The organism is Armatimonadota bacterium (assembly GCA_035527535.1).
GTDB lineage: Bacteria > Armatimonadota > Hebobacteria.
This window is the reverse complement of the sequence record DATLAK010000149.1, coordinates 1-57,671: the sequence shown is the minus strand read 5'-3', so window position 1 is coordinate 57,671 and position 57,671 is coordinate 1. Positions and strand designations below refer to the sequence as shown.

General features: G+C 68.2%; 38 protein-coding genes and 2 tRNA genes (1 of these 40 running past the window's edge). 2 read left to right on the top strand and 38 right to left on the bottom strand.

Features of this window, described 5'->3' with window-relative positions:
* The 38 genes from VM221_10485 to VM221_10300 all read right to left on the bottom strand — a co-directional run.
* On the bottom strand, nt 1-723 hold the 5' portion of the coding sequence (locus VM221_10485; GenBank protein ID HUT75242.1) for an alcohol dehydrogenase catalytic domain-containing protein. It extends 543 nt beyond the left edge of the window; 723 of the gene's 1,266 nt are visible here — the first part of the coding sequence; its start codon is at nt 721-723; its stop codon lies beyond the left edge, outside the window.
* A gap of 109 nt (nt 724-832) precedes the next feature.
* Complete coding sequence (locus VM221_10480) at nt 833-1,705, bottom strand: sugar phosphate isomerase/epimerase family protein (protein HUT75241.1); 873 nt, start codon at nt 1,703-1,705, stop codon at nt 833-835.
* The gene (locus VM221_10475) at nt 1,702-3,753 is read right to left on the bottom strand and encodes a hypothetical protein (GenBank protein HUT75240.1); all 2,052 of its coding nucleotides are present in this window, start codon (nt 3,751-3,753) and stop codon (nt 1,702-1,704) included. The genes VM221_10480 and VM221_10475 overlap by 4 nt, the downstream gene beginning before the upstream one ends.
* Nucleotides 3,754-4,014: 261 nt before the next feature.
* Nucleotides 4,015-5,646, bottom strand: coding sequence for a chaperonin GroEL (gene groL, locus VM221_10470; GenBank protein ID HUT75239.1), 1,632 nt, complete (start codon nt 5,644-5,646; stop codon nt 4,015-4,017).
* A 122-nt stretch (nt 5,647-5,768) separates the two neighbouring features.
* Nucleotides 5,769-6,071: a co-chaperone GroES gene (gene groES, locus VM221_10465; GenBank protein ID HUT75238.1), complete on the bottom strand. Its 303-nt coding sequence runs from the start codon at nt 6,069-6,071 to the stop codon at nt 5,769-5,771.
* 157 nt (nt 6,072-6,228) lie between these two features.
* A complete protein-coding gene (locus VM221_10460) occupies nt 6,229-7,503 on the bottom strand; it encodes a RuBisCO large subunit C-terminal-like domain-containing protein (protein ID HUT75237.1) in 1,275 nt (424 codons plus the stop codon).
* A gap of 62 nt (nt 7,504-7,565) precedes the next feature.
* Nucleotides 7,566-8,789, bottom strand: coding sequence for an MFS transporter (locus VM221_10455; GenBank protein HUT75236.1), 1,224 nt, complete (start codon nt 8,787-8,789; stop codon nt 7,566-7,568).
* A 38-nt stretch (nt 8,790-8,827) separates the two neighbouring features.
* Nucleotides 8,828-9,502, bottom strand: a complete 675-nt coding sequence (locus VM221_10450; GenBank protein ID HUT75235.1) for a histidinol phosphate phosphatase domain-containing protein — start codon at nt 9,500-9,502, stop codon at nt 8,828-8,830.
* Between the two features lie 31 nt (nt 9,503-9,533).
* Nucleotides 9,534-10,004: a hypothetical protein gene (locus tag VM221_10445; GenBank protein HUT75234.1), complete on the bottom strand. Its 471-nt coding sequence runs from the start codon at nt 10,002-10,004 to the stop codon at nt 9,534-9,536.
* A gap of 163 nt (nt 10,005-10,167) precedes the next feature.
* The gene (gene aroB, locus VM221_10440; protein HUT75233.1) at nt 10,168-11,748 is read right to left on the bottom strand and encodes a 3-dehydroquinate synthase; all 1,581 of its coding nucleotides are present in this window, start codon (nt 11,746-11,748) and stop codon (nt 10,168-10,170) included.
* A complete protein-coding gene (gene aroC / locus VM221_10435; protein HUT75232.1) occupies nt 11,749-12,915 on the bottom strand; it encodes a chorismate synthase in 1,167 nt (388 codons plus the stop codon).
* Between the two features lie 83 nt (nt 12,916-12,998).
* Nucleotides 12,999-14,603, bottom strand: a complete 1,605-nt coding sequence (locus VM221_10430) for a hypothetical protein (GenBank protein ID HUT75231.1) — start codon at nt 14,601-14,603, stop codon at nt 12,999-13,001.
* 207 nt (nt 14,604-14,810) lie between these two features.
* On the bottom strand, nt 14,811-15,485 hold the full coding sequence (locus VM221_10425) for a hypothetical protein (GenBank protein ID HUT75230.1): 675 nt from the start codon (nt 15,483-15,485) through the stop codon (nt 14,811-14,813).
* Nucleotides 15,486-15,675: 190 nt separating this feature from the next.
* Nucleotides 15,676-16,347, bottom strand: a complete 672-nt coding sequence (locus VM221_10420; GenBank protein ID HUT75229.1) for a hypothetical protein — start codon at nt 16,345-16,347, stop codon at nt 15,676-15,678.
* A 51-nt stretch (nt 16,348-16,398) separates the two neighbouring features.
* The gene (locus VM221_10415) at nt 16,399-17,097 is read right to left on the bottom strand and encodes a hypothetical protein (protein HUT75228.1); all 699 of its coding nucleotides are present in this window, start codon (nt 17,095-17,097) and stop codon (nt 16,399-16,401) included.
* A gap of 34 nt (nt 17,098-17,131) precedes the next feature.
* The gene (locus VM221_10410) at nt 17,132-17,974 is read right to left on the bottom strand and encodes a hypothetical protein (GenBank protein ID HUT75227.1); all 843 of its coding nucleotides are present in this window, start codon (nt 17,972-17,974) and stop codon (nt 17,132-17,134) included.
* 4 nt (nt 17,975-17,978) lie between these two features.
* On the bottom strand, nt 17,979-19,376 hold the full coding sequence (gene pilM, locus VM221_10405; protein HUT75226.1) for a type IV pilus assembly protein PilM: 1,398 nt from the start codon (nt 19,374-19,376) through the stop codon (nt 17,979-17,981).
* Between the two features lie 168 nt (nt 19,377-19,544).
* Entirely contained in the window at nt 19,545-25,412 is a 5,868-nt protein-coding gene (locus tag VM221_10400) for a PQQ-binding-like beta-propeller repeat protein (GenBank protein ID HUT75225.1), read from the bottom strand.
* 24 nt (nt 25,413-25,436) lie between these two features.
* Complete coding sequence (locus VM221_10395) at nt 25,437-30,572, bottom strand: hypothetical protein (GenBank protein ID HUT75224.1); 5,136 nt, start codon at nt 30,570-30,572, stop codon at nt 25,437-25,439.
* 13 nt (nt 30,573-30,585) lie between these two features.
* Nucleotides 30,586-31,191 (bottom strand): transposase, encoded by a 606-nt coding sequence (locus tag VM221_10390; protein ID HUT75223.1) that lies wholly within the window; start codon nt 31,189-31,191, stop codon nt 30,586-30,588.
* 131 nt (nt 31,192-31,322) lie between these two features.
* The gene (locus VM221_10385) at nt 31,323-33,719 is read right to left on the bottom strand and encodes a type II secretion system protein (protein HUT75222.1); all 2,397 of its coding nucleotides are present in this window, start codon (nt 33,717-33,719) and stop codon (nt 31,323-31,325) included.
* A 192-nt stretch (nt 33,720-33,911) separates the two neighbouring features.
* The gene (locus VM221_10380; GenBank protein HUT75221.1) at nt 33,912-35,432 is read right to left on the bottom strand and encodes a type II secretion system protein; all 1,521 of its coding nucleotides are present in this window, start codon (nt 35,430-35,432) and stop codon (nt 33,912-33,914) included.
* A 78-nt stretch (nt 35,433-35,510) separates the two neighbouring features.
* Nucleotides 35,511-37,457: a prepilin-type N-terminal cleavage/methylation domain-containing protein gene (locus VM221_10375; protein ID HUT75220.1), complete on the bottom strand. Its 1,947-nt coding sequence runs from the start codon at nt 37,455-37,457 to the stop codon at nt 35,511-35,513.
* A gap of 305 nt (nt 37,458-37,762) precedes the next feature.
* The gene (locus VM221_10370; GenBank protein ID HUT75219.1) at nt 37,763-38,419 is read right to left on the bottom strand and encodes a type II secretion system protein; all 657 of its coding nucleotides are present in this window, start codon (nt 38,417-38,419) and stop codon (nt 37,763-37,765) included.
* A gap of 109 nt (nt 38,420-38,528) precedes the next feature.
* Entirely contained in the window at nt 38,529-39,452 is a 924-nt protein-coding gene (locus tag VM221_10365; GenBank protein ID HUT75218.1) for a prepilin-type N-terminal cleavage/methylation domain-containing protein, read from the bottom strand.
* A gap of 179 nt (nt 39,453-39,631) precedes the next feature.
* Complete coding sequence (locus VM221_10360; GenBank protein HUT75217.1) at nt 39,632-40,504, bottom strand: prepilin peptidase; 873 nt, start codon at nt 40,502-40,504, stop codon at nt 39,632-39,634.
* A gap of 7 nt (nt 40,505-40,511) precedes the next feature.
* The gene (locus VM221_10355) at nt 40,512-41,786 is read right to left on the bottom strand and encodes a type II secretion system F family protein (GenBank protein ID HUT75216.1); all 1,275 of its coding nucleotides are present in this window, start codon (nt 41,784-41,786) and stop codon (nt 40,512-40,514) included.
* 70 nt (nt 41,787-41,856) lie between these two features.
* On the bottom strand, nt 41,857-42,915 hold the full coding sequence (locus VM221_10350; protein ID HUT75215.1) for a type IV pilus twitching motility protein PilT: 1,059 nt from the start codon (nt 42,913-42,915) through the stop codon (nt 41,857-41,859).
* Between the two features lie 247 nt (nt 42,916-43,162).
* Nucleotides 43,163-44,908 carry an ATPase, T2SS/T4P/T4SS family gene (locus tag VM221_10345; GenBank protein HUT75214.1) on the bottom strand — a complete coding sequence of 582 codons (1,746 nt, stop codon included), beginning with the start codon at nt 44,906-44,908 and terminating at the stop codon, nt 43,163-43,165.
* Between the two features lie 308 nt (nt 44,909-45,216).
* Nucleotides 45,217-46,086, bottom strand: coding sequence for a shikimate dehydrogenase (locus tag VM221_10340; GenBank protein HUT75213.1), 870 nt, complete (start codon nt 46,084-46,086; stop codon nt 45,217-45,219).
* Nucleotides 46,083-46,586: a YqeG family HAD IIIA-type phosphatase gene (locus tag VM221_10335; GenBank protein ID HUT75212.1), complete on the bottom strand. Its 504-nt coding sequence runs from the start codon at nt 46,584-46,586 to the stop codon at nt 46,083-46,085. Before VM221_10335 ends, VM221_10340 begins: the two co-directional genes overlap by 4 nt.
* A gap of 333 nt (nt 46,587-46,919) precedes the next feature.
* On the bottom strand, nt 46,920-49,682 hold the full coding sequence (locus VM221_10330; GenBank protein ID HUT75211.1) for a valine--tRNA ligase: 2,763 nt from the start codon (nt 49,680-49,682) through the stop codon (nt 46,920-46,922).
* 650 nt (nt 49,683-50,332) lie between these two features.
* On the bottom strand, nt 50,333-52,786 hold the full coding sequence (lon, locus tag VM221_10325) for an endopeptidase La (GenBank protein HUT75210.1): 2,454 nt from the start codon (nt 52,784-52,786) through the stop codon (nt 50,333-50,335).
* Nucleotides 52,787-52,948: 162 nt separating this feature from the next.
* Complete coding sequence (locus VM221_10320; GenBank protein HUT75209.1) at nt 52,949-53,113, bottom strand: hypothetical protein; 165 nt, start codon at nt 53,111-53,113, stop codon at nt 52,949-52,951.
* 207 nt (nt 53,114-53,320) lie between these two features.
* Nucleotides 53,321-53,911, bottom strand: coding sequence for an ATP-dependent Clp protease proteolytic subunit (locus VM221_10315; protein ID HUT75208.1), 591 nt, complete (start codon nt 53,909-53,911; stop codon nt 53,321-53,323).
* A gap of 8 nt (nt 53,912-53,919) precedes the next feature.
* Nucleotides 53,920-55,257 (bottom strand): trigger factor, encoded by a 1,338-nt coding sequence (gene tig, locus VM221_10310; GenBank protein ID HUT75207.1) that lies wholly within the window; start codon nt 55,255-55,257, stop codon nt 53,920-53,922.
* Between the two features lie 69 nt (nt 55,258-55,326).
* Nucleotides 55,327-55,403 (bottom strand) — tRNA-Gly (locus VM221_10305).
* A 65-nt stretch (nt 55,404-55,468) separates the two neighbouring features.
* A tRNA-Leu gene (locus VM221_10300) sits at nt 55,469-55,554 on the bottom strand.
* 592 nt (nt 55,555-56,146) lie between these two features.
* Here VM221_10300 and VM221_10295 point away from each other — a divergent pair.
* Nucleotides 56,147-57,310, top strand: a complete 1,164-nt coding sequence (locus VM221_10295) for an alanine--glyoxylate aminotransferase family protein (GenBank protein ID HUT75206.1) — start codon at nt 56,147-56,149, stop codon at nt 57,308-57,310.
* A 13-nt stretch (nt 57,311-57,323) separates the two neighbouring features.
* A partial coding sequence (locus VM221_10290; protein ID HUT75205.1) for a hypothetical protein occupies nt 57,324-57,671 on the top strand: 348 nt, incomplete at its 3' end.

Here is a 57,671-nt window from a genome sequence, read left to right as displayed (position 1 = left end):
TCGCATGGGGATCGCTTGCTTGACCGCATAAACGCCGATCGCCAGCGGCTCGGACAGCGTCGCCTCGTCCAGAGTGAGACTGGCAGCGATCGGGAAGCAGCTCGTCTCCGGCATCACCAGGTACTCGGAAAGGCACCCCTGGGCCTGCCCGGGGCAGCCGAGGAAGCGCAGGTTCCGGCAGGTGTGGGGCCGCCCGGCGAGGCACTGGTCGCACCCCCGGCACGACATCGCAGGCTCGATGGCTACGCGGTCGCCGGGCCTCACCCGGGTGACCGCGGCTCCGACTTCCTGGACGACGCCCGCGCCCTCGTGTCCAACGGTGAAAGGATACTCGACGACCTGGCGGCCGATGCGTCCCTGACCGTAGTAATGCACGTCGGAACCGCAGACCCCCACCACGGCCATCTTGATCAGGACCTGGTCGTCGGCGGTGATACGGGGCGTGGGGACCTCCATCATCTCCATCCGGCGAATCCCGGTCAGCCTCATGGCTCTCATGGCGGCCATCCTGAAGTACTTATTCTTGCACCCGGTACCGGAGGGTGAAAACGTCTCCGGACCGTAGGGCAGCCTCTCGTCCAGGCCGAAGTTCGCGAAGTGCATGCAGACGATGGCGGATTCGTCCTTCGGAACATCTACCGTCATCGCGTCCCAGCCGAGGAATCCTTCGGCCGGCACATCGCTCGCGAGGTCTGCGTCGTACTGCCGATGGAGCTGCGTCAATCCGCGAAGGTCTCGTGACGACGCGATGCCTCGCCTCGCTCGGAATTACAGTCGCTACCAGAAGTGGTAATCCGGCGCGCCGCCCGCAGGCCCATCCGCCAGGTCGCCCCTACCCCAGCCAACGCAGCGCCGCGCGGGCGGTGTCAAGGGGATCTGCGGCGGGGGTGATGCCGACGGCAAACGGCCGCACACCCACGGCGGCGCGGACCTCTTCCTTTTCCAGCGATCCGTCGCCCAATGGCAGATGGCGGTCGAGGCGCATGACGCCGGGGCGAATATCCGCGTCATGCACCTGCACGTAGCGCAGCCGCTTGCCTAGCCTCTTCGCCGCGGCGGCCGGCCTCTCGTCGCTCAGCAGCGCGTGGCCGACATCGAGGGCCGCGGCGACATTGGGCCGGTTCACCTCATCCACTATCGCGGCGGTCTCGGCGGAGGAGGCGAACAGGCGAAACGGCGCCGCTACGAGCAGAATCGTCGTGTCTCCTGCCGCCGCCAGCTCGCGCAGGCTTTCGACCAGCAAAGGGCGCGCCTCGTCCACCGACTGGTAAACCTCAGCGAGGCGGCTCGGTGCGACCACTAGAAAGGGAATCCCCTGCTCGCGCATTTTCGCCAGGGTGCACAGGAGCCGGCGCAGGGTGTCGCGGCGGCGGCGCTCGACCGCGTCCGACAGGCTGCCCGTCAGGTACGGGCGCAGCTCGTCCATGGCATTGACGCACAAGGCGCGCAGGCCGGCCTTTCTTGCCGCCGGCTGCCAGTGGGAGAGGTTATCGAGGCAGGCGGGGGTCAATTCCAGGCCGCGGTAGCCCGCCGCCGCCAATTGCTTCAGGGGCCATCCTTCGCTCGAGCCGGTGAGGTAAACGGGGTTGACCGCGGGCGACATTGCATCATCTCCTTCCACGCCGAGGACCGGCTCGGCAGCGAGCGCCGCCGCGCCTGTCGCGACCGCAGCCGCGTGCATCAACTCGCGCCGGGGGTCCTTCACTGCCGGACCTCGAATGCCGCACCGTCGAGCAGCAGCTCGACGACCACCACCTCCAGCGGCGGCACCTGCACCCGCACGCAGTCGCCGCCCGGCAGCGGTCGGTCGGTCATCCAATCGGTCGCCTCTCGCACGCGCGCGCGCCGGGGGCGAAGCGCACCCTCCCAAGGCTCGGCGGAGTTGTTGCACAGGGTCACCACCAGGCGGTCGGCGCGCTCGGTGACATTGACCAGGAACTGGATGGGTGACCCCTCCACCGCAACCAGATTAGAGGAACGCAGGTAGGGCAGCAGGATCGCCTTCACGTGTTCGAGGATGGCATAGGGCGAGGGCAGCGGCTGCTCGATCTCGTTGTGGATGTGTTCGGGGGCGAGCGTGGGGTTGGTGAGGAAGAATTCCGCCGCGAAAAGCAGGGTCGAGCCGCCGGTCGCATGATTGCTGCGCACGACGAGGGGCGCGCCCTGGCGCGTGCGCGCGATCACCTCAGCCGCGGGATCGCACGTCAGGCGGTGCATGCGGAAAGGCGATTCGTTGATCGGCCATGGGTGCCCCTCGATGATGGCGTGGTAGGCCTCCTCGACTGCGCCGACCTCGACCCCGAACCGCGCCTGCGCCTCCGCGCCGAGCTGGTTGGCGCACGCCACCACCTGCCCGCCGCGCTCGAGGTAGCGCGATAGTCTGCCCAGCAGCTCTCCTTCGATGCGCGTCTCGCCGAGCACGACCACACATTCATAGTGATTGAGAATCTCTTCGGACGCATCCGACAGCAGGATGTCGAACGAATCGCCGCAGGGAGTCGCGGTCAAGAAGCCGCGCTCGCTGTGGTAGAAACCCGCGTCCTCGTAATGCGGGTAGAGCTCGCGCAAGAGCAGATCAATCTGGTGGTCGCCCTTTTCGTAGGGCATGTTGCCCCACACGAGATGCGTATCACCCGTGTACAGGTGGCGCGGGGGCGCCCACCCCGCGTGGAAGTCCCACAGCAGGGCGACGGGGGTGTGCTGCTCACCCCGGTGCGGATGCGCGGCGCACCAGCGCGCGCCGCGGAGATGCTCGCGGCCGATGTCGGTCAGCACCGGCACTTGCCGCTTGACGCCGTTGACTGTGCGCTCCTCGGTCGCGCTGCCCAGGTGCCCCGACTCGAAGCCCATGATGACGCTGCCGTACATGACGAGGACATACCACAGGCGGCGCAGCAAGCTCATGCTGGTGCCCGCGGTGGGGCCCCTGAGGAAGCCGGACGCAGTGGTGTCTTCGGCGTTGAGGTCAGCGAGCGACTTCGCGCCCCAGCGGTTCCACACGCTGGCGTTGCCGAACCACAGCAGGCCGTATTGCTTGCCCGCGCCGCGGATAAAGGCATACCACATGGGGACGCTGGGTAGCGCCTGCGCGCTCTCGGTCCCGAGCAGCCGGTGGTTGCCCAACTGGGCGAAGTAGTGCGGGAAGGTCAGGCTGTTGAGCGCGGTGAGGTAGTTTTGCAGGTCGTCGCCGAGCTGGCGAAAATACTGGCAAAACGCATCATACGCCTGGCGCCGCGTGACCGGAGCGGGGCACACCAGCTTGGCGTAGCCGCCGATGTAGCGCCCATCCTGTTCGCCGTTGTCATAACCGAGGAAACGGGGGCCCATCTGTTGCAGGAGGTAGTGGTGCACGTCGTCGGGGACGCGGTACTCCGAGCAACCGAAGCGCTCGAACGGGCCCGACGGGCAGTAGTTCCAGACGTCAAACAGGTAGAGCTCGCGCGCGGCCATCTCATCAATCGCCTCGCGCCAGTTCTCCGCGAACAGGAATGCCCAGTTCGGCCAGATGGCGCGCCCGAAGTCATAGTCCCTGGTATAGAGATCGAGGGTCTCTTTGATATCGGTAATGCGAAACTCGTGGGCCGGCGCCTGCGGCGCGCGGTCGAGGTTGAAGGCGCGCATCGCCGTGGTATGAAACTGGTTATCGAGGTCCGCACGGGTGACCGGCTTGACCGGACGCTTCGCAAACCCCGGATACTCCTCCGGGTTCACCGGGCGCACCCATGCGCGGGGCAAGTCGTGGGCGGGAGGCATTGATCATCATCTCCATCATCTCATGTTGTTACTCTAGTCAAACCGCCGACGGACGCCGATTAACGACGATGTGGACACATGCCGGGCAATGCTTGCTCTTGTCGGCGCGCATCGTTCATCGGCGGCTACGCCGTAGGGGCACAGCATGCTGTGCCCCTACGATCCGTAGTCTGCGTCAATCCCCGAAGGTCTCGCGAAGACGAGATTCCTCGCGTCGCTCGGAATGACAATTCGCGAGCAGCTCGGAATGACAGTCGCCGCTTAGAAGTCGTAATCAGGCGCGCCGCCGCCTGGAGGACCGGCAGGGGCCTTATCTTTCTCCGGCTTCTCGGCCACCAGCGCCTCGGTGGTGAGGAGCATGGCGGCGATGCTGGCCGCATTCTCGAGAGCGGTACGGGTGACCTTGACCGGATCCACGATGCCCGCCTCGACCAGGTCCACGTAGTCCTCGGTGAGGGCGTCAAGGCCGATGCCGTCCTTGAGGCCCTTGACCTTCTGCACCACCACCGAGCCCTCCATGCCGGCGTTGGAGGCGATGGCGCGCAGGGGTTCCTCGAGGGCGCGGCGGACGATGGCGATGCCGGCCTTCTCGTCGTTGTCCTTGGCCTTGAGCTTCTCCAGCGCGGGGGCGATGTTGACCAGGGTGGTGCCGCCGCCGGCGACCAGGCCCTCCTCGACCGCGGCGCGGGTGGCGCTCAGGGCATCCTCGAAGCGATGCTTCTTCTCCTTGAGCTCGGTTTCGGTGGCGGCGCCGACCTTGATCACGGCGACCCCGCCGGCGAGCTTGGCCAGGCGCTCCTGGAGCTTCTCCTTGTCGTAGGAGGAATCGGTGTCCTCGATGGCGCGGCGGATCTGCGCGATGCGCCCCCGCACCGCGTCCTTGCTGCCGGCGCCCTCGACGATGGTGGTGTCCTCTTTCGTGATAACGATCTTCTTGGCGCGGCCCATCATCGTCGTGTCCACGTTCTCGAGCTTGATGCCGAGGTCCTCGGAGATGAACTGCCCGTTGGTGAGGATGGCGATGTCCTCGAGCATGGCCTTGCGCCGGTCGCCGAAGCCGGGCGCCTTGACCCCGACGCAGGTGAGCACGCCGCGGATCTTGTTGACCACCAGCGTCGCCAGCGCCTCGCCCTCGACGTCCTCGGCGATCATGAGCAGCGGCTTGCGCGCGGAAGCAACCTTCTCCAGCACCGGGATGAGATCCGCCACCACGCTGATCTTCTTCTCGTGGATGAGAATGAAGGGATCCTCCAGCACCGCCTCCATGCGCTCGGGGTCGGTGACGAAGTAGGGCGAGATGTAGCCCTTGTCGAACTGCATGCCCTCGACGATGTCCACCGAGGTGGTGGTGCCTTTCGACTCCTCGACGGTGATGACGCCGTCCTTGCCGACCTTGTCCATGGCGTCGGCGACGTACTCGCCGATCTCGCGCTCGTTGCCGGCGATGGCGGCGACGTTGGTGATCTCGGCCTTGCCGGCGACGGGGATGGAGCGCTTCTTGATCTCCTCCACCGCCTTCTCCACCGCGCGCTCGATGCCGCGCTTGAGCATCATCGGGTTGGCGCCGGCGGCGACCAGCTTCATGCCCTCGCTGACGATCGCCTGCGCCAGCACGGTGGCGGTGGTGGTGCCGTCACCGGCGACGTCGTTGGTCTTGGAGGCGACTTCCTTGACCAGCTGCGCCCCCATGTTCTCGTAGGGATCCTCCAGCTCGATCTCCTTGGCGACGGTGACGCCGTCCTTGGTGATGGTGGGCGAACCCCACTTCTTGTCGAGCACGACGTTGCGCCCCTTGGGACCCAGCGTCGCCTTGACCGCGCGCGCCACTGCGTTGACTCCGCGCTCGAGCGCGCGCCGTGCGTCTTCGTTGTAAGCCAGAATCTTGGATGCCATCGGTTACCTCCTGATGCTTGGCACGCTGACTTGTCCGAGAGAATGTCATTCTGAGCCGAAGGCGAAGAACCTTGCGTGCGTGAGCGAGATCCTTCGCTGCGCTCAGGATGACGGCTGCGCCGTCACTTCACGGCGAGGATCGAATCCTCATCCAGGATCATGTAGTCGGTGCCATCGACCTGCACCTCGGTGCCTCCGTACTTGGAGTAGATCACCGTGTCGCCGACCTTGACCTGCATCGGCGCCCGCTGGCCGTTGTCCAGCAGCTTGCCGCTGCCGACCGCGACCACCTCCCCCTCCTGGGGCTTCTTCTTGGCGGTGTCGGGAAGCACGATGCCCGTCGCGGTCTTCTCTTCCTCGGGGCCCGGCTTCACGACCACCTTCTCCCCCAACGGTTGAATCAATGCTGTCACCTCCCCAAACATTAATGGCGATTAGCACTCTCGACCGGAGAGTGCCAATCTCGGCAGGTATTATAACGCATGGTCAGAGCTTGTCAAGGGGCTGGAATTGCGAACTGCGAAATCCGGCCTTCTTCGCGCCCCACCAGGACGGCTCTCTGCGCAACCAACGGCGCTGGCCCTACTTCCGCGCTTCATCCAGGGCGGCAGCGAGTTCGGGGTGCGACTTGGCATACTCTCCGACGGACACCCCGGCCCGCCATGCCTGCGCCGCCTGCCGCAGCGCCGTGACGCCCGCGCGGATGCCCAGGGGATGCCCCAGGATCGCCCCGCCCGCCATGGGCAGAATGTCTATGCCGTAGGCCTCCAGGTTCTGCACCAGGTTGTCCGCGCCCAGCCCCCCCGACAGCGCCGGCACCATGTCGCGGATATGCCCCATCGGCTCGCGGAACAGGTTGACCAGCTCCACCGAACGCTCGGCCGTGTCGGCGATGAGGTAGCCGTCAATCATGTGCGCGCGCATGAAGTCGCCCCCCAACATCCGCACCATGCGCGCCACCACCTTGAGGTCCACCCCGAAGTTGGCGTGCCGCCCCCACGCGCTGCGACCCCCGGTATGCACGTAGATCGGCACCGGCAGGTCCTCGCGCTCGGCCAGGATTTGGATCGCGGGGAATCCGGTGGAGAAGCAGTTCAGCATGAGCCCGCTGGCGCCGTGGTCCACGGCGGTGCGCGCCGCGTCAACGATCACGTCGGGCCGGGTGCTGATGTGCGGGCAGTAGATGACCTTGCGCCCGGTCTCCTGCTCGGCCTCGCGCAGCGCCTGCGAGACCAGCCGCGCCTTCTCCGCCAGCGGGCAGTAGTCGGGATTGCTCATCTTCTCGTCGTCCTTGATGAACTCGATCCCGCCCAGCGCCGCCTCGCGGCACTTGTCCGCCACCTCGCGCGCGGTCAAGCCGGCGCAGGGCTTGACGATGGTGGCGATGATGAGATCCTCAGCGGCGGCGCCGATGAAGTCGCGGCAACCTTTCATGCCGAACTTGGGGCCGGGCAGTTGCTCCAGCAGCGCCTCCGGCAACGCGAAATCCACCATCCGCACCGAATCCACGAACATGCGCTCGAACAGCGGCCCGCCGGTCATGAAGAGCCAGAAGCTGGGCACGAAGTAGCGGTCCACCGGCATGTTGATGAGCGGGTAGGCGATGGTGGCGAGGGCCTTGCCGGGGCCGATGTCATCGTATCGGTGGACTTCGCCGCGGCTGCGCTTGAACAGATCGGTGGGCTCACCCGCGCCCACCCAACTGCCGGTGGTCTCCTCGGAGGCGATCTTCTCCGCCGCCGTCCGCAAGCCTGCCCTGAGCCCTTCGACTTCGCTCAGGGTAAACCTTGCCGAAGGGTCGCCCTTTGACTCCAGGTAGTACTGGGCCAGGAAATGCCCGTCCGGTGCTTTCTCCAACTCAACCTCCAGGCATGGGGAATGGGGCGAGGTCCGCTTGATGAATTCGGCGCGTGCCGGGACTAGTCCTGCCGCCGATGTTCGGCCGCGACCGGGCTGCGTTCGCAGCCGTCCCCGCCGAAGCTCGTATCCGCGGCGCCGCGAATGGCGTAGAGCCTCGTGCTCAGCCACGCGCAGAGGAAGAACACCGCAGCGAACAGAAGGAACGGCGCCGCGTAGCCGTGGAATACTAGCCGCAGGTATTGGCCCAGCAGGATGGTGATCGCCACTCCCAGGTCGCGCCACACGCTGAGCCCGGCCACCGCCGCCTGGCGTGAGCTCGGCTGCGCGGTGTCACCTACGAAAGCGAGTACTGCCGCCAGCACTGTCGCGGTGACGCCGCCCAGCGCCGCCGCCGCGAGCGTCAACGTCGCCGCGCCGGGGGCCACTGCCGCAATCAAGAGCGCCACCCCGCCCAGGCCGAAGCCGCCGGCCATCACCCGGGCGCGCCCTAGGCGGTCTGACAGCGCTCCGGCGAAGGGGCTGATCACCGCCCGCATCACGTAGAACGCCATGGTGATGGGCGCCACCGCGGCGATGCCGAAGTCGTGCTTGATGGCGGAGGCGAATACACCCAGCAGCAGGCCGAAGCCGGCGGCGGCCGCGAGCTGCACCAAGCTCAGTGTCCGCCCGGCACGGCCGACCGCAACGCGCAGCACCGCGGTGAAACTCGGCAGGTCGCGCGGAAAGCGTCGCCGCGGCACCAACAGGCAAATCACGTTGCCGACGCCGGTGAGGCCGATGGCGCCCAGCAGCATGCCGCGCCCCCCGACCCCGCGCAGCAGCAGCCCCAGCACCACCACGCCGATCACGAACCCGAAATGGGTCGCCGCGTAGAACATGCCGGCGGCGCGCCCATAGTGCTCGCGACGGGAGGCGTCGAGTACGTGTGCGCTGCTCGTGATCCACAGCAGCGCCGCCCCCCATGACCAGGCGAACGCCGCCCCCAGCAGCGCCCACTGGCGTGGGTACACCAGCAGCACCAACGCGAACAGCGTGTAGGTGGTCGCCCCGACGACCATCGCCCAGTAGTCGCCGAACGCGCGAATGGCATAGCCGCCCAGCACCCGCCAGACGATCAATCCCAGATACACGGTGGCCAGCACCAGCGACGAGCGCATTGCCCCCCACGGCGTCGTTTGCTCCAGGTAGGGGATGAGGAACTGCTGCAGGGCGCCCGTGCCCATGAAGATGAAGAAAAACGCGGCGGACAGCACCCACAGGTCGCAGCGGGAGTCCCTGCTCACCGACCGCGGCCCACCGGGGGTGTGCACCCCACCGGGGGTCACGCGGGCCCCAGCCCCAGGCGCCGCAGCAGCTCGCGCGGGTTGTCGTCCAGCACCTGGCGCACCTCATGGTCGCTCAAGCCGGCACCACGAGCCACCGATTCCGCCTTATCCCGCGTCAGCAGATCGCCGGGCGCGTGGGCATCGCTGTTGACCAGGAACCTGGCGCCCGCCGCCCGGCCGATCAGGACGACGTGGCCATTGGTCAGGCTGTGCCCCTGGCGGGCGGTCACTTCGAGGAAGACGTTGTTTGCGACCGCTGCCGCAGCCACTTCGGGGCTAATGTGACCCGGGTGAGCGAGAATATCCACGTCGGGGCAAGCGGCCGCTGCGCCATTGGTGCCCGGTTCGACCGGCTCGACCGGGGACTCGCCGTGCACGACGACGTAGAGCGCGCCAGCCTGCTTGGCGGCGCGCGCCAGTTCGGCGATGGCACCGGCGGGGACATGCGTCAATTCCACCCCCGCGACGGCGATGATACCCCAGTGCGCGGCCGCCAGTTCGCAGTCCCCGAGCGCGCCGGCGATGGCGGCCTCCATCGTCCCGGGGCCGGCGTGGTCGGAAATGCCGATGGCGCTGTAGCCGTTAACCGCGGCGCGGCGGATGAGCTCGATCGGCGCCAGCGCGCCGTCACTCATGAACGTGTGGGTATGGAAGTCGTAGAGCATGTCCATCGTTCAAGCCGCCGCAGTGGCTTCTTCCTTGTTAGTCGAAGCGATCCCGCCTGGTGTAGAGCACGACGAGGGCGAAACCGTTGATCGCCACCAGGATGATCGCACTAAGCGAGCCCTCGCCCCTGGCGCCGATCGCGAACGCCAATCCCAACAGCACGCCGATGCCCGCCCCGAACATGCCCAGGACATATCCCCACCACCGAAACGTCACCACGCCCCACAGAATCGCCCCCGCAACCGCCGTGCCCAGCCACGATTGCCCTAGCAACTGAAGCAACACGTTTGCGCTTATCAGCCCCAACAAGACGCCGAAGAGCGGGTCGGCGCGGGCGGTGACAATGATGTTGGCCCAACTGCCAAACGCCTCTTGCCCCCGCGCCGGCGGCAGCGGGGTCGCTCGATACCGATCCCCCTTGTTCGGCTGTGGAGCCCCGGCGCGTCGGCCGCGCGCAGCCTCGCCACTCTCCTGTGCGCGCTGCGAGCCGCCCGTCAGGGAACTCAAGTCGCCTGCCGGCGCTGCGCGCCGGCAGCGCGGACAGTTTTCCGTCCCTGGCGGGAAGCGCGCACCGCACCACAGACACGCAACGGGCGGCGGTTCAGGCGACGCCACAGTGTCACCCCCTTGACGGGACCCCAACTCGCGAGGCCCGGGGCTGAAACCCGATTCAACGGCCAGCCTGGTCGGGCGCGAGCGCTTGCATAATCTCCTCCGGGCGCACGTCGTCGGCGACCGCCACCTCGCCGATGGCGCGCGGCAGGACGAAGCGCAAGCGGCCGCCGCGCGCTTTCTTGTCGGCCGCCATGATGCGCATGACCTCCTCCGGCGGCGCGTCGGTGCCCACCGGCAGGCGCAACAATACCAGCAGCGCCCGGATGCGTTCGACGTCGGCGGCGGGCAGCCACCCTCGCTGTGCAGATAGCCGCGCCGCCGCCACCATGCCGATTGCCACCGCGTCGCCGTGACGGTAGCGGCGGTACCCGCCCCAGGTCTCCAGCGCATGAGCGAAGGTGTGCCCGTAGTTGAGGATCGCGCGCAGGCCCTGCTCGGTCTCGTCCCTGCTCACGACCTCCGCCTTGATTTCGCACGACCGACGCACCGCGTGTAGCAGCACCGCGGGGTCGCGCGCCAACAGCGGCTTGCGATGCGACTCGAGATACTCGAAGAAGCGGTGGTCGGCGATGACGCCGTGCTTGACGACCTCGGCCAGCCCCTGGCGCAACTCGCGCGCGGGCAGACTGGCCAGGGTGTCGAGATCCGCGGCCACCCCCGCCGGCTGATGGAACGCGCCCGCCAGGTTCTTGCCCTGGGGCAGGTCCACCGCCACCTTGCCGCCGACCGCGCTGTCCACCTGCGCCAGCAGGCTGGTCGGCGCCTGCAGGTAGGGTATTCCCCGCATATAGGTCGCGGCGGCGAAGCCGGCGAGGTCGCCGATGACGCCGCCGCCGATCGCGACTACGCAGCAGTCGCGATCGAGGCCGATCTTGAGCATCTGCTCCAGCAGCAACCCCAGCCGGCGCAGCGTCTTGTGCCGCTCTCCCGCGGGCACGGAGAGCTCCACGCCCTCGATGCCAGCGGCCGCCAGGCTCGCCCGCGCCCGCTCGCCGTAGAGGCGCAGCACGCGGGGGTTGCCGACGACCGCGGCGCGCCGTCCCGCGGCCGCGGGCGCCGCCAGCGGGCCCAGCTCGTCCAGCGCCCCGCGGCGGATGATGATGCGGTAGCTGCGGGCGTCGAGAGCCACGTCAACGGTGGTGGCGACGTTGAATACCGCCTCGGCCGCCTGCTCGACGGTGCAGTCGGAGGTGTCAATGCAGCGATCGGCCTGCTCATAGCAGGAGCGGCGCTCTGCGAGCAGCTCGGCGATGCGGGCGCGGGGATCGGGTACCGCCAGCAGTGGGCGCTCGCTGGTGGTCCGCGTGCGCTCCCAGATGACCTCGGGGCGCGCGGTCAGGCAGATGACGAGCCCGGCCGCCTTGAGCGCCTCGAGGTTGCGAGGATCCTTGGGCGCGCCACCGCCGGTCGCCACCACCAGGCCCCACTTGCGCGATGCGCGCGCGATCTCCTCTCGTTCGAGGCGGCGGAAGCGCTCCTCGCCCGCGCGCCGGAAGATGTCGGCGATGCTGCTTCCGGTGCGCTCCTCGATGCGGGTGTCGCAGTCCACGAACTCAAGGCCCAGGCGGCGGGCGATCACGCGGCCGACCTCGGACTTGCCGGTGCCCATGAAGCCGATGAGGGCGATGTTGCCCATCTACGGGCCCATCCCCGCAGCAAGTGAGTCGAGATAGGCGCGCAGGTTGCGCTCGATCTCCGCCATGGTGTCGCCGCCGAACTTGTCGGTGACGGCGTCGGCAAGCGCCAGCGCCATCATCGCCTCCCCCACCACCCGCGCCGCGGGCACCGCGCATACGTCCGAGCGCTCGGCGTGCGCGGGCGCGGGCTCGCCGGTGGCCAGATCCACCGAATCGAGGGGCGCGGTCAGCGTCGGAATCGGCTTCATGGCGGCGCGCACCACCACTGGCTGACCGTTGGTGACGCCGCCTTCAATGCCGCCCGCGCGGTTGGTGGGCCGGCTGACGCCGCGCGCTCCCTCGCCGGGAACGAGGGCGTCGTGGGCGGCGCTGCCGCGCACCCGCGCGGCCGCGAAGCCGATGCCGATCTCCACGCCCTTGATCGCCGGGATGCTCATGAAGGCCTGCGCCAGGCGCCCGTCCAGGCGCAAGTCCCACTGCGCAAAGGCACCCAAACCCGGCGGCACGCCTTGTGCGGTGACTTCGAACACTCCCCCCACGGTATCGCCGGCCTCGCGCGCGGCATCGATCTCGGCCCGCATGCGTTGCGCCGCGTCGTCGTCGGCACACCCGACGTCGCTCGCCTCGGCTGCTTGCTGCAGCTCCCGCCAGGGGCGCTGATCGGCGATGCGCGCCTCGGCCGCCCCGATGGCGAGCACGCGGCTCCCAATCTCGACCCCCAGCCGCGCAAGCAGCTTGCGGGCGACGGCGCCCGCCGCGACCCGGGCAGCGGTTTCCCGCGCGCTGGCGCGCTCCAGCACGTCGCGCAGGTCGCGCCGCCCATACTTGAGCGCCCCCGCGAGATCAGCATGGCCCGGTCGCGGCACCGTAACCGGATCCCCGACCGGCTCGCCGCTGACGGCCATGACGGCGCGCCAGTTCTCCCAGTCGCGGTTGGCGATGAGCAGCGCCAGCGGGCTGCCGATGGTCTCGCCGAAGCGGACGCCCGAGCGAATCTCGACCGCGTCCTGCTCGATGCGCATGCGCCCGCCGCGACCGTAGCCGCCCTGGCGCCGCCGCAGTTGCAGGTTGATGTCGGCGGCCTCGAGCGCGAGGCCCGCGGGCACGCCGTCGAGGATGACGACCAAGCCTGGACCGTGGCTCTCGCCCGCACTTAGCAGCCTCATGCCGGGAACCCCTCAACAGCGGCGAGGCGGCGCCTGCATGGCGCCGCCTCGGATAATCGCGCGCCTGCCCCGCCGCCTGCCGGCTATTGCCCCAGGGGCATCGTCATGAAAGACGAACCGCCTTCCTCGCGGGCGGCCGTATCGCCCTTCTCCTCCATGATGCGGGCGGTGAGGAAAATAAGCAGTTCGCTGTCGCTCTGGGTGAAACTGCTGCCCGTGAACAGCCACTTGCCGATGATCGGGATGTCGCTCAGCAACGGCACCTTGTGCTTGGTCTCGCTGACGTTCTTGCGGACGAATCCGCCCATGACTATGGTCTCGCCGTTCTGCACCCGCAGCCGCGTCGGCAGCGCGGTCGCCGTCGGCTCCGGTATCTTCTCGCCGTTGGGCCCGGTAATGAACCCCGCCACATCGGAGATGATGGTACTGACGTCAACCGTGATCGAGTCGTCGCCGTTGACCTGGGGCATGATCTCGAAGGTGGTGACCACCGGCAGCGCATTAAGCCGGCTGGTGGTGAAGACCTGGCTGCCGGCGAACGTCGGCGTTTGCACGACGGTGTCGCTGGTGAAGTAGAAGAAGGTGCGGCTGATGGTGAAGGCGACACGCTGCATGTTCATGGTGGCGAGCCGCGGCGCGTTGATGATGCGCGCGCGCGAGGTGTCGAGCAGCGACTGCAGGAGCGCGGTGAAGCGACCCTTGACGAAGGAGATGCCGACGTTGCCGCCGGTGGACTGGCCGGTGACGTCCACCCCCGTCTCGCCGCCGATCCAGCTCCAATTGATGCCGAACTGGCGGGCGTCATCCACGCGCATCTCCACGAATTGTGCCTCCACCATCACCTGCGGCACGCGCACATCCAGCTGCTCGACCAGCTTGCGAAACTCCTCGATCGCCTCCATCGGCCCCTGCACGATGAGCGCGTTGAGGGGGGCGTACGCAACCGGCGGCGACAGCTCCGCCGGGAGCAGATGGCCGAGGGGCCCGCCGGCCGTCACCATTTCCTCCTCACCCCCCGGGCCGGCCGGCGTTCCCGCGGTGGGCTGCATCTCCTCTATGCCGCCGCCTCGCTGCCTCAGCTCATCATAGGGATTGCGCGGGACGGCGGCGGTCTTCGCCCGGGGCGATTGCGGCTGCGCGCCCTCCACGCGGTTGCCTACCGGCTGCCCCGGAGGACCGTAGGGATAGATGATCTCATCGAAGCTGCGGGAGGAAGGGGTATAGGGTTCCGCGGCGCCGCCGAACTGATAAGCGAGATCCTGCGCGTTGTTGAAACGCAGGGGGATGACCACGCGCTGGTTGGCGGCGCGGGCCGTTTTCGGGGATGCGCTTTCGCCGATGTGCGAGTCGGTACTGACGCTGCGGGGCTGCCCGCTCACGACGTAGGCCCCGTTCTCCTTCCACCAGTGCAGGTTGCGGGTGGAGGCGATGAGATCCAGTATCTCCTCGGCGGTCTTCTGCGCCACCGACAGCGAGATCGTGCCCTGGACGTCGTCGGTCATGACGATGTCCGCGCCCTGCGCGGTGGCGATCGCGCGCAGCACCTCTTGCAGCGATGCGTCTTTCAACGTCATGTCGAGTGGGGTCGCGGCCCCGTTCTGATCACCCGCTGCGGGCAGCGCCACTGCTGCGACGACCGCGATAGTCAGCGCGAGGATACTCAGCCCGCGCCTCGCTCTTCTTGTCATCAGCACCCTCCTAGTTGGCCCGGCGGCTTCCTGTCGCTGCCAGGGGTCATTCGCCGCAACCGTGCTCGGCAACTGCCTACATCGCCCAGGCCCGCAAGGCCGACCCGCTGTGCCGCACGTAGGCCGCGGCGCTCCCCGCTGCGGCCGCTCGACAAAGCCTGGCCTCGGCCAAACCACCCTCTTCTGCGGTCAGCCTCAGCTTTCCTCTTACCCCCTCCCGCTCTGGGTCGAGCCGCCGCCCGTGTACGGGCTGGTATACCCACCGACGGGCCCCGTCACGCCACCAAGCTGACCCGGATAGCCGCCGCCACCAAGCTGACCCGGATAGCCGCCGCCACCGATCGTGCCCGTCTGACCGATCCCGTAACCCATCATCCCGGGCATGGACGTCGTGGTGGGATAGACCGCGGTGCCACCGAACCACAGCGCCATATCGGTGACGGACGCGTGGCGCACGGGGATGAACCCCAGATAGATGGCACCCGCAGCAGTAGGCGCGCCGCTGGAAGGCGCCGGCAGAGATGGGAATCCCGCCGCCGCCAGCTTGCTCACCTCACGCGGGGGCGGAGCGGGAGGAAGCGGCATGACCGCGGGGCGGATGCGGTAGATATCTCCGTCCCTGACGTAGGTGGCGCCCACGCTCTCCAGGGTCGCCCGCAACGCTTGCTCCCACGGAACGTCATAGAGGCTGACGTTGATATCGCCGCGCGCTCCGCTCTCGATGACGAAGCTCTTACCCGTGTCTTTGAACAGCATCGTCAGCGCGCTCTGCAGGTCCGCGTCCTTGAGGGTGAGCGAAATGCGCTCCGGCTGCGCGAACGCGGCGCCGACTGCTAGCGCCAGCACCAGGCCCCACGCTACCATCAGTGTCAATGTGCGCATCACGTACCTCCCTGCCGCCGATGGCGGCCGCTGCGATTATACCTGCGCACGACCGCTACGGCAAGTCTTCCCCCACCGCACGCGCCGTGCCCCGAGCGCTCCCGGACATCCCCGGGATCCTCTTGTCCTTGGCGCTCATTATCCTCTCCCTACCGGTGACGGCAGGCGGCGATGTCGAGTTCCGTGCTCATCATTCCATACCACGGCCGCCGCCTCCTCTGGACGGCGGGGCAGCTACCTGGGGCACGCCCATTCCCGGCAGCGCCGGCCGCCCGGCAGGTGCGCTCACCGGCACGGCCGCTACCGCCGCCGGAATGCGTCCCTGCAGTTTCACCTCGTCGATCATGCCCCGCTTGGTGGTTAGTATCATCCCCTGCGGGCTGATCGCCCGTATCGTATTCCCCTCCACCACGTCGCCCGGCTGCACGACGGCGGTCGTCCTCTCGGTCTCGATGATGGCCCACACATGCTCATTCCACAGCACCCCGGCCATACGCCGCGATTCCCGCACGCCGGGGATGTCGAGCGGCAGCAGGTTGGCGACGACGGGCCCGATACCCACCTCTTCCGCCGCCACGGGCGGCCGCTGACCGACCGGCCATATGGGCTCGATTTGCTTGATCAGCGGCTCAAACGGATCCGGCCGGGAGAGCTCCAGCGGCTTGGCCGCCTGGGCCGCGGCCAGAACTTGGGCCGCGGCGATCGGCGCCGGTCGGGGCGCCACTGGGCGCGCCGCTATGGGGGGAGGTGCAAGCTCGGCCTCCGGGGCCGGCTTGCGCAGAACCAGGAAGTACAGCGCGACGGCGACGACCACCACCAGTCCCACCGCAATCGCCAGTTTCTGCTTGTCCTTGGCGCTCATTATCCTCTCCCTACCTGTGACGGCAGGCGGCGATGTCGAGTTCCGTGCTCATCATTCCGCACCGCGGCCACCGCCGCGTCTTTCGGACGGCGGAGCAGCCATGGTGGGCGCGGCCGCGGGTGCGCCGGCCGGCGCCGGCGCCCCGAGCACCAATGCCCGCTGTGTCACGACATAGACGGTCAGCGGCATGGGCACGCTAAGTTGCGGGCTCATGCCGGACACGCTGATGCTACTGATGACGCCCGGGTATGGCATGCCCTTGAGTCGGCGCAGGAAGTTGATGGTGGCGGGCAAGCTCTTCATCTGCGGGTTCAGACTCCAGTTGAAAGACATCAGCGGAGGAACGATCACCGGCTGCATGGGAGAGGCGGGCACGCTGATCCCGCTGGCGACGTAGCCCAGCGAGAGGAAGAAGTCGTACACGGGGGGGCCGATCTTGTCGTTGAACACCTCGTGCAGATCGAACATTGCCTGGAAGGGATCCGATGAGATCTTGGGCATCGTCGCCAGCAACTTCTCGGTGTCCGCCTTGCTCTCCCTCAGTCGCTGCTGGGCGTCGCTGAGGGCGTTGACGGCCGTCGGCAGCCGTTGCCATGTCTGCTCCTGTTCCGATTGGCCGTCACGCAGTTCTTTCATCTGCCGCGTCGTCGGCAGCAGAAACGTCGCAATGAACGCGACCAGCATCGCCGCCGTGATAACCCCTCCAACGGCGACTAGGTGCCATCGCTTTATCCGTGACAAGATGCCCATGTGCAGTCCTCCCGGCCGCGGTCGCCTGGCGTCGTCATTCCCCGCCGCGCCCGCCGCCGCTACGGCCGCTACTACCACCGCCGGGCGGCGCTGGTGCTCCCGGCGCTCCGCCGCCCACGCCGGAGACGGTCCCGGGCAGAATGGGTGGTTGAGGTGGAACCAGCCTCCCTCCCCACTCGGGCCTCATGACGCAGGAGAAAGTCACGCCGATCGGCAGGGGGTCGCGCGGCGGCGGTGGCGCCACAGGAAGTGCGCCTTGAGCGGCCGGGAACTGGGGCGGAGAGGCCGCCTCTTCTTCCTCTCCGCCTCGCCCCCCGCTTCTCCCCCTGCCGGCGGGGGCCGCCGGCCCCGCAGCCCCGGTACCCGGCGCTGGGGATTCGGCGCGAGGCCAACCGCCGGTGACGCCCGAGATGCTGAACGTCACGTTCGAGTACATCGGCGAGCGCAAGATATTCAGGTACGCCCGGCGGAAGGATTCCAGGCTGTCCGTCTTCCCCGCGATCTGCACCCCGTTCGGAGACGGCTGTATCGAGCTCACCTGCACCTTGGCGTAGATCCATCGCGCGATTTCGCCGAGGGTATCGGCCCACGCATTGTGGTAGGTGTCTATCTGGTTCAGCCACACTCGCCAGCGGCCGTAGGACTGCGCCGCCCGATCGGCGTTGGCGGTGGCTTCCCGGACGCTCGCCACCTGCTTTGCCCGGCTCTCCCAGCGCGCGAGATCGAGCATCTGGTCGTTCAACTGTCTCTTCATGTCCACCATCACCAGGCCCAGGATCGCCGCCTCGATGATGACGAACACCAGCACGAGCACGATGACGGAGCGAATGCGCTGGCGCTCCAAGATGTGCGCGGGCAAGAGGTTGATCTTGATCATCGGCTCACTCCAGCATGTCCCGCGTCGCCAGCCCCAACGCGATGGGCAGCAGGCACGCGATCTCGTCGAGGTAGGGCTTGCTGTAGAACGGGGGCACGAAGTCGAGACGTTCCAACGGGTTCGCCAACTCGACTTGGATGCCGATTTCGTTGGAGACGAACTGCGCGAGATTCTCCAGCTTGGCGGTTCCGCCGAAGAGCAGAACGCGGTCCACCGCCGAGTCGGGGAAGCGCGACCGATAGTAGTCCAGGGAGCGCCGAATCTCGCTCACCAGCTCCGACAACGCCGGCAGCATCGCCTCGAAGACCCGGCGGCTGACCGCCTCGGTGCTGAGCTGTATGCCGGGACGCGGCTGCGCAGACGCCTCGGCCGGCGCGCCGGCCGCTGCCGGTTCGGGCTTCGCCGCCGGCTCCGCCGAAGGGGCAACCTCCGGCGGGCGGCTGAGGTCGAAAATCTGTTCGGGGGCCGGCTGCGCCTGCCGTTGCTGCGGCGCAATGTCGTCGAGCTCCGCGGCGAGGTCAAACTCGGGTGCGTGCTCGTCTGCGGGGGGCTCGGCCGCGGCCGCACCGGGCGTCTTCTGCTCCGCCTCCGGCGCGGCGGGAGCGGGCACCGCCGCGGTTGGCCGCTGGTCGAGGAGGACCACGCCGACTTCTTTCTTCAGGCGCTCGGCCTCGCCCAGGTCGCGACCGAGGTTCTCGCTGATGGCGTTGGTGAGGCTGTCGCCCGCCATCGGCACCGGTCGGTTGAAGCTCAGCAGCCCATCGCGGATAATGCTGATATCGGTGGTGGTGGCGCCGATGTTTACCAGTGCCACCGTCTGGTCGTGGAGCCCGTCGGCGGCCCGCAGGTTGACCAGGGCGCGCGTGGCCGCCAGGCCCTCGATGTCGAGCGCCCGCGGCTGCAGCCCCGCGACCTGGAAGGTCTCGAGGTAGGCGTTGACCATGTCCTCCTGGGCGGCGGCCAGGAGCACCTCCATGTTCTGCCGGTCCTCGGGCAGTTCCTCCGGCTCGATCAGGGGCTGATAGTCCATGATGACCTCGCTGGCGGCGAAGGGGATCTGTCGTTCCACCTCCCAACGCATGGTGTCCGCAAGTTCGGCGCGTGACATCTTGGGCACTTCGATGTGGCGCACCACCAGCGAGGATTGGCCGGCGACGGAGGCGATGACGGCCCGCGTCCGGATGCCCTGAGCTTGCACCAGCCCGCGAATCGCGCTGCCCAGTGCCGCCGGATCCACGATCACGCCGTTAGAGATGACTTCGGGCGGGGTCGGCCGGATGCCCAGGTTCAGCAGCTGCAGCGACCCGCGCGCCGATCGCATCTCGACCACCTTGATCAGGTTGGTGCCGATATCCAACCCGAGAATGGTCATATCGCGGGCGATCGTAGGAATGGCTGACATCTGCTTCCCCTTGTCGGCGCCGCCGACGCCCCCCCGGTTATGCGCCGCGATTATAGCACATGCCGCGCGCACCCGCAACCTTGCCGGCGAGGCCCCCGCCCGGCGAGGCCCCTGCCGGCGAGGCCCGCCCGGCCCAGGGAAAGGCTCGCCGGCTTGCGTCGGCGCGCGCTACGGCAGCTCCGGGTTGAATGCCTGGCAGTATATGTCGCTGTTCGCGGCCGCCCCTGCGGCGCCCGCCGTGGGGGCGCCGCGGGTGCTGCTCCAGAATAGCCACACCTGCGCGTAGCGCCGATCCTTGACGGCGCACAGCCCGAAGTCGTTGGCCGCGTGATCCACCGACACCTGGCGCGGCGCGCGCTCCGGGGTCAACTGCAGGGGGTTGGTCTGGAGCCCGCGCAGGGTGACATACATGATTTCTCCACCGCCGCCGCCGATTCCCTCTTGCACCCAGAACACCCACAGGCGTGGATCATAGTCTGCCGGGTCGCCCGCGGCGACGCTCGGCCGCGGCTGGTTCGAGGCGTCCAGGTAGCGATAGGTCTCGATGAAGGCCGCGGGGTTGGATTCGTTCGCCGGATGGGTGGTCAGTCGCAGGAGCTGCAGCCCGCCCGCGAAGGCGACCGGGGTGAAGGGCGGCGCCGGGCTGTAACGGGCGCAGTAGATGTCGTAGTTGCCGTAGGTCTGCGACGCGCCGGAGAAGACGACCCACAGATAGCCCCCGTAGATGAAGGCGCTCGGCTCGCGGGCGGCGGTAATGTCGCCGGTGGTGTCCAGCGTCACCGGGCCCGCCCATGCTCCCCAGGCCGGGTTCCCCAGCGGGCGACTGCGATAGAGCGCCGACAGCCGCCACGCCTGTGACGCGCTGTGCTCGCTGAACACGACGCAGTTGTACTCGTTGGCGCCGTCGTCCCAGAACACCGGCCGCGGATGCAGGCGGAACATGTCGCTCGCCGTGCCGCCGCCGCTGACGTTGGGACTGTCGTAGATGGCGCTGGAATCGCTCCACAGCAGACGGTTGTCGTAGGAATGGCCACCGGTGCTGTTGGCGCGCAGGGCGGAGCCACCCCAGAACAGCCACTGGGTGCCGTCGGCGTCAACCCCGAACCCGGGGGTCATGTGCTCTTTGGTCAGCCAGTCGTACCACGCCGGCGGCGCCGGCGCGGGCAGGTCCATGGGGTCGCCAGCCGCCGGGTAGTTCTGCGCCGCGGTCCAGGCGCCTGGCTCGGTGGTGCGGTCGAAGCTGCGGTACCGCAGGAGGTAGGGATCCGCGCGGTCCCAGGTGCCATTGCCATTGCGGTCGTCGTACCATTCCCCCGCATCCCATTGGCGGTTGCCGTTCGCGTCCTGGTAGGGCTCGACCTGGGTCGGCGGATTCGCCGGAGTGGGGTCGCTGCCGTCGCTCTTGCGCTGGCTCGACCACAACAGAAGCAGGGTGTCGTTGCCCAGCCACGTCGCCCACGGGTCGAGGTTGGCGCCCAGCACCGGCTGACCGGTGCTCCAGTCGTAGCCGGTGAGGCGGCGCTCCGCGACGCGCATAGTGAAAGGGGACCCCGGCGCCGTGAGACCCTCGGCGGCGCTCACCACGTCGGGCGCGGCGCTGTAGGCGCCGGAGGGCTGGCTCCACGACACGTCCGGTTGCGGCAGCGACAACGACTGCTGGTAGGGCCGGAGCCAACCGACGGGGGTCTTGGCGACCGGCTGGCTGACTGCCGACAGGTCCACCGGCAGCGGATGCGTCTCTCTCCAGTCGGTGAGACCGGTGTCGGTGCGCTCGGCGCGCGCCAGTGACAGCAGGCCGCCTTGCAGGGGATTGAGCTGCACCGCAGTCAAACCCACATTGCCCAGGTTGACCAGCGCGGTTGTTGGCTGCGCCGCCGTCGTTCCCGGCGACGCCTTGGCGTAGTCAACGCTCTCGCCCGCGAATCGCAGCGACGGCTGGGGCGCGATCCACGCGGTGACGGTGAACGGGTTGAACGAGCCGCCCGCTTCGTCCTCGAACCTGGCCTCCCCGAGGTCCCACATCCGGTTGCCATTGATGTCCACGTAGATGACTATGCCGGCGGTCACCGCGTCGCTCAGGGGGTTCCCCGTGCGGGGCGATCGGTAGGCCCCCGGGGAGAGATACGCGGGGATGTCGCCCCACAAGGCAAGGGAACCACTCCCCCCGGCAGGCAGACCCAGGTGAGCGAGCCCCGTGACCAGGCGATGGGCGGGCAGATAGTTCTCAAGGCGGAAGTCGTAGCTCGGGTATGCCGCCCCGACCTGCCCCAGGTCCCCGAAACCGAGGCGCACGACATTGGGCTGGGGCGTGCGCCCGCTGCCGACCAGTGAGAAGCCGCTGACATTGGTGACGGTGAAGGAGGTGCGATTGGTGCGCGTCCCTGGGTTGACGGCGATGCCCCCCGCCAGATCGTAGCTCGCCGGGGCCGCCAGGGGGTTATGGACCATGATGTCGTAGGTCTGCGTGCGCTGGGGCTCCCATGCCGGCCCCCACACCTCGCGCCCGGGAGCGCCGCCGCGGTTCTGCTGCACGGCGACGCGCCAGAAGTACGGGGTCCACGCCCGGTTGGGCGCCTCCGTCACCGACCTGGCGCCGAGGCCGCCCGCGTACCCGCGCGGCAACAACACGACCTTGAAGACGGTCTCATTGGCGGCGAGCACCATCGGGTCCTCGTAGGCCTCCTCCGAGCGACCGGTACGCGTGCCGGTGGCGCTGAGGATGATCTCGGTGGCATACGACAACTGCGGCTCCCCGACATCCCACAGCCCGTTGTGGTTGAGGTCCACGTACTGGTTCTTCGCCAAGCTCGCCGGATCGTTGTTCTCGGGCCCATAGGTGAAGGCCAGTCGGTACCGCGTCCCCCACCCGGCTGCCACCTCGACCGGGGCCGCGTAGGCGAGCGGGTTCGCGCCGACGTAGATGCCGGCCTGGCTGGTCGCCGGCGAGTTGATGATCTTCCCCGGCCGCCCGCGCCCCGTGAGGTCGAGGTAGAGCGTGTCGCCCCACGCGAAATCGTCTTCGCCCGGGGGCGGTACCGCCGTCACCGGGTCGGTGCGGCTGACGCTCACCTGGGGGGTGGAGGGCGTTTCCGCTAGGTCCTCCATCACTTGCACCTTGAACCACACTTGCCCCGAGCGCTGGGGCCAGATGTCGCCCACGCTCCAGATCATGCCGCCTGCCGACTCGACGCCTCCCGGGCTGTAGGTGGTGATCGCGACCGCCGCCGGCCTGATGACGCCGAGATAGTTGCGCGCCTCCGGCAGCGGGTCCCAAATCTGTGCGCCGCTCACCGGGGCCGCCAGCGGCGAGGACTCGTTGCGGTAGCGCAGGGTGAAGGTGATCTCCTCGCCGACATCCGCCACCGCCTTGTCGGCCTGCTTGGTCAGCCGCAGCACACTTTGCGCCGGCACCTGCCCCGGCATTACGGGAGGCGGCGCGATGTTGTCGAGCACGGTGCCGAAGGCGTACATCACCCCGTCGTGGCCCCCCAGGTAAACCACCGGATCCACGACGCGCGACACGCCCGTGAACCGGAACTGCTCGGGGCCGATGAAGCTCCCGCGCACGCTTTCCACCAGCCACGGCGCGGGCGAAGCAGTGAACGCGGTCGGGTCGCCGCCCCTGGGATCGAAGCCCGCCCCGAAGTCAATCGGATCGGTCCACACGACCCCGGCGTTGCGCTCCAGGCAATACACCCGTCCCGCGGCGAGGTTGGATCCCACCTGGGCCACCACCGACGTCGCGAAGTAGATCCGCGCCGGATCGCTGGCGGTGACCGCCGCCGACGACTGAATCTCCCCCGCCGCCTGGAACGGCCATGCCCCGCTCGCCAGGGTGCCATCGGGGTCGAGCGCGTAGAGCTTGTGGTCGAGCGATCCGACGTAAACCGTGCGGTCGGGTCCGATGGCGGGGGTGGCGGTGACCGCGTCGCCCGTGGCATAGCTCCATTCGAGCTGCGGCTCGACCACGTTCGGCTCGGTCACCGTGGACTGCAGGCAGTAGATGTTGCCGTCGTCGGAGCCGATGTAGATGCGCTCGGCCTCCAGCGGCACCTCGAAGTGGCTGACGAATTCGCCGTCGAACGCGAAGCGCACGGTCGCGCTGTGGCCGGACTCCAGCGCCACGCGGCTCCAGACCTCGACGCGCAGGTAGTCCGTGGGCTGGAGCGCCACCGCCGACGCCAGCGTCGCCTGCGCCTGGTAGCGGACGGGGGCGGTGCTGGATTGGATGTCCTGCTCAGGAAAGGAGAATATCTGCGTGCCCACGGGGTCCGCCGCCGTGCAGTGGAAGACGCTGAAGCGCATCCACGCCTGCTCGGTGGTCGGGGACTCGAGGGCGGCCCGCGCCCAGAAATCCACGGTGTAGCTTCCGCCCGGCAGCACGGAGGGCATGGCGGGCTCGGACTGCCGGGCGTGGGTGCGGAACTCCTGCGCGAACTTCGCCTGCCCGGTGGCGCCGAAGGACTGTGCGATCTCGCCCGCGGGCTCGTCGCCGGGGTCGCCCTGGGCGCCGGTGCCGAGATGCAGCCGCGACGGGTCGCCGGTCGCCACCTCGTTGACGAAGTAGAGCCGCACCAGGTCGCTGTCGAGGGCCGGCGAGGACTCGAGCGCCCCCAGCGCGGTTTGCCCGGAGGCCGGATAGCGCCACATGATCTCGCCGCTGCCGCTGTCGAGCGCGTATAGACGCCCGTTCATGGAGCCGATGTATAGCGTGCCCGAGGAGCTCAAGGCGGGGGAGGAACGCAGCTCGTCAGCGATCCCCTCCTCCTCTATCGCGCGCACCCAGCGTGCCTGGCCGTCCGCCGCGTCCACCGCGTGCACCTCGCCCGCGTGGGTGGCGATGTAAACGACGTCGTCGCCGCCGATCACGGGCGATGCGCTGATGGCGTCGAGCGGCTCTTCGTCCAACGCGGGGTAGAGCCACTTCAGCGTCCCGTCGGGGCGGAAGGCGTACAGGTCTCCCTGATCGCGCTGCGCCCCCTCGTAGCTGCCGATGTAGATGCTGCCGTCGTCGCCCACGGCGGGCGAACTGCGAAACCACGTGTTGGGCACGCGGAAGCTCCACAGCACATTGCCGGTCGCGGCGTCGAAAGCATACAGCGCGCCGTCATCCGCACCGGCGTAGATCGCCGGCACCTCGATCGAGGTCTCCACCCGGCTGGGGCTGGTATCTCCCACTTTGAGCGTGGCCGTGCCGCCACTGACGGTGACGCCGATGGACACGCCTTGCGTCAGCTCCAGGTAGATAGGGGCGGCAACGGGCTGCGCGTAGGTGACGAGACTGCTCGCGCCCGGCGCGGTGTCCGGCAGCGGGACGCTGATGGCATCCAGCCCCGGCAGGGCGACCCGGGTGGTGTCGGGCAGGCCCTCGGTGAAACTGTACACCGTGAACTGCGCCTGCACCGGGACCCCGGGAACAGTCGGCACTACATCCGTGACCCACAGGCTGAAAAGCCAGGTCCCGGCGGGGACGCGCTGCTTGAGCAGGAACGAGACCCCGGCCTGCACCCAACTGAGGTTGCTGTACGGATCGCGGTTGCGGAACCGGCTGGCGCTGCCCGCCGCCAGATTCATCGCGGCGCTGGTCTCGAAAAGGGTCTGTCCCCCGGTAAGCGGCACGTTGGTGCTCGCAGCCTCCGGGTACTCCGACCGCAGCACCAGCGGCGGCCCGGGGGCGGCGCCGCGCCCGGTCCACGAGCTGTTGTGGAAGTACCATACCTTCTTGGCGCCGCCCAGCTCGGGGGTGACCTCGGAGGTGGCCGCCGAAGACCAGATCGCGCCCTGGGGGCCGTGGGGACGATGCCCCGACTCGTCGGCAAAGGCCGCGCCCCCCTGCCACCATCGGATGCGAGCGCTGGTGGGGCCCGGCAGCAGCGAGCTGCCGGTATGCTCGGCGTCGCGGTGGAACATCGGCCACTCGGTGCTCGCCAGGCCGGCGCCCCATGCCGGGCCGGACGCCGTCACGCCGACCGCCAGCCCCACGGCCAGCGCGATCAGCGCCGCCGTCGTTATCCATCTTGTCGCGCGCGTTGTCACGATCACATCACCTTCTGCCGCGGCTTACCGCAGGTCCACCGCGCGCGGCTGGCGCAGCGGTCTCGCACCCCCGCGCAGCGACGGGTACTCCGACCGTCCGGGGTCGGGAATCAAGAGGTGGTCCCACGCATTGCGGTCCATCATCCCCGACAGTGGATCGAGAGTGCGAACCACCCGCTGCCCCACGCTCAGAGCGGGATTGACCAGCAGCACCTCACCGGTGGTCGGCGCCGCCAGCTCCAGCGGGTCGGTGCTGGAGTACGGGTTGGGGTAGGAGTTCACGACCAGGTACTGCCCATCGCCCAGCCGCTTCGCGTAAGCCGGCAGGAACCCCACCGCGCCGGTGGCGGAGCCGGCGGTGACGGTGGCCTGCGCGTACGTCGTCAGGTGGTTGAGGGCGGCGACACGGGCCGCGTCCCACAGCGCCTGGCTCAGGCCGGCGTGGGGCTCGCTGATGAGCGGGGGATAGCGCCCGGTGGTCACGGGGTCGCCGACCTCCGCCGTCCACTGTCGGAGAGACCATTCCAGCTCGGCGATTTCCTCCTCGTACGTCGTCAGCCAACCACCGGGGCGCGGGACGGCGGTGTCGTGCATCCACGGCGCCGCGCCGCGCATCTCGAACACCGGGGTCAGATAGCCCGCCGCCGCCGGGTTGTTCCAGGTGGCGTAGTCCACCAGCTTGACGCCGACGTCATCCACCACCAGGGCGTGGAGGGCGCCGTTGACCGCCAGGGAGTCGGCCTGGCGAATACTGAGGAAGTCGCGGGGCAGCTGCTCCCCGCCGACGTAGCTCCAGGGGCTGGTGCGCGGGCGGTAGATGTTGATGCCCTCGGCGCCGCGGCCCACCACGCGGTTCCCCGCCAGGTACGCGAGCGGCTGGCCGGTATCGGCCTCCGCGGGCGCGATCTCCACCAGGCGCACGTACTGGTCATCGCCCCGCGGGTCCGGCGGGTGGTTGCCCACGGCGCACATGATCCTGGTGCTGAGGTACGGGTACGGAGCGGCGGCTTCCAGGCGCGCGACCGTGGTGAAGGCCGCCTCGAGCTTGGTGGCGCCACCGGCCCGCGTGGGCCAGTCGGTAAGCGGGGGCGAAGCGACTTCGCGCACCAGCTCGACGAATAGCGGCGCGAGTGCCGCATTGGTCAGGTCGGGGCGGTAGCGGCCGTTGACCAGTGGCCGCGCAACCTCCAGCACCCGGTACTTCCCCGCGTCGGCGATCAGTGTCGTCACCCATTCCAGGGCAACCGTATCGCCGTTGCGAATCACGCCCTCCAGGTCAACCACGTCGGCCAGGAGCGCCGAGGTGCGGTAGTAGTAGCGCTGCGCGTCGGCCGGCGCGAGCAGCCACGCCTGCTCCGCGGTCATGCCGCCCAGATCCGCCGCGGGGTCGTCGTTGGGGTAGCGCCAAACCACTTCGTGAGCGGGGTCGAGCTCCACCACCATGCTCGCGCCCGTGTCCACGACCAGGAGGTTGCCGTTGGGCAGCGCGCGCGCGCGCGTCGGCCGCTCCAGCGGCTCGAACATCCTCTCCGCGTACGAGTCCTGCACCGGTATGCCCGCCGCGCCGATCTGCGTCCCGGGGCGCAGGTGCCACAGCGCGTTTTCACTGGTGACGGCGCGGCCGCCGGCGTCCGCCATCAGCAGGCGGTTGCTGTCGGCGATCACCAATTCCGGGCTCGCCAGCCCGGCCACTCCTCCCAGGCCGCCCGCGTCGCTCGCCCATACCAAGCCCCGGTCCGCGACCGCCAGGCTGCACGGCGCCGGCGACGCGACCCCGCTCGCCAGAGTGCTGACGAACGCCGGCTGCGCTAGGTAGGACCACGGCCGATCGGTGAGATCGTCGGGCGTGGGATCCTCCGGCACCACCGGCAGGCCGAGCAGCAGGTAGCGCTGGGTGCCGTGATCGTAGGCGGCCGCCATCACCGTGTCATTGGCAACCACGGGCGAGCTGACGAATTCCCACCCGTCGGGCGCCAGGTACATCCACTTGACGAGCGGCGTGGCCTCCATCGTTCTCTCCGTCAGCACCCCGGAGCTGAAGAAGCGCACGCGCACCCGCTGCGGCAGGTAGCGGCTACCGTTCCACACGGGGCAGCCGAGGTCGCCGATGGCCCCGGCGTCGAGGCGGATGATGCTGTCCTGGAACTCGACCCGCCAGTTGCTCTGGGAGGCGGAAATCTGGGGAATGGCGTAGCGCGGGCTGTTGTAGTCGGAGCTGGCGGGATCGGTATTGGTCGAGATCCACACCGTCGCCCCGGAGCGGTCCGCGGCCACGACCTGGTTGGGGTCGGCGCTGTAGGGCGGGAGGTTGACGCCGTCGTTGGGCGGGGCGGTGGGATCTATGGCGATGGGCTGCCCGAGGCCGTCGCGGAAGACGGGATCCGCGGTGCCGGGATTGACCAGCGCCGCGGAGGGGTTGAGCTCCAACGCATAGAGAGCTCCCGAGGGGCCGGGGCTCAGCGCCTCGTTGCGCTGGTCGCCCTGGCGGCGGAAGAAGCGGTAGTTGGCCACCGCATACAACGTATCTCCGAAGCACGCCGGGGTGAAGGAGAAGCTGGAGTAATAGTAGCCGCCGGCCGCCAGTGGGGTCTCGCCCCGATAGCGGTCGCCGATGAAACGCCAGTTGGGCTGGCCGGCACCGCTCGCGGATATCGCGCAGCTGGCGAGCTGGCCCTCGCTCGACGGGCTGGGGTAGGCGTCAACCGCGTCGGTGCCGATGAAGACCGTATCCTCGACCACACATGGCGAGGAGTACCCCGCTTCGTTGATGAAGCCGCTCACGGACGCGGTGCGGTTGCCGGCGCCGCTGAGCATCCCGTTGAGGGCGGTCGGCGAGCCCGGTGACAGGCTCAAGGGGCGCAGCTCGCGCCAGTTGTCCTGGGCGTCGCGATACCTGATCCAGATGTCGCCGAAGCCGAGCGGGTAGCGATTCTCGGCCGCCGGCCCCCAACCGAACATCGCCCACCGGGTGAAGGTGATGCTGAGCTGCCCGCCGCTCTCGTTGCGAACGTAGTTCAGGGGCTTGCTGGGATCGTTGTCCACGTGCGGGGGCACCTGAATCCACGGCCCCCCGGGGTTGCCGTAGGCGTTGGGGAACCACACCTGCACCGCCTGGTCGTCCGCCACGTCCTCCACCACGCCGCTGCCGTCAATATCCGCGACCCAAACCTGGTCCCACCCCGGGGCCGGGGCGCGCACCATCAGCGGGGTGACGTATAGCCATCCCACCGCCGACGGCAACGGCCGCGGCAGGCTGTCGCCGGTGGCGACCGCCACCTGCACCGGCTGCGGCTCGGTCGGCTGCCACAGGGCATCGTAGGCGGCGGCCGTCGTCACCGCCGGCGAGTTGGCGAAGCTCATCGCCCGCCCGCCCGCGGTCATCGGCACCTGCGCCGCCGGCTCCTCGTAGAGGATGCCGCCGACGTTCCTCTGCGTGTTCCAGCCGGCGGCGTCGTAGAGCAGGAGACCGGCGTCGCGATTCGGCGCCTCCAGGGTGCCGCTGTCGGTCGTGAGCAGGGCGAAGAACTGGTCCGCCGCCACCGGCCCCGAGCCGACCAGGCCGTGGTTGTCGCTGGGCTGCGGCAGGGAGTGATGCTTGATGGTGGCGGACCACACCGGGGCGACCTGCTCTCCGTCGGTCGCATCCGCCAGGTAGGCCTGGAGCGAGCAGTCCAGGTTATCCGTCGTCTTGACGGCCGCCGCCGCCAGTCGGCGCGGGCGGGTGCCGTCGTAGGTGGTGGCAACCGCCGGCGTTCCCACCACCTGGCGCGCCGGTTCGGACGAGCGCGAGCTGGGGTCAGCGGGGTCCTGCCAGGGCACGGTTAGGCTCCACAGCCGGTCGGCGGCGAAGCCGTTGGCATAGTCGGCCGCGCCGTCATCGCTGCGGCCGTCGAGGTCGCGGTCGCGATAGGGGTTGGAGTCCCACACCCCCAACACGCCGCTCGCCGATCCCGCAAAGGTCAAGCCGCGGCTCACACACGCCGGCCCGCCGAGCGAACCCGAGAGCGTGGTTGCGTCACTCCACGCCGGCAGCGGCGGCCCCGGGAGCGCCTCGACATAGTCACCGCGGAAGCGGACGCGCCCGTGCGCCCCCGACCAGTCCATCCACCACTGAATCATGTTGTAGGCCAGCTTGAGGTCCGGCAGCGCCCACTGCGGCAGCTCCAACGCCGTCTGCGGCTGCACCGGCGGGTCGGTCAGGCCCGCGTACCAGTTGCTGATGCCGGCCCCGACCCCGCAGGCCGAGATGACGATGCAGCCCTCGCCGAAGTGACCGGCGGCGATGGCAGGGGTCCGGTACCTGGTGCCGCCGACGTCGTAGACCTCACCCACCACCTCCTGCAGGGCGGTGATGCTTGCGATTGCGTTGTTGGGAGGGAACAGGCAATTCACGCCGGCGACGATGCCGTCCAGGGGGCTCAGCCCCCGGCTGGTTGCCAGCGGCGCGCCGGTCGGGTCGGCGGCGGGAACCCGTGCGCCCGCGGCATAAGGGTACTGCTCGCCGAGCCACTGCAGCTCGTCGTCGGTCAGCACGCAGCGGCCGCGCAGCAGCGGGTGGTTGGGATCCACCGCGGTCTTGGTCGCGGTCACGGTGCGGTCGCGTCCCGCGAACTGCAGCGGCGGGCGCAGGAAGAAATCGCCGAGCAGCGGGTCTTGGGGAGGAGGTCCCGCCGCGCCCGGCTGGTTGTCCATCCACAGCAGGCCGCCCTGCTCCACCCACGTCTCCAGCGCTTGCTGCTGGGCGGGAGTGAGGCCGACCAGCGCGCCGGTGTAGGCGATGGGCACCAGCAAGACGTCGAAGTTCTGCAGCAGCGGCAGATCAATGACGTCCATGGCGATCGCCCAGTAGGCGGGGTCGCGCTGGTCCTGGGTCGCGGCGACGGGATTGACGATGTCCCAGCCCGGGGGGCGGGGCGGATGGAACTCGAAGCTCTGAGCGCCGAGGGGAATGGTCAGCGAGTTCGAGCCGAGCAGGTAGAAGACGTAGGGGCTGGGCACGGAGGTGTAGTCCCCGTACATGAGGATGGCGGCGCGGATGGCGCGGCGCTCCTGAGCGTAGCTGTCCCAGGTGCGCCCGGAGTACAGCGGCGCCGCGATGCCCAGCGCGCACGCCAGGGCCGCGGCCGCCGCCAGGATGGTTGTCCATCGTCGCGATCGCATGTCAGTTACCAGTTTACGTGTCATCTCCGTAGGGGCCGGGTTCCATCCCGGCCCGTCCCTTCCCCTCCGGGCCAATCAGGAGATCGGCCCCTACCTCCGACCATCCCGTAGGGGCCGGGTCCATCCCCGACCTGTCCGCGTCGGGATTCGGCATCCCGGCAAAAGGGTATTCGCCAACCTCCTGCACCATCCCCCGCCGCACCGGATTCTCGATTACGTACGTACAGATCTCGCCCAGATCCTCAGCCCTGCGTATGACGTGGTCGTAGTACGAACGCTGCCACAGCTGCCCGCTGTGACCGAGCCTGCGGCCAGCGTGGCTCACAAACGACTTGAACCTGCGAATGAACGAGGGAATGGAATCCGCACCATCCCCCGCCCAGCATACCAAATGAACGTGGTCCGGCATCACGCAGTATGCGAATACCTTGACGCCGCTGAGAGCCTCCAGGGACTGCAGGGTCGCCACCGCCTCTTGCGCCAGTGTCCGATGGCGAAAAGGCGACGCTCCCCGCCGTGCGCAAACGGTCAGGGAATAGGCATGACCGGGCTCGCCATAGTCATGTCCGGGCAACCGAAGTTGCTTGCGCTTCGGGCATTCCACGGCCCGTTCAATCATTGCCCTCCCCCTCCGGGCCGATCAGGAGATCGGCCCCTACCTCCGACCATCCCGTAGGGCCGGGTTCCACCCCGGCCCGTCCCTCCTGGCGGGCCGATCAGGAGATCGGCCCCTACGACTACGACGGCCGACTATATCCGTTCCCCCCAGGCGATCATGGCCGGGCTTACCGGCAGCTTGGGCAGGCGCGGCGGGCCGCCGGGCTCATTGGCGATGAGCCCGCGGCACAGCGACTCGTCGTAGAGATAGCGCAATGTATAGCGGCTGATGCCGAGGTCGGGGTCGTAGTTGGCGCTGGTCGGTAGCCAGCCGGCGTTGGCGCCGCGCCACTTGGCGACCCAGTCCATGGCGTCGGCCAGGGGGGCGGTGCGATTCTCGGCGACGGCGCCGAGCACGGTGATGCGGATGTCGAGCGGCTCGCCGGGCGCTGGACTACCCATGGGATCGCTCCCCGGGTCCGGGGGAGGGGGATTGAAGAAGCTGCCGGGGATGACGAACCAGCTTCCGTGCTCGGCGTAGATGGCGGCATCAATCTCGACGTCCACGCGCGCCCGGATGTCGCGCACCCAGTAGAAGCGTTGGCTGTCGTCGGTCACGCGGAAGCGGACGATGTGCGGCTCGCCGATGGCGAGCGGGGTGAACGTGATGCGCTTGTTGGCGCCGAAGCTGACGTTGGGGATGGATTCCTGCACCGGATAGACGGCATTGGTTTCGTTGTTATAGCTCTCGATCGGAGGCGGGACGAACAGGAAGTAGTTGGTGGCGCCGTCATAGACGGGCAGGCCGCCGATCTCCCAGCTATAGGGGACGCCGTTGATCAACACCTGCATCTTGGCGGCGCCCGCGCGCCCCACCGGCAGATAGACGTTGGGCTGGCCGCTGTGCTTGAGGTAGATCTGCACCGGATCCATGCTCGCGGTCGTGACCACCACATCCAGCGGCTGACCGGGGCGCACCTCGTACCACGGCGTGTCCTCGACCACGACTTGGGTCGCGGGCTGCAGCACCTGCTGCAAGGCGGGGGTATTGAAGACCACCGAGTCGCGCGCCAGCAGCGCCAGCTTGGTGTCGGTCGCCGCGCTCGCACCCGGTAGCCCCGCTGCCTCCGGGCCCAGCACGTTGCCCTCGATGAAGACGTTGCCGCCGGAGACGACGGTCAGGTGGTAGTGGCGATTGGTGTCGTCCACCGGCGTCCACGACTGGCCGAGCGGGTCGTTGGGAAACGCATATGATTCCTGGTCATAGTAGCGCGCGGGTGACCCCACGCGCGGCGGCAGCATGCCCTTGACCGCGACATCGCCCGCCGCATAGATGACCCCGTTCTCGGGGAACGGCAAATCGAGCGGCCCCGCGCCGATGAGCTCGCCCCGCCGGTTGCGGAAGCCCGCTCCCGCGCCGCGCCAGGTGAGGCGAATTCTAGGCGGCGGGCTGCCGCCGGGCGCGCCCGGCAGCAACTCCAGTACCACCGCGTCGGGGCTGCCGCCGAAGCCGGGGTCCATCCACTCCGAGCGCATCTGCTCGTAGTCGTGGTTGTGCTTGATGTGCTCGGGGTTGTTGATGTAGAGGCCCTTGCCGTAGCCGCACCAGCCGGTGTTGACCTGCCGTCCGGCATAGGGCCCCGCGCCGTCAATCCAGGTGCCCGAGTCGCGGGTGAGGGCGAGGTAGCGGGCGGCATCGAGGGCGGGAGCATCCAGGTAGCGCACCCAGCGGGGATCGCTGTTGATGTCGGGTTGCTGGCGTCCGTCGCGGTAGAACCCGCCGAGGGTGTCGAAGGCCGCGGATTGGCTCGGCAGCACCGACCGCGGCGCCCCACCGTCAATCGCCACCAGCACCTGCGACGACGGGCCGTCCCAAAGCTGCGTAGTCTCATTCCACCGCGGCACCATGTCGTGGGAGATGTCGCCGGCCACCGCGATGTTGTCGCCGCGGTTGGACGACAGGTTGACCTGGACATCGCCGTGCCAGGCGAGGTCGCTGTTGACGCGGATGGGCCCGTCTATCACTGTCTTGTAGAGGCGCCCGGGCCACGGCGCCGGCGGGGCGTCGTAGAGGTACATCCTGACGCTGGCGCCGAGCGAGGCGGGCAGTGGATTCTTCTCGCCGTTGGCGACGAAGCGGATGAAGTCGGTGATGAGAATGGGTTGATAGCCCACCATGCGCCGCTGCAAGAAGGGGTTGCCCTTGAGCGCGGCCACGCTCTCGAGCTTGATGTAGCGGGAGTAGGGGTCGCCCGCCTGGGGCTCGTAAGTGACGGTGAGGCGGAATTCTCCGTCGCCGTAGTCGAAGGTTCCGGGGTTGGGGTCGGGGCGCCAGTCCGCCCCCTCCGGGCCCTCCAGCATGTTGTAGTGCGCGTAGTTCAGCCCCGCCGTAGCGATCTCTTGCAGGGCGACGCTGAATGACTGCCGCTGGGCCTGGCGCAACTGCGAAACGATGACGGCCAGGAACAGCGCCGCCAGCACCGCGACGATCAGCATCACCAGGACCGCCATGATCAGCGCCTGGCCGGATTGGCTATTCAGTTTTCGCATACGGCGCATCATGCGCAACCTCGAGCACACCCATTTTTCGCCGCAGGCTTCCGCGGGTAAACGCGGATCCATGTCCTGCTCATTTGGTGGCGCAGCCGTCTCGGCTGCGAAATCGCCTTCTTGGCAGGCGAGACGCCTGCCCCACCATTCTCAATCCGCTCGGCGTCCATCCGCGGCTGACTGACACCGAGATCACCGCGGGATGTTCTTCAGCTTGACCTTGGCCACCAGCGTCGCGTCCTGACGCGACGCCGGCGGCGTGCGCGCCGCGATGTCGCGCTTGCTGACGATGAGACTAATGTTGATAACCGCCTTGGTCGCATAGCTTGCCACTACCAGTTGGCTGCCCAGATTGTTGCGATAGCGGTAGCGGACGTGGACGGTGTCGGTGGCGGCGGGGTACTCGCCGCCGTCGGAGTCGAAGACGATGCGGATGCCATCCACGGCGTAGTGGTTGGGGCCGATGCTCGCCGGGGTGGCCGGCATGGGGTCCACCTGCTGATAGTAGGTGATCTCGCCCCCGCTGGTCTCGACCCACACGGTGACGGAGCCGGCGACGAGGCGCCGCGAATCCCGGGCCGGATCGGGGTCGAGATCGGTCGTCGCCCGCACCCTCGGCAGTTCGTATATGTACATGTCGAGGGCGCTGGCGACCGCGACGTCGTTCGCCGGAAAGTCGAACTGAACCTGCCCGCGGTCGTAGTCAACGCCGAAGGCGAACTGCGCCGGGCCGGGGTCGTTGACATCACGCAGCGGGTAGGAGGCGAGGTCGTACAGCGGTGTCCCCACCGCGTCCTCGACCCACACCTCGCCGTTGGCGCTGTCCACCGCGGTCTGGTAGGCGAGGACCCGCGGGCTGCCCGCGTAGATCTTGATGCGGCCCATCTCCCGGAACGCGGCGGCGGCGGGATCCCACTGCGCGAAGTTGACCCACAGCGGGTAGCGCGCCCGGTAGCGGCTGTAGTCGCGCGGGAAGCCGCCGACCGCCGGCAGCAGCGCTTCCTCGGTTACCGGCTCCGGGGAGAACGACGCGACCGGCACGTCGTAGTCCCAGTCGTCCGGCGTCAGGCCCACCGCGCGCTCGCCGTACCAGCGGCGGCGCTGCTGCTGGTTGCTGTCCGGCGGCACCGGATACAGGCTCACCGCCTCCAGCCACGGATAGCCGGGCTGGGCGGTCGGCCACGTGCCGTTGTAGGAATACCCGTCCGCGTACCAGAATGCCGCCCGCGGCAGCGCCTCGCCGGAGTCGTTCCACGGATCATCGCGCCTGGTCGGATCGGGGATTTCCGTGCGCGCCAGGTAGTAGGGGTTGACCGGGTCCGCGTCCGGTTGATAGAAGGGCGCGTAGGCGCTGCGCGGATCGCGCAGCGCCCGCCAGTAGCGGACCGCCGCCGCCTGCGGCTCGATGGGGGCCGCTCCCTGGGACGAACTGACTGTCGGCAGGAATGCGACGAACCCCCCATCGGCAGGGGGATCGAACACGTACATCGCCTCCGCCAGCTCGCGCGTCATCGCGTCAAGCGCCAGGCGCGCCGCGGACAGCGCGTCGGCGCGCGCGACCCCCTTTTCCATGTAGGCCATGCCGGTCAGCACCGGATAGCCGACCAGCGCCAGCATCACCACGATGAGAAAAAGGGTGACCAGGATCTCGATCAGGGTGAAGCCGGCGCAAGCTCCTCTTACTGCTCTGCGACCGCAGGGCTTTGCGGTCACACCAGGCTCACCGCACGCCAGATTGTATGGTATCGGTTTCATCTGCCGGTTGTCTGTCCCGCTGCCGAGCGCATCCTCCTAGCGCCGCAGGAAGGTCTCGACCACCGCCGAGCGCCACCTCTCCGGTGATTCTTCCCCGCCCGTCGCGCGCGTCCTCCCGCGTCCGGCCCACAACACGCGCGCGCGCATGCTCGCGCCCTGAATGCGGAGGTCGCCCCACGCCGCGTCATGGGCGAGCTGCACGCGCGCGCTGTCGCCGGCGAGCGCGATCCGATGCAGCTCGCCGACCACCGCGCGCGGGTTGGTGTTGGCGGGCGCGTCGGCGTACATATAGTAGCTGGCAACCACGCTCTTGCCGACCTCGGAGCGACCGAAGTCCAGCAAGTTGGTGCCCGCGGTCCACACCGCCGAGCGATAGCCCGGCGTCGCGCTGACCATCACCGCATAGTCGGCGGCCGCCTTCATCGGCTGCACCGTCCAGTCCATCTCGCCGCGGTAGTAGATGCGGTAGGTGCGCCCGCCGGCGGGCTCGGGCGGCGAGCCGTCGCCCGCGGTGAAGCTGATAACGCCGTTGCCGTAGTCAACGGTGAAGTCTGAACTCGCCGGGGTGCCCTCCACGTAGTCGAGACGGGCGCCGGTCTCGGTATCCAAGATAATGACCATGTCGTCGTCGCCGGGGAGGAGGCGATTGCGCGCCGGCTGGCGCGGCGGGTTGAGGTAGGCGCCGGACTTGATCGGCGAGACCGCGAGGTGAATGCGCATCTCCGTGTCGGGACTCCGCTCTTCCGTCAGGATCTGCCAGTCGCGCACGCGATAGTCCACGTTGACCGTGCGCCCGGCGTCAGCGGGGTGGCACAGCAGGTGGGCATCGGGCGACGCGATGTCTTGGTCGAGGCGGAAGTGGGCGGGCCCGGTGGGCGCCGCGGCGCCGACGCCGTCGAAGATGAAGGCCTGGTGTATGCGCTCGCTCAGCGGCACCACCCCCTCGAAGTCCGCCGGCAGCGGACCGGCGGTGCCGCCGCCGCCGGTTTCACTGGGCGTCCCGGCCTGCGCATAGTCAAACGTGGTCGGATTGGGGCCGGGCGGCACGGTAATCGGGCCGAAGGTGCCGTTGAAGCTGGCCGGGGTCAAGCCGGCGATGATGACCTTCTGCCCGCTGGTGAACTCGTGGGGCGCCATGGTGGTGATGGTGACTGTGGTGCCGGCGGCGTCGCGCACAGCGCCGCCGGGAGCGATGGTCTGCGTCACCGGCCACAGCGACATCGGCCCCTGGCCGAGGGCCGTGCCGGTCGGGGTGGTGTCCCACCCGGCGGGCACGGTAATCAACTGCGTCGTGTCCGTCATCTCGACCTGTCGCTCTTCGCCCTGGCCGGTGGCGGTCAGATACGTGAACTCGACCCGAAACTTGCGGTCGTAGCCGCCGCCGGCGGCGCTGGGCACGTAATCGAAGCTGATGGCGCCCTGGTCGTAGTCAATGTAGTAGCGTTCCCAGTCCCTGGGACTGGGGGCGGTAGCATCGAGCAGGAAGCCCACTCGATCCACCCGCTGATAGCGGGTGGTGTAGATGAACAGCGGATCGCCGTCCGCCGGGTTGTCGTAGAGGTGCTCCAGGGGGCCGAAGCGCAGGCGGCACAGCGGCACGCGGATGGCGCCTGCGGTTTCGACATCGCCGATCGGCAGCATCTCGCCGATGATCGTGCGCGGCAGGTACACGCTGTCGGGCTCCCAGTTGGGGTTGGTGGCCTTGGGGCGCAGGTCGTCGGGATCGTAGTCGGGTCTGTACTGGAGGCTGGCGCTGGAGCTGTCGGCCCAGACGATAGCCTCGGGCAGACTGCCGGCGGCGAGGCGCCAGCGCTGGATCTCGCGGTCGGCGAGGCGGGAGGCGATGGATTCCTGGCGGCTGCGCTCGATGGCCGCGAACCCGGCCGGGAACAGGCGCAGCGCCGCGTAGGCGCCGATGAGCAGGATCACCAGCGCCACCAGCACCTCGACCAGGGTGAAGCCCGGTGACTGTCTTGCCGTCATTGCGAGCCCTTCGCCGCGGTCACTCTGAGCGCCTTGTCCCCCGTAGCCTTGGCGAAGGGGGAAGCGAAGAGTCTGGTTCGGCTCAGAGCCTGCCCTGAGCCTGCCAAAGGGGTAAACTCGCGAGGGGTCTCGTGTCTCGAGCAGCCGCGATCGGAGATTCCTCGGGCGCTTCGCTTCCTCGGAATGACATTCAGCGTCGCGACCGGTATTAACCTTGGCAGAGTAGCCTCGCATCGTCATCCGCATGAATGAAATGATTGGATACCGCTCGCACCGCCCGCCCGCGGCGGGCAAGACATCAACAGCTAACGCGGCTGCTCTGCCTTGTACTGGTCGTAGCGTGACGGCATGCGGCTGACGCTGCCGTCGGCCCACAGCACCAGGTCCTGATCGTTGCGGCGCAGGTCGCCCAGGTCGGTGCGGTCCGCCGGCGGGATCGCCCGATGCATGGGGCACCAGGTGACGACCGTGTTGTCGGGCGGGAACGGCTGCTTCAGGTTGCGCAGGCCCTGCTCGGGCCAGACGCTCGAGCGATCACGCCGGTAATTCCAGTCGTAAACGTTGTAACCTCCCAGATAGGGCCAGTCGCCGAAGTCGGGGCGGTCGGCGAGGGCGCGCGGGCAGTGCAGGGCGCGCGCGCCGGTCAGGTAGTTGGCCGGCGGTATGACGTAGTCCAGCGGCCCCGCCTGTTCATAGGCCCAGAACGCATAGTAGAGCTGCGCCAGCCCCAGCCCGTGCGTGCCCGGCTGCGGCGGATTCGGTGCGACCAACCATTCTCCGGCATCGGGCGGGAATCCCATGTGGTCGGCGCGGTACATGAGCAGCGCCTGGCCGATCATCCTCAGGTTGTTGGCGCACACGCTCACCTGCTGCCGGGACTGCAGGGTGCTGAAGATGGGCACCACCATCGTCGCCAGGATGACCATGATGCCGATGACAACCAGCACCTCAACCAGGGTCATGCCAGCGGTCGCCGTCGAGTGCCGTGCCATAGAGTCTCGATGTCCTAACCGACCGATGCCGGCGCGCGTAACCTTCCGCGGCCGGCGTAAGCAGGGACGCGCGGCCGCCCTACTGCGGCGGCTGGTTCACCCAGTCGTAGCTCGAGATGCGCGTGAAGTCCGCATCGCCGCCGATGCGGACGACGTTATCCTGCCAGGCGGATTCACGACCGAAGTAGCTGCGATGGTACGGGCAGTGGGTGATGATGGTCTCGTCCGGCGCCCAGCGTTGGTAGAGCCCCGCGAATTTCGCGGACGACGTGGGGTAGTCGCGTACGCGGGGGACGGCGGTGTACTCCGCCTGGGCGTCCGCCGCCGCCAGGTGGGCGAGGCCGTCGGTGGTGAGGCCGTAGTAGTTGTAGAGCTGGTAGCGGGTGTCCGCCGTGCCGTCGCCCACGGGCGGCCCGGCCGGCAATTGGTCGGGGTTGACCTGGGGCATGCAGTTGTAGCTGCTGTAGTGCTCGCGGAAGTTGCGCAGCCGGGTCGCTTCGTTAATGGTACCGTCATTCCAGGATTTGCCGTAGTTGGGATCTCCCCACTCCAGGATCGTCGGCCCGGTGTAGGTCGCAGGGCCCGTGCCGGGCTCGTCCACTGTCGTCTTCATGGTCGCGTAGAGCACCATGTATTCGCCCAGGGGTGTCGGGTCGTCCGGGCAGCGCAGGGCCTTGACGTTGGTCACGTAATCCGGGTAGAGCGCGCTGATGCCGCCGAAGCCGCTGACGGGATCGTAGGGGGGCGGGAAGGCGCGATAGTCCTGCTGGTACATCCTGGCGGCGGCGGCGATGGCATGCATGTTGGCGATGCACGTAGCCTGGTGCGCCTTTTCTATGGCCCTGGCGTAAACCGGCATGATGATGGCCGCGAGCACGGCGATGATGCCGATGACCACCAGCAGCTCGATGAGCGTGAAGCCGCTGCGCCCGCGGGGCGCCTGCCGCAACCGCCGGGGGACGAGACTGCCGCAAACTCTGGTGTCGCGATACCGAGCGCCCATTCTCCTACCCTCGCTTCCCTGGATCTTACGTCGGCGTGCCCGGGCACACCTTCAACCTACCATACCCCCCGCGCCTCGGCGCCTAAACCCCCGCCGCCGGCCCCCCGCTCATGTGCGGCGCACGGGCGAGACGGTCCCGTACCGGCCGCCCGGGCGCCCCTAATCCGGTCGCTTCGTCATTACCCCGCCCAGGTGGAACGATAGGCGACCCAGGCCTGCTCCAGCAGCCGGTTGATGGGCCCCGGGAACAACATCACCGCCAACGCCGCCACCGCCATGAACGGACCGAAGGGAATGTACTCCTGGCGCTTGCGCAGGCGTACCGCGATTAACGCGCTGCCCGCCGCCGCACCTGCCACCACCGCCAGGCCGAAGCTGAGCAGCGCCAGCCCGGGGCCCAGCAGCGCGCCGATGGCGGCGCCCAGCTTGAGATCGCCGCCGCCCATTCCCTCCTTGCGGAAGATGAGCAGGCTGAGTAGGGCGATCACAAGGAAGAAGGCGGCGCCGACAATGATGCCCGCAACCGAGTACGGCATCTTCAATAGCCACGAACTCCACGGCACATGAACCGCCAGCAGCGGCCGCTGCCACAGCAGAATCCCGGCGACGTCGAGGGCGAGGCCAACGCCGATCCCGGTCACCGCCAGCTCGTCCGGGATGATCATGTGTTCCAGGTCGATGAAGAAGATGGCAATCAAGAGGGCGGCGAAGGCCAGCTTCGCGGCGAGATGGGCGAGCGCCGGTGCGCCTTCGGTCCACACCTCCTGGGAGGTGAGCCAGGCGGCAACGAAGCAGACGGCGGTCACCAGCTCGACGACGAAGTAGCGCCAGCCGATGCGGGCCCCACAATAACGGCACTTGCGGCCCAGCATCAGGAAACTGACCAACGGTACCAGGTCGAGCACTCCCAGCCGGTGGCCGCATGCCGGGCAGTGGGAGGGCGGGTTGACGATCGACTCGTCCCGCGGGAGTCGGTGGATGCAGACGTTGAGGAAGCTGCCCACGGCCGCACCCAGGACGAAGAAGATGGACCCGGCGATCACCTCCGGCATGCCACTATCAGTATCCTCCGCCTGCCTCGCCGGCGCCGCTGCCGCCGCCCGCGAGGTTGTTGATGACCGCGATCAGGGGGAGGAACATCGAAATGACAATGAAGCCGACGATCCCGCCGAGCATCACGATCATGACCGGCTCCAAGGCCGCGGTCAGGCTCTGCAGGGTGGCCTCGACCTCGCTCTCGTAGAAGTCGGCGACCTTGTTGAGCATGGCGTCCAGAGAACCGGTCTCCTCGCCGATGGCAATCATCTGCACCACCATCGGCGGGAACAAGCCGCTCTTGGCCAGCGGATCGCCGATACGCTCGCCCTCGCGGATGGCGGCGCGGGCGGACATGATCGCATCGGACATGATCTCATTGTCAACGGCGCCGGCGACGGTCTCCAACGCTTGCAGGATGGGCACGCCGCTGACCATCAGGGTGCCCAGGGTGCGCGAGAAGCGCGCGATGGCGACCTTGTGGTTGAGCTTCCCGAATACCGGAATGCGCAGCCGCACCCAGTCCCATTGGCGCTTGCCGGTGCGCGTTCGAATATAGCGGCCGACGGCCACGTAGAGCAAGACGATGCCGAGGATCAGGACATACCAGCGGGTCTTCGCGAAGTTCGAGAAGTCCACCAGCACCTGCGTGGGCCCGGGTAGCTCCTTGATTTCCAGCTCTTGGAACAGCTCTATGAAGCGGGGGATGATAAACGTCACCAGCCCAAGGACGATCGCGGTCGCGAAGAACATGACCAGCACCGGGTAGGTCATCGCCGATCGCACCTTGCGCTTGAGGCGCTGGTCTTCCTCGAGGAACATCGCCAGGCGGTTGAGCGTCTCGTCGAGCACACCGCCGACCTCGCCGGCGCGCACCAGGCCCACGAACAGGTTGGAGAACACGTTGGGGAACTTGGTGAGGGAGCGCGACAGGGTCTCGCCGGCCTCGACTGAGGTCTGGAGCTCGCGGATGATCTGGCGCAGGCGGAAGCTCGAGGTCTGCTCCTCCAGCACCGCCAGGCACCGCACCAGGGACACGCCGGCGTTCATCATGGTCGCGAACTGGCGGCAGAATACCGCCAAGTCGCGCCCGCTGACGCGCCCGAAGATGGCGAAAGCGCCGGCCTGGGGCGGTGCGCCAGCCTGCGCCGCGGGTGCGCCGCGCTCCTCGGTAACCTTCTGCACCCAGAAGCCCTTTTCCCGCAGGCGGCGCACCAGCATCTGTTCGTTCTCGGCCTCGCTGGTGCCCCTCTGCACCTTGCCCAGAGCGTCCTTCGCGATGTATCTGTAGGTTGCCAACTCTCGATCTCCTGCCTCGCCGGCAGACCCCGGCGCCCGGCCCTCCCGGCCCCATCCGTCGCGATCCGCGCTAGGAGCTCTCGCTGAAGAGCATCTTCTTCAGTTCGTCCACATTCATCGCTCGCGCCAGCGCCTCCTCGTAGGTGATGAGGCCGCGCTGGTAGTAGTCCCGCAGGCACTGGTCCATGGTCTGCATGCCGAGGTGGGCGCTGGTCTGGATCATGGAGGTGATCTGGTGGGCCTTGCCCTCGCGGATGAGGTTGCGGATGGCGGGCGACGCTGTCATGACCTCGATGACGGCGACGCGCCCGGGCATGCCGGCGCGCGGGAGCAACTGCTGCGAGATCACCGCCTCCAGGTTGTTGGAGAGCATGATGCGGATCTGCTCCTGCTGTCCCGCCGGGAACACGTCCACGATGCGGTCCACCGTCTGCGCCGCGTTGTTGGTATGGACGGTGGCGAACACCAGGTGGCCGGTTTCGGCCGCGGTGATGGCCAGGCGCATGGTCTCGAGGTCGCGCATCTCGCCCACGAGGATGACATCGGGATCCTCGCGCAGCGCCTCGCGCAGCGCGATCTGGAAGTCCTTGGTGTCCTGGCCCAGCTCGCGCTGGTTGATGATGCTGCGCCGGTGCGTGTGCAGGTATTCGATCGGGTCCTCGATGGTGATGATGTGCTTGGAGGTCTCGCCGTTGATGAGCCCGATCATCGCCGCCAGGGTGGTGGACTTGCCGCTGCCGGTGGGGCCGGTGACCAGCACCAGCCCGCGCGGCTTGCGCGCGAGGTCCTCCAGCACCAGCGGCAGGTTGAGCTCGCGGACGGTGGGGATGCGCGCCGGGATCAACCGCAGCGCGGCCGCGACCGTGCCCTTGTCGCGGAAGACGTTGACGCGGAAGCGCGCGATCTTGCCCAGGGCATAGGAGCAGTCGAGTTCATAGGTGCTCTCGAATGTCTGGATCTGCTCGTCGCTCAGGATGTCATAGACCATCCGCTGCGAGATGTGCTCGGTGAACGGGGAGTAGTTGGTGGCGAGGAGCTCGCCGTCAACGCGGATGACCGGGGGGATGCTGACGGCGATGTGCAGGTCCGAGGCGTTCTTGCTGACGACGATGTCGAGCAGCTCGTCGATGTGGACGTCGGCGAGGTCCTTGGTGCTCGCCCCGGCAGCCGCCGGTGGCAGCGCGACCTCCGCGAACTCCTCGACCTCAACGGCCGGGTCGGTCTCCCCGGTGTGCAGTTGTTCAGTGGCGGCTTCCATCGGCGTCGTACATCCTCCTTGGTCCCGGGGTGCTGCCACCGCCCCCGGCCGTCCTACCACAGGCAAGATCGTCCCCGGCCGCTGCCGCCGGGGATCCAGGGCCGGCCGCACCGAGGCCTCAGCGCGAGCCTTGAGTGAAGACCACCCGCATCACCTCTTCGATGGTGGTGATGCCCTCGATGACCTTCTCGAAGCCGTCGCGCCTGAGGGTCTTCATCCCGTTGGCGATCGCCGCCTCCACCAGCTCTGACAACGGCGCGCGCTTGACCACGAGATCTTGGATCTCTTCGTTGATCAGCATCATCTCGAAGATGCCGGTGCGGCCGTAGTAGCCGGTGTGCATGCACTGCTCGCAGCCGCGGCCGCGGTAGAACACCACGTCCTCGGCGTCGGCGACGCGGAAGCCCACCCGCGTCAGCGCTTCCACCGGCGGGCGGTACTGCTCCTTGCAGTTGGAGCAGATCTTGCGCGCCAGCCGCTGCGCCAACACTCCCGCCACCGACGCGGAGATGAGGAACGGCTCCACCCCCATGTCCACCAGCCGGGTGACGGCCGAAGGCGCGTCGTTGGTGTGTAGGGTGGACAGCACCAGGTGGCCGGTCAGGGCCGCCTGCACCGCGATCTCCGCCGTCTCCAGGTCGCGGATCTCGCCCACCATGATGATATCCGGGTCTTGGCGCAGAAAGTGGCGCATGGCCATGGCGAAGGTCAGCCCCGCCTTGCGGTTGACGTGCACCTGGCTGATCCCCGGCAGCTGGTACTCCACCGGGTCCTCGATGGTGATGACGTTTCTCTCCACCGAGTTGATCTTGTTGAGGATGGCGTACTGGGTCGTGGTCTTGCCGGAGCCGGTGGGGCCGGTGGACAGGAACATGCCGTTGGGCTGGACGATGACGGTCTCGACGTCGGCCTGCACCTCGGGGAACATGCCCAGCTTGCTGAGGCCGATGAGCACGCTCGACTGGTCGAGGATGCGCATCACCGCCTTCTCCCCGAAGACCGTGGGCAGGGTCGACACGCGCAGGTCGTAGTCCTTGCCCTCGTGGCGCACGTGGATGCGCCCGTCCAGCGGCACCCGGCGCTCGGCGATGTTCATATCGGCCATGATCTTGATGCGCGAGATGAGCGGCGCGTGGACGTACTTGGGGATATTCATGCGTTCGTGCAGCACGCCGTCAATGCGGTAGCGCACACGCACCCCGCGGCGGTCGGGCTCGACGTGGATGTCGCTGGCGCGTTCCTTGATCGCGGTCTGGATGATGACGTTGACGACGCGGATGATAGGGGCTTCCTCGGCCAGTTGGGTCGCCCGGTCCACGTCCTCATCCACGCCCGCGCCGGCCATGACCTCGGTCTGGAGGCTGCCGCCGCCACCGACCCCCAGCGCCTCCAGCGCCGTCTGCAGCGATTCGTCGGTGACGACGCCGCCGGCGTCGCTGCGCTGGATCGCCGCAATGTCCTCCGCGCTCGCCAGCACCGCCTCTACCTCGTAGCCGGTCATGAGGCGGATGTCGTCGAGGGCGAAGACGTTGGTGGGGTCGGCCATCGCCACCACCAGCCGATCCCCGTTGCGCTTGATGGGGATGGCGCTGTGGCGCGAGATCATGCTCTGGGGAATGGACTTGGAGACCTGCTCGTCAATCTGGGAGCGATCGAGCTCAACGAAGGGGACGCCGATCTGCTCGGCGTAGGCGCGCAGGACGTCCTTGTCCTTGACATAGCCCTTGTCCACCAGGATGCGGCCCAGCCGCTCGGTGGTGCTGGCCTGGATCGCCAGCGCTTCCTCCAGCTGCTCCTGCGTGATCAGTCCCTGACCCAGCAGGATCTGGCCTATGGGCTTCTTCGGCCCGCGGGACGTCGCCATGCCCTCTACCTCAGAAACAAGGCTCCCTGGTTACCGACCGTATGAATTGATGACTGCCGGACTACCCACAGAACCATTATACCACATACGCCTACTTGGGCAAGGGGCTGCCCCGACGCCTCCAATATACCGCTGCTCCCAAGGGGCCAAACATGCATCTGCCGGAGGGGGTTGGAAGACCTTGTGGGTCGGCTGCGATCCCAGGCCCGATGCCTTTGCCCCTCTTTCGGCGGCGGGGGCCCCAGTTCCTGCTTGCCCGACCGCGCAACCCGGCGCGCCTGCGCGCCGCCGATGCCGCACCGCAGGCCCTATCGCCCCAGCGCTCCCGCTACCGCCTCCTGCATGACCTCCACCGGGGCGGCCTGTCCGCTCCAGATGGTGAACGATTCCGCTCCTTGCAGTACCAGCATCCGCAGCCCCCCCACCGTCCGACAGCCCCGCCTGCGCGCCCCTGCCAGCAGCCGCGTCTCTACCGGATTGTACACCATGTCGAAGACGAGCATGTCTTTCCGCAGCCAGGTCTGCGGCACCGGCGCTGGCCGCGAGTGGTGGGGGTACATGCCGATGGGGGTCGCGTTGACCAATACATCCGCCGCCTCCACCGCGGAGCGCAGGGCCGGCCGCCTCCACTCTATGGCGGCGCCCACCGCCCCGCCAGCCGCCCGGCGCGCAAGCCCCGCCGTGCTTGCCGCCCGCTCTATCTCCACCGGCAGCGCGGCGACCCAGATGCGCGCCGCCCCCATCTTCGCCAACCCGACCACCGCCGCCCGCGCCGCGCCGCCCGCGCCCAATACCACCGCCGTGCGCCCGCGCAAGTTCCCCCCCGCCTCGGTGAGCGACCGCGTGAACCCCGCGACATCAGTGTTGTATCCGACCAGCTTGCCGTCCTGGCAGTGAACCGTATTGACCGCTCCCACCAGGTCCGCCACCGGCGTCACCTCGTCCACGGCGCGCAGGGCCAGCTCCTTGAGGGGGATCGTCACATTCACCCCGACGATGCCGAGCGCGGGCAGCGCCCGCAGGGCCTGCGCGAAGTCCTTCGGCGCCACCGCGAACGGAAGATAGCACCAATCGAGGCCCAGGTGGGCAAAGGCCGCGTTGTGCATCTGCGGTGAGACGCTGTGCCCGATGGGGTACCCGAAGAGGCCGACCAGCTTGGTCTTACCGGTAATGTTCATGTCTCGCTCCGGCGCAGTCGCCACAGCACGACGCGCTCCAGCACGCGCATGATCTTGGTGGCCGGGAAGTCGCGGCGGCTTAGTGGTCGCACGAGGATCGTGAACAGCCCCAGCCGGTTGCCGCCCATGACATCGGTGAACAACTGGTCGCCCACCAGGGCGGTGGTCGCGACCTCGGTGCCGAGCATCTCCAGCGCCCGCCGCAGCCCGCGCCGCGAGGGTTTGCCCGCCGGCGCCAGCCATAGCGCGCCGATGCGCTCGGCGATGCCGCAAACCCGCGCCTTGCCGCGCGCGTTGGAGGCGATACAGACCCCGATGCCGGCTGCCCGCGCTCGTTCCATCCAGGACGCGACCTCCTCGCGCACCTCGTCGCGGTTCCAGTCCACGATGGTGTTGTCGAGGTCCACGATCAGCCCCGCGATGCCAAGCTTTCGCAGTTGCTCGACACTGATGTCCCAGATCGCTTCGACCATCATATCGGGGCGCAGCAGCTTGAGCATCGGGGATTCTTATCCACAGATTCCCACAGATTCGCGCAGATTTCCGAGATGACCCACATTCGTAGCTGCAGAGCGTCGAAGGTGGCATCCGAGATGTCCACAATCTCCAGGCTCATAACCTGCTCACTGCCGTACACAGCGGCTAGGCCGTTGGCCGCTGGCTAGGCGGCTAGTAGCCGCCGCCATCCCGGCCCGACGAAGTCGGGACCTAGGGACGTGGCGGTCGCCTTGCGACCTAGCCACCGGGGGGCGGCTGTGCCACATGGATGCGATGAATCGCGCCCCTGCAATCTGTGCAATCCGCCTGGGGCGGACAAATCTGCGGATACTACCTCATCCCCCGAGGCGGGAAGCTAGAGCAGCCATGCGTTCGCGCAAGGCTACGGCCCGGCGCTCGGCGTCCTCGATGCGGGCGCGGGTTTCGGCTACCACTTTCTCCGACGCGCGCGCGATGAAGTTGGCATTATCCAGGCGCCCGCGCGTGCGCGCCAACTCGGCTTCCAGTGTCACCAGCTCCTTTTGCAGGCGGTCGCGCTCCCTGGCCAGTTCCTCAGCGGAGGCCACCGTGGACACCGACACCCGCACCTGCTCGCCCTCCCAGGGTATCACATCGGTGGCGACTTCGGCATCACCCGCCGGCTCGCCCAAGGTGATCGAGCTTGCATGGACGAGATGAGCAATCATGGCCTGACCGGCGGTCAGAGCCTCGGTCGCGCGCTTGCTATCGGGGGTGAGGATGATCTCCACCGCGGCCCCCGGTTCCACTCCGCGTTCGATGCGCAGACGCCGCGCCGAGGTGACTACCGCCATCACCAGGCTCATCGCCTCTTCCGCCTGTTGGTCTCGCAGCAGGGCGCGCCCTTCCGGCCCTTCGACTCCGCTCAGGACAGGCCACGGCGCGATCATGATGGACTCGCCGTCATGGGGCAGCGCTTGCCACAGCTCCTCGGTGATGAAGGGCATGAACGGATGCAGCAGCCTCAGAGTACGCTCGAACGTGTAGATCAACACGTCCTGGGTTCGCGTGCGCGCTGCGGGATCATCGCCGCGCAAGGCGGGTTTGGCTATCTCCAGATACCAGTCGCACAGCTCGCCCCAGAAGAAATCATAGAGCGCCCGCGCCGCTTCGTCCGCCCGATAGTCGCCCAAGGCCTGCGTCACCGTTTGCGTCGTCGCCTCGAGCCGGCTCAAGATCCAGCGGTCGGCGAGGGACACAGGCGAGGGCGCCTGTGCCACCCGGGCGCGCTCGTATGCCGCCTCATCGAGGTTCATGCGCACCATGCGCGCCGCGTTCCACAGCTTGTTGCAGAGGTTGCGCCCGGTCTCGACGCGCTCCATCTCGAAGCGCACCTGCTGGCCGCTCGACTGTGCGATGAGGCCGAAGCGCGTCGCATCGGCGCCGTACTTCTCCACCGTCTCCAGCGGATCCACGCCGGTGCCCAGGGACTTGCTCATGCGCCGGCCCTGCGCGTTGAGCACGGTGGCGTTGATGTAAACCTCGGGGTAGGGGATGTCGCCCATGAAGTGCAGCCCCATCATCACCATCCGCGCGACCCATAGGAAGATGATCTGACTCGAGGTCACCATGAGGTTGGTGGGGTAGAAGCATTCGAGCTCCGGGGTCTGCCGGGGCCAGCCCAGGGTCGCGAACGGCCACAGCGCGGAGCTGAACCAGGTGTCGAGGACATCGGGGTCCTGGGTCATCGCGCCGCCCCTCGACGCCGCTCGGGACGGCCCCCCTTCGCATCGCAGGGGCGGTCCTGAGCTTGTCGAAGGGCCGCCGCACGCGGGGCAGCGCTCGGGCGCGGACTTGGCCGCGACGACTCTGCCGCAGCCGCAGGTGTACACGGGAATGCGGTGGCCCCACCACAACTGTCGGCTGATGCACCAGTCACGGATATTGCGCATCCATTCGAGATACACGTCAGCCCAGCGCTCGGGCACGAACCGCACCCGCCCGCTCTCGACGACCTCGATGGCGGGCAGGGCCAACTCCTTCATGCGCACGAACCACTGCTCGGACAGCAGCGGCTCCAGCACCGTGCCGCAGCGCTCGCAGGCGGCCAGGGAGACGGCGTAGGGCTCAACCTCGACCAACCGTCCATCCTCCCGCAGCGCCGCCACCACCGCCTCGCGCGCCGCGAAGCGATCCATGCCGGCGAAACGCCCGGCGTCGGCGGTCATGCAGCCGTCGTCGCCGATGACCTTGACGCGCGGGAGGCCGTGCCGTTCCCCCGCCTCGAAGTCGTTGAGGTCGTGGGCGGGGGTAACCTTGACCGCACCGGTACCGAACTCGGGGTCGGCGTAGTGGTCGGCGATGATGGGTATCTCCCGCTCCACCAGCGGCAAGATCACGCGTTCCCCGACGACGTCGCGATAGCGCTCATCGGTGGGGTTGACCGCGACCGCGGTGTCGCCGAGCATAGTCTCGGGGCGGGTGGTGGCGACGACGACCGCGCCCTCGCGTGTCGCGTAGGGATAGGCGATGTGATAGAGGTGGCCGGGTGATTCCTGGTGCTCGACCTCGATATCGGAGATCGCGGTGCGGCAGCGCGGGCACCAGTTGGTGACCCGCTCGCCGCGGTAGATGTAGCCCTCGTCGAACAGCCGCACGAACGCCTCGAGCACGGCGTCGCTGTAAGCGGGGTCCATGGTAAAGCGATCCCGCCCCCAGTCGAAGGCGAAGCCGAGGGCGCGGAACTGCTCCTCGATGCGCCGTCCGTAGGCGTCTTTCCACTGCCACACGCGTTGCAGAAAGCCCTCGCGCCCCAGCTCGTAGCGCGTCACTCCCTCCTGGGCGAGTTGGCGCTCGACTACGTTCTGGGTGGCGATGCCGGCGTGGTCGGTACCCGGGAGAATCAGGGTCTGCTTGCCCGTCATCCGATGGTAGCGGCCCAGGATGTCCTGCACCTCATAGCACAACGCATGGCCCAGGTGCAGCTCGCCGGTGACGTTGGGCGGCGGGATGGTGATGCAGTAGCGCGGCTTGCCGGAATCCGCCTCGGCGTGGAAGTAGCCGCGTTCGTCCCAGAAGCGATACCATTTCGCTTCTACCGCATGTGGGTCGTATGTCTTCGGCAGTTGCGACGCGTCCATTCGGTCCTCCAGCATGTGGCACAGCCCGCCTGTCCTGAGTGGCTAGGTCGCGCCGCGGCTGCGCACCTTGGCAGGCGAGGACGCCTGCCCCACCGTGGGAACACTACAACGCAAAACGCCCCTCTCGCTCAAGTCCCTAGGCCGGAGGCCGGGATGGCGGCCCCAGCGGGGCCTAGCCAGGCGAAAGGAGCGCTTCCGCGGTGCCACCTTGATTGTCCGGGGCATTTGGGCGCGTGGTCTTCAGACCGCGCGAGAAAGCCGCGACTTCTGTAGGAAGTCGCGCCCAATCTCGTTGCCAGACGCGGCTCCTACAATGCCTGGGACATCTCTGGCGCGGTAACGGGCGTGCCCGGGGGCGGTTACGCAGGACTGCGGCCCTTCACCGTCCCGGCTCGGGGGCGACGTTCGCCGCCGGCGCTGTGCCGGCCCTCACACCCAAGCGGCTTCGCTGCGCGAATGTCCACCCGGGGCCGGCTCTCTGGCGAGCGCGAGGCGGCTACTCCTCCCCTTCTCGGCCTTTGGTGGGGGAATGATAGCAGGTAAGCGCGCGGCCCGTCAATCGCGACCGCGCCTCGGGGGAGCACTAGGGGGCACGGCGCCGCCGTGCCCCCGCAAGGCTGTGAATCCTGGGCGCGAGCCCCGCCCACGCTCTACATCACCCTTGACACCGAGGGCTGATCGGCGGCGCGGTCGGATCGGCGGAGGCGATCGCCGGCGGAGACGGTCTCGCCTGCGATCGGCGGCAGCAGCGCGACTTCCAGCACTTGGTCCATGCTCTCGACGAATACGAACTTGAGCTCGCGCTTGACCTGCGCCGAGATCTCATCGAGCTCCTTCTGGTTGTCCGCCGGCATGATGACCGTGGTCATGCCCGCGCGGTGAGCCGCCAACACCTTCTCCTTGACTCCGCCCACGGGCAGCACCCGCCCGCGCAGGGTGACCTCGCCGGTCATGGCCACATCCCTGCGTACCGCGCGCCGCGTGAGCGCCGAGATGAGGGCGGTGGCGAGCGTGATCCCGGCCGAAGGGCCATCTTTGGGGATGGCGGCGGCGGGAACGTGGATGTGCACGTCGAAACGCCGGTAGAAGTCCTCGTCAATGTCCAGCGATTTGGCTCGCGAACGGGTGTAGCTGAAGGCGGCCTTGGCCGACTCCTGCATGACCTCACCGAGCTTGCCGGTGAGGATGAGGTTGCCGCGGCCCTTCATCAGGGTGACCTCGATGGAGAAGATGTCGCCGCCGACCTCGGTCCAGAAGAGGCCGGTGGCGACCGCCACCTCGTCCTGGCGCTCGGCCATGCCGTGGCGGAAGCGAAGCGCGCCCAGGTACTTGTGCAGGCTCGCAGGGCCGATGGTGGCGGTGGTGGATTTGCCCTGGGCGACCCGCTTGGCCACCTTGCGGCAGACGTTGGCGACCTCGCGCTCGAGGTTGCGCACCCCGGCCTCGCGGGTGTAGTTGCGGACGATGGTGCGCAGCCCCTTCTCCGCGAATCTGGCGAGGTGGTCGGTGAGGCCGTGCTCCTTGATCTGCTTGGGCACCAGGAACAACTGCGCGATCTTGAGCTTCTCCTCCTCGGTGTAGCCCGGGAACTCGATGAACTCCATGCGGTCGCGCAGCGCCCACGGCACCGGGTCGGGGAGGTTGCCGGTGGTGATAAACATGACCTCGGATAGATCGAACGGCACCTCCAGGTAGTGATCGCTGAAGGCGTAGTTCTGCTCCGGATCGAGCACCTCCAGCAGCGCCGCCGCCGGATCGCCGCGGAAGTCAATGCCGATCTTGTCTATCTCGTCCATCATGAAGACCGGGTTGCGACTGCCGGCGGTCTTCATGCCCTGGATGATGCGGCCCGGCAGGGCGCCGACGTAGGTGCGGCGGTGGCCGCGGATCTCGCCCTCGTCGCGCATCCCGCCCAGCGAGATGCGCACGAAGCTGCGCCCGGTGGCGCGCGCGATGGAGCGCCCCATCGAGGTCTTGCCCACGCCCGGCGGCCCCATGAAGCAAAGGATGGGGCCCTTGGACTCGGGGTTGAGCTTGCGCACGGCGAGGTACTCGAGGATGCGCTCCTTGACCTTCTGGAGGCCGTAGTGATCCTCGTTGAGCACGCGTTCCGCGTCCGCGATGTCCAGGCGGTCCTCGCTGCGCTTGCTCCAGGGCAGGGTGACGAGCCAGTCGAGGTAAGTGCGCACCACCACCACCTCCGGCGACGCCGGGGGCATCTTCTCCAGGCGATCGAGCTCCTTGAACGCCTTCTCCTCGACCTCCTTGGGCATGCCGGCGGACTGGATCTGGCTGCGCAACTCATCCAGCTCCATGGTGCGATCGTCGCGCTCGCCCAGCTCCTGCTGCATCGCCTTGATGCGCTCGCGCAGGTAGAACTCCTTCTGCGTGTCCTCCAGCTCCTGCTTGACGCGCGAGTGGATCTTCTTCTCGATCTCCAGGATCTCGATCTCGTGGCCCAGGTGCGCCGCGATGCGCTCCAGGCGCGCCACCGGGTCCGCCAGCTCGAGGATCTCCTGCTTGACCTCGACCTTGAGGTCCAGGAAGCCGGCGACGAGGTCGGCGAGGCGTCCGGGATCGTTCACGCCGCCGGCATTCTCCAGCGCCTCCGGGGGGATGTTCTTGCCGAGCTCGATGCAGCGCGCGAACTGGGCGACCACGCTGCGCATGAGGGCCTCGACCTCGATCCCCTCGCGCGCGGGCTCGGCCATCACCTCCACCCGCGCGCGGAAGAACGGCTCGGTCTGCACGTACTCCAGCACGCGCACGCGCGCTACGCCCTCGACCACGACGCGGATGGTGTCGTCCGGCAGGCGCAGACTCTGCATGCTCTCGCCGACGGTGCCGACGCTGTAGAGGTCCTCGGCCCGCGGGTCGTCAATGTCCACGCTCTTCTGCGTCACCAGCAGGATGCGGCGCTCTTGCTCGAGCGCCTCCTCAAGGGCGCGCACGGACTTCTCGCGACCAACGAACAGCGGCATGATCATGTGCGGGTAGATGACCTGGTCGCGGATGGGCAGCACCGGGATGATCTCCGGCACCCGCTGGGTGGGCGAATCGCCACTCGGTGCTTCTGCTCGTTTCTTCGGCTTGACCTGACTCACGATGACCTCCCGCCGGCGATACGGTTGACTATTTCCACAGATGCCTGCGATTGCTGCGCGCCAGGAACCGACAGCATGACGTCCGTCGCCCACAAGCGCACATGTATTATTCCCACCTGCGAGCGTGGTTCCTGCGTCACGCGGGCACCAAGGCCGGGGATCTCAAGCGGCCTGCGACCGGCGCCGCCAGCGAGGTCCGACCTCGTCGCGGGTCAACAACAGGGGGGCGGCGCGGCGGCGCACGGTGTCCTCCGTCACCAGGCACCGGCGGATGCCGGTGAGCGACGGCAGATCGTACATGGTATCGAGCATGACCTCTTCCATCACCGAGCGCAATCCGCGGGCGCCCGCCGGTCGCGCCATAGCCCAGCAGGTCGGAGCACGCCGTCACGCATTCGGCGCAGATGGACACGCGCTCGCAGCCGGAGGAGATGAGGCGCTCCACCTGGCTGCGAGGCCGGCCGCAGAAGGAGCAGCGGCAGTCGTCTCGGCGTTTGCGGTCGTCGGTGGGGTGGCGCATGAGGGGGCGTGACCTTATTCGCTCGCGGGTGCCGGCGGCTGCTTCTCGAGCACCTGATCCACCAGGCCGTAGGCCCTGGCATCCTCCGCCGACATGTAGAAGTCGCGGTCGGCGTCGCGCGTGATCTTGTCCAGCGGCTGGCCGGTGTGCTTGGCCAGGATCTGATTGATGGTATCGCGCGTATGCAGCATCTCCCGCGCCTGAATGTCAATGTCGCTCGCCTGCCCGCCGACGCGGTCAACGTGCGGCTGGTGGATGAGGATGCGGCAGTTGGGCAGGGCGTAGCGATGACCCGGCTCGCCCGCGCCCAGCAGCAGCGCGCCCATGCTCGCCGCCAGACCGATGCAGTAGGTGTACACCGGCGGCGCGATCAGCTGCATGGTGTCGTAGATCGCCAGCCCGGCCTGCACCAACCCGCCGGGGCTGTTGATGTAGAGGTCAACCTTCTTGGTCGGATCCTCGCTCTGCAAGAATAGCAGTTGCGCGATCACCAAGTTCGCGACGGTGTCGTCCACCGCCCCGGTGATGAAAACGATCCGGTTCTGCAGCAGGCGCGAGTAGATGTCGAAGGCGCGCTCGCTCCCCCGAGGCCCGTGCACGACCATGGGCACGATCACGATTCTTCCTCCCGCGACTCGGCGGCCGTCGCCGCTTCGCCCTCACTAGTGATGTCGGCGTGATCCACCAGGAACTGGAGCACCTTGTGGTGATGCACGCGATTCGCCAGACGCACCACGTCGCGGTCATGCAACCGCTTGAGCACCCGCTCGACGCTGGTGCCGGCGCGACGCGCCATCCCAGCGATCTCGTCGGAGACTTCCGCCGACGAAACCTCGATCCCTTCCCGCCGGCCGATCTCCTCCAGCACCAACGCGCGCTTGAGGTGCACCCGCGCCTGCATCTCCTGCTCGCGCAGCCAGCGCTCGGCGTCGGTTCCGCGTTCGGCCAGATAGCGCTCGGGGTTGATGCCGTCGGCGCGCAACCGCTCCTCCAGTCGCCGTAGCTGCGCTTGCGCCTCCGCGCGCACCATCGCCGGCGGCAGCGTCATGGCGGTACTCGCGACGATCTGCTCCAGCAGCTCCATGTGCAGACGGTCTTCCCCATCCTCCTCGGCCAGGCGCGTCAGCGCCTCACGCATGCGCTCGCGCAGCTCCGACGCGGTCGCAACCCCGTGCGCCGCTTGCGCCATCTCGTCCGTCAGCTCCGGCACCACCCGTTGTCGGAGCTCGCGTACGGTCACGACGTATTCGCCCTGCTTGCCGGCCAGCGCCGCCTCCCGGTGGTCGGCGGGGAAGGTGGCCGTGATCCGAACTTGCCCGCCCGGCTGGAGCCCGACCAGTCTCTCGTTGAGCTCCGGGAAGAGATTATCGCTGCCGATCTGGCACGGATAACCGCGGGCGCCCTGCCCCTCCACCGCCTGCCCCGCGATCTCGAGGTCGTAATCCACCAGCGCGAGATCGCCCTCCTCGGCGGCGCGATCGCTTGCCGGCTCGTAGCGCGCATGGCGCTCGCGCACGGCCGTGAGCTGCGCCTCCACCTGCTCGTCGCTGACTTCAACCGCCGGGCGCACGGCGGTCAGCCCCCGGTACTCACCGAGCTCGACCTTGGGGCGCGGCGTCACCAGGGCGATGAAGGTGGCGGAGGCATCGTCCTCGACCTTCGCCGCTTCCAGCTCGGGCCGGCTGTAGGGCTCGACATCGGCCTGGCCGATGCCCTCTGTGACCGCTGCCGGCGCGAGCTCGTCGAGCGCGGAACGGCGCGCTTGTTCGATGCCGACTTGCTGTTCGAGCAGGGCGCGCGGCGCCTTGCCCTTACGAAAGCCGGGAACCGAGGCGCGCCGAGCGAGGTCGCGATAGATGCCGTCAACCGCGCGGCTCACTTCCTCGGCTTCGGCCTTGACGATGATGCGGACCCGTCCGTCTTCGAGCGTTTCCCGGGTGACTAGCTGCATCTGTTGGAAGTCCTGCCGTGAGCGCCGCCGCGGATGGCACCGGCCTGCGGCGGCGCTGAGAGAATAATGTGGAGCGGAAGAAGGGATTTGAACCCTCGACCCTCTCCTTGGCAAGGAGATGCTCTACCGGGCTGAGCTACTTCCGCTCGGCTGCGGCCGGCTATTCAGTTCCGTTCGCGCGCAGCATCGCCAGTGCCCGGCGGCGCGGTACTGGTGGGCGAGGAGAGATTCGAACTCTCACGGGGTTGCCCCCACAAGATCCTAAATCTTGCACGTCTACCGTTCCGCCACTCGCCCTAACGGCAGGCATGTCCGGCAGCGGCGGGCCCCTCCAAATGCATCCGCCGCGACGCGCGTTTCCACGCCCCGCGAGACGCCTGCGCGCCGATCGCGCGCAGGTAGAATCTACCATAGGGTGTAGGGGATGTCAATAGCGGCAGCCGGCGGCGTCGGCGGGTGTGACCTCGAACAGTGGCAATGGTCGCCATGCTGTAGAGGCGGCCCTGTGTGGTCACCCATTCACAGCGGCTAGGCCGTTGGCCGCTGGCTAGGCGGCTAGTAGCCGCCGCCATCCCGGCCCGACGAAGTCGGGACCTAGGGACGTGGCGGTCGCCTTGCGACCTAGCCACCGAGGGCCCCGATAGATGGCTAGGGCCGCCTGATCGGCCCGCCATGGCGGCCCGAAGGGCCTAGCCATCGGGATTCGGAAACGGCTGGGCCACATCCAAGTGCGCGACTACGCCACACCCACCGAAATAGGTCACACCCGCGCGCGGCCAGGAGCTCCGTTATTGCGAGAATGGCGACTCTGACAGGATTGCTTGACACCGCGCGCGCTCTCCCCGCATAATATGGCGCGTCGGTTCATGCTTGCCCACGGAGGTGCGCCTTGGAAGAGAAGCAACTGCTGATGATCCCCGGCCCGACCCCGGTCGCCCAGGCGGTGCTGCGCGCGTGCAGCAAGCCCATGATCAATCACCGCGGGCCGGAGTTCGCCCAGCTCCAGGATGAGTGCAATCGCGGGTTGCAGGCGGCCTTCAAGACGGAAAACGACATCCTCACCCTCACCTGCTCCGGCACCGGGGCGATGGAGGCGGCGGTGGTCAATACCCTGTCGCCGGGGGATAAGGTGCTGTGCCTGGTCATCGGCGCCTTCGGCGACCGCTTCGCGCAGATCGCCCAGACTTTCGGCGCCGAGGTCGAACGCATGGATTTCGAGTGGGGCCGGGCGGTTGACGAGAAGCAAGTGGCCGCGCGGCTGAAGCAGGATGCGAAGCGCGAGATCAAGGCGGTGCTGGTGACGCACAACGAGACCTCCACCGGCGTCACCAACGACCTGGCGGCGATCGCGGCGGTGGTGCGCGAGCACGGGGCGCTGCTGCTGGTGGACGCGGTCAGCAGTATGGTGGCGATGGATCTGCGCGCGGACGAGTGGGGGCTTGATGTGGTGGCGGCGGCGTCGCAGAAGGCGTTCATGCTGCCGCCGGGGCTGGCGTTCGTCTCCATGAGCGTGCGCGCGTGGGAGGCCAACGACAAGGCGAAGATGCACCGCTACTACTTCGATCTCAAAAAGGCGAAGGAGTTCCTGGATAAGAAGCAGACGCCCTGGACGCCGGCGCTGCCGCAGATGTACGGTCTCAAGGAGGGCCTGCGCCTGATCGCGGAGGAGGGGTTGGAGAACTGCTTCGCGCGACATGCGCGTCTGGGCTCCGCGGTGCGCGCGGCGTGCAAGACGATGGGGCTGGCGCTGTTCGCCGACCCCAAGCACGCCTCCAACGCGGTGACCGCGATTCTGGCACCCGAGGGCCTGACGCCCAAGCAGATCCGCGGCCTGCTGCTCGACAAGTACGGGGTGGTGCTCGCGGGCGGGCAGGGCAAGCTGCAGGACACGGTGTTTCGCATCGGCCACCTCGGTTATGTCAACGAGACCGATGTCATGACCACCCTGGCGGCGCTGGGGGCGGGGCTGCACGAGCTGGGCCTCAAGGTGGACCTCGGCGCGGCGCTCGACGCCGCTCACCGCGAGCTCACCGCGGCCGGCGCGAAGGGCTGAGGAGCGAACCGCCATGCCCACGCGCGCAAAATCCCAGAGACCAACCCGACCGGTCGGGGTGCCACACGCCAGGGCGAAGAAGCCGCAGCCGGCCTTTCGCGCGTTGGTGAGCGACCCCATCGCCGAAGAGGGCCTGGACATCCTGCGGCGCGACCCGGCGATCGCGGTGGTGGTCAAGACGGACCACACGCCGGACGAGCTCAAGCGCGCGGTCGCCCAGGCCGACGCGCTGCTGGTGCGCAGCCAGACCAAGGTGACGGCGGAGGTCATCGCGTCCGGGACGCGGCTCAAGGTCATCGCCCGCGCCGGCGTCGGCGTGGACAACGTGGAGGTGGCGGCGGCAACGCGGCGCGGTATCATC

Coding starts and splice junctions, on each gene's coding strand:
- VM221_10475 (HUT75240.1), bottom strand. CDS start 3,753: ATGCCTCCCGCCCACGACTTGCCCCGCGCATGGGTGCGCCCGGTGAAC.
- groL (HUT75239.1), bottom strand. CDS start 5,646: ATGGCATCCAAGATTCTGGCTTACAACGAAGACGCACGGCGCGCGCTC.
- groES (HUT75238.1), bottom strand. CDS start 6,071: ATGTTTGGGGAGGTGACAGCATTGATTCAACCGTTGGGGGAGAAGGTG.
- VM221_10450 (HUT75235.1), bottom strand. CDS start 9,502: ATGGACATGCTCTACGACTTCCATACCCACACGTTCATGAGTGACGGC.
- aroB (HUT75233.1), bottom strand. CDS start 11,748: ATGGGCAACATCGCCCTCATCGGCTTCATGGGCACCGGCAAGTCCGAG.
- aroC (HUT75232.1), bottom strand. CDS start 12,915: ATGAGGCTGCTAAGTGCGGGCGAGAGCCACGGTCCAGGCTTGGTCGTC.
- VM221_10430 (HUT75231.1), bottom strand. CDS start 14,603: ATGACAAGAAGAGCGAGGCGCGGGCTGAGTATCCTCGCGCTGACTATC.
- VM221_10425 (HUT75230.1), bottom strand. CDS start 15,485: ATGCGCACATTGACACTGATGGTAGCGTGGGGCCTGGTGCTGGCGCTA.
- VM221_10420 (HUT75229.1), bottom strand. CDS start 16,347: ATGAGCGCCAAGGACAAGCAGAAACTGGCGATTGCGGTGGGACTGGTG.
- VM221_10415 (HUT75228.1), bottom strand. CDS start 17,097: ATGGGCATCTTGTCACGGATAAAGCGATGGCACCTAGTCGCCGTTGGA.
- VM221_10410 (HUT75227.1), bottom strand. CDS start 17,974: ATGATCAAGATCAACCTCTTGCCCGCGCACATCTTGGAGCGCCAGCGC.
- pilM (HUT75226.1), bottom strand. CDS start 19,376: ATGTCAGCCATTCCTACGATCGCCCGCGATATGACCATTCTCGGGTTG.
- VM221_10395 (HUT75224.1), bottom strand. CDS start 30,572: ATGCGATCGCGACGATGGACAACCATCCTGGCGGCGGCCGCGGCCCTG.
- VM221_10390 (HUT75223.1), bottom strand. CDS start 31,191: ATGATTGAACGGGCCGTGGAATGCCCGAAGCGCAAGCAACTTCGGTTG.
- VM221_10385 (HUT75222.1), bottom strand. CDS start 33,719: ATGCGAAAACTGAATAGCCAATCCGGCCAGGCGCTGATCATGGCGGTC.
- VM221_10375 (HUT75220.1), bottom strand. CDS start 37,457: ATGACGGCAAGACAGTCACCGGGCTTCACCCTGGTCGAGGTGCTGGTG.
- VM221_10370 (HUT75219.1), bottom strand. CDS start 38,419: ATGACCCTGGTTGAGGTGCTGGTTGTCATCGGCATCATGGTCATCCTG.
- VM221_10365 (HUT75218.1), bottom strand. CDS start 39,452: ATGGGCGCTCGGTATCGCGACACCAGAGTTTGCGGCAGTCTCGTCCCC.
- VM221_10360 (HUT75217.1), bottom strand. CDS start 40,504: ATGCCGGAGGTGATCGCCGGGTCCATCTTCTTCGTCCTGGGTGCGGCC.
- VM221_10345 (HUT75214.1), bottom strand. CDS start 44,908: ATGGCGACGTCCCGCGGGCCGAAGAAGCCCATAGGCCAGATCCTGCTG.
- VM221_10340 (HUT75213.1), bottom strand. CDS start 46,086: ATGAACATTACCGGTAAGACCAAGCTGGTCGGCCTCTTCGGGTACCCC.
- VM221_10335 (HUT75212.1), bottom strand. CDS start 46,586: ATGCTCAAGCTGCTGCGCCCCGATATGATGGTCGAAGCGATCTGGGAC.
- VM221_10330 (HUT75211.1), bottom strand. CDS start 49,682: ATGGACGCGTCGCAACTGCCGAAGACATACGACCCACATGCGGTAGAA.
- VM221_10315 (HUT75208.1), bottom strand. CDS start 53,911: ATGGTCGTGCACGGGCCTCGGGGGAGCGAGCGCGCCTTCGACATCTAC.
- tig (HUT75207.1), bottom strand. CDS start 55,257: ATGCAGCTAGTCACCCGGGAAACGCTCGAAGACGGACGGGTCCGCATC.